Origin of the sequence: Microvirga arsenatis (genome assembly GCF_009910705.1) — a bacterium.
Lineage (GTDB): Bacteria > Pseudomonadota > Alphaproteobacteria > Rhizobiales > Beijerinckiaceae > Microvirga > Microvirga arsenatis.
The window spans coordinates 55,943-111,520 of the sequence record NZ_JAAAXJ010000007.1 but is presented as its reverse complement, the minus strand read 5'-3'; the positions used below and the strand labels follow the sequence as shown (position 1 = coordinate 111,520).

The 55,578-nt window shown below is 65.8% G+C and carries 59 protein-coding genes and 1 riboswitch (2 of these 60 only partly in view); of the genes, 40 read left to right on the top strand and 19 right to left on the bottom strand.

Going from position 1 to position 55,578, the window contains the following annotated elements; all coding sequences use genetic code 11:
• From GR303_RS14570 to GR303_RS14550, 5 genes are all read left to right on the top strand, one after another.
• Positions 1-717, top strand: partial view of a F0F1 ATP synthase subunit A gene (locus GR303_RS14570; protein ID WP_161722976.1) — the 3' portion only. 12 nt of this gene lie to the left of the window's left edge; the window shows 717 of its 729 coding nt (coding positions 13-729); its start codon lies beyond the left edge, outside the window; its stop codon occupies positions 715-717.
• A 54-nt stretch (positions 718-771) separates the two neighbouring features.
• Positions 772-996, top strand: a complete 225-nt coding sequence (locus GR303_RS14565) for a F0F1 ATP synthase subunit C (RefSeq protein WP_036357820.1) — start codon at positions 772-774, stop codon at positions 994-996.
• A 230-nt stretch (positions 997-1,226) separates the two neighbouring features.
• The gene (locus GR303_RS14560; RefSeq protein WP_161722975.1) at positions 1,227-1,775 is read left to right on the top strand and encodes a F0F1 ATP synthase subunit B family protein; all 549 of its coding nucleotides are present in this window, start codon (positions 1,227-1,229) and stop codon (positions 1,773-1,775) included.
• A 12-nt stretch (positions 1,776-1,787) separates the two neighbouring features.
• The gene (locus tag GR303_RS14555; RefSeq protein ID WP_161722974.1) at positions 1,788-2,273 is read left to right on the top strand and encodes a F0F1 ATP synthase subunit B family protein; all 486 of its coding nucleotides are present in this window, start codon (positions 1,788-1,790) and stop codon (positions 2,271-2,273) included.
• A gap of 65 nt (positions 2,274-2,338) precedes the next feature.
• The gene (locus GR303_RS14550; protein ID WP_161722973.1) at positions 2,339-2,989 is read left to right on the top strand and encodes an HAD family hydrolase; all 651 of its coding nucleotides are present in this window, start codon (positions 2,339-2,341) and stop codon (positions 2,987-2,989) included.
• A gap of 172 nt (positions 2,990-3,161) precedes the next feature.
• Here GR303_RS14550 and gcvPB read toward each other — a convergent pair whose 3' ends face one another.
• The 5 genes from gcvPB to gcvT form a co-directional block, all read right to left on the bottom strand.
• Positions 3,162-4,751 (bottom strand): aminomethyl-transferring glycine dehydrogenase subunit GcvPB, encoded by a 1,590-nt coding sequence (gene gcvPB, locus GR303_RS14545; RefSeq protein WP_425487104.1) that lies wholly within the window; start codon positions 4,749-4,751, stop codon positions 3,162-3,164.
• 65 nt (positions 4,752-4,816) lie between these two features.
• Positions 4,817-6,157 carry an aminomethyl-transferring glycine dehydrogenase subunit GcvPA gene (gene gcvPA / locus GR303_RS14540; protein ID WP_161722972.1) on the bottom strand — a complete coding sequence of 447 codons (1,341 nt, stop codon included), beginning with the start codon at positions 6,155-6,157 and terminating at the stop codon, positions 4,817-4,819.
• Between the two features lie 17 nt (positions 6,158-6,174).
• On the bottom strand, positions 6,175-6,651 hold the full coding sequence (locus GR303_RS14535) for an OsmC family protein (RefSeq protein ID WP_161722971.1): 477 nt from the start codon (positions 6,649-6,651) through the stop codon (positions 6,175-6,177).
• Positions 6,652-6,813: 162 nt separating this feature from the next.
• The gene (gcvH, locus tag GR303_RS14530) at positions 6,814-7,188 is read right to left on the bottom strand and encodes a glycine cleavage system protein GcvH (RefSeq protein ID WP_161722970.1); all 375 of its coding nucleotides are present in this window, start codon (positions 7,186-7,188) and stop codon (positions 6,814-6,816) included.
• Between the two features lie 25 nt (positions 7,189-7,213).
• Positions 7,214-8,356, bottom strand: coding sequence for a glycine cleavage system aminomethyltransferase GcvT (gene gcvT, locus GR303_RS14525; protein ID WP_161722969.1), 1,143 nt, complete (start codon positions 8,354-8,356; stop codon positions 7,214-7,216).
• Between the two features lie 156 nt (positions 8,357-8,512).
• A riboswitch (glycine riboswitch) is annotated at positions 8,513-8,602 on the bottom strand.
• Positions 8,603-8,763: 161 nt separating this feature from the next.
• On the opposite strand from gcvT, the gene GR303_RS14520 reads away from it, so the two are divergent.
• On the top strand, positions 8,764-10,068 hold the full coding sequence (locus tag GR303_RS14520) for a hemolysin family protein (RefSeq protein WP_161722968.1): 1,305 nt from the start codon (positions 8,764-8,766) through the stop codon (positions 10,066-10,068).
• Between the two features lie 3 nt (positions 10,069-10,071).
• On the opposite strand, the gene GR303_RS14515 is transcribed toward GR303_RS14520, so the two are convergent.
• On the bottom strand, positions 10,072-10,656 hold the full coding sequence (locus GR303_RS14515; RefSeq protein ID WP_161722967.1) for a hypothetical protein: 585 nt from the start codon (positions 10,654-10,656) through the stop codon (positions 10,072-10,074).
• Between the two features lie 28 nt (positions 10,657-10,684).
• Complete coding sequence (locus tag GR303_RS14510; RefSeq protein WP_161722966.1) at positions 10,685-11,197, bottom strand: invasion associated locus B family protein; 513 nt, start codon at positions 11,195-11,197, stop codon at positions 10,685-10,687.
• Positions 11,198-11,514: 317 nt separating this feature from the next.
• On the opposite strand from GR303_RS14510, the gene coxB reads away from it, so the two are divergent.
• The 12 genes from coxB (at position 11,515) to GR303_RS14455 (ending at position 24,663) form a co-directional block, all read left to right on the top strand.
• Positions 11,515-12,372: a cytochrome c oxidase subunit II gene (coxB, locus tag GR303_RS14505; RefSeq protein ID WP_161722965.1), complete on the top strand. Its 858-nt coding sequence runs from the start codon at positions 11,515-11,517 to the stop codon at positions 12,370-12,372.
• 26 nt (positions 12,373-12,398) lie between these two features.
• Positions 12,399-14,018 carry a cytochrome c oxidase subunit I gene (gene ctaD, locus GR303_RS14500; protein WP_161722964.1) on the top strand — a complete coding sequence of 540 codons (1,620 nt, stop codon included), beginning with the start codon at positions 12,399-12,401 and terminating at the stop codon, positions 14,016-14,018.
• Positions 14,019-14,150: 132 nt separating this feature from the next.
• Complete coding sequence (locus tag GR303_RS14495; RefSeq protein WP_161722963.1) at positions 14,151-15,107, top strand: heme o synthase; 957 nt, start codon at positions 14,151-14,153, stop codon at positions 15,105-15,107.
• Between the two features lie 4 nt (positions 15,108-15,111).
• The gene (locus GR303_RS24355) at positions 15,112-15,273 is read left to right on the top strand and encodes a hypothetical protein (protein ID WP_201752064.1); all 162 of its coding nucleotides are present in this window, start codon (positions 15,112-15,114) and stop codon (positions 15,271-15,273) included.
• Between the two features lie 8 nt (positions 15,274-15,281).
• Positions 15,282-15,872 (top strand): cytochrome c oxidase assembly protein, encoded by a 591-nt coding sequence (locus tag GR303_RS14490; RefSeq protein ID WP_161722962.1) that lies wholly within the window; start codon positions 15,282-15,284, stop codon positions 15,870-15,872.
• 68 nt (positions 15,873-15,940) lie between these two features.
• The gene (locus tag GR303_RS14485) at positions 15,941-16,804 is read left to right on the top strand and encodes a cytochrome c oxidase subunit 3 (RefSeq protein WP_161722961.1); all 864 of its coding nucleotides are present in this window, start codon (positions 15,941-15,943) and stop codon (positions 16,802-16,804) included.
• Between the two features lie 114 nt (positions 16,805-16,918).
• Complete coding sequence (locus tag GR303_RS14480; protein ID WP_161722960.1) at positions 16,919-17,290, top strand: DUF983 domain-containing protein; 372 nt, start codon at positions 16,919-16,921, stop codon at positions 17,288-17,290.
• Positions 17,287-18,051, top strand: coding sequence for an SURF1 family protein (locus tag GR303_RS14475; RefSeq protein WP_161722959.1), 765 nt, complete (start codon positions 17,287-17,289; stop codon positions 18,049-18,051). Before GR303_RS14480 ends, GR303_RS14475 begins: the two co-directional genes overlap by 4 nt.
• The gene (locus GR303_RS14470) at positions 18,009-18,812 is read left to right on the top strand and encodes a GNAT family N-acetyltransferase (RefSeq protein ID WP_343038437.1); all 804 of its coding nucleotides are present in this window, start codon (positions 18,009-18,011) and stop codon (positions 18,810-18,812) included. The genes GR303_RS14475 and GR303_RS14470 overlap by 43 nt, the downstream gene beginning before the upstream one ends.
• Before the next feature lie 76 nt (positions 18,813-18,888).
• On the top strand, positions 18,889-20,304 hold the full coding sequence (gene thrC / locus GR303_RS14465) for a threonine synthase (protein ID WP_161722958.1): 1,416 nt from the start codon (positions 18,889-18,891) through the stop codon (positions 20,302-20,304).
• A complete protein-coding gene (locus GR303_RS14460) occupies positions 20,301-21,584 on the top strand; it encodes a M16 family metallopeptidase (RefSeq protein ID WP_161722957.1) in 1,284 nt (427 codons plus the stop codon). Before thrC ends, GR303_RS14460 begins: the two co-directional genes overlap by 4 nt.
• A 199-nt stretch (positions 21,585-21,783) precedes the next feature.
• Positions 21,784-24,663: an EAL domain-containing protein gene (locus GR303_RS14455; protein ID WP_161722956.1), complete on the top strand. Its 2,880-nt coding sequence runs from the start codon at positions 21,784-21,786 to the stop codon at positions 24,661-24,663.
• Between the two features lie 19 nt (positions 24,664-24,682).
• Here GR303_RS14455 and GR303_RS14450 read toward each other — a convergent pair whose 3' ends face one another.
• Positions 24,683-25,294, bottom strand: a complete 612-nt coding sequence (locus tag GR303_RS14450; RefSeq protein WP_161722955.1) for a YqgE/AlgH family protein — start codon at positions 25,292-25,294, stop codon at positions 24,683-24,685.
• Between the two features lie 104 nt (positions 25,295-25,398).
• Here GR303_RS14450 and GR303_RS14445 point away from each other — a divergent pair, with 104 nt between their 5' ends.
• Positions 25,399-26,226 (top strand): protein-disulfide reductase DsbD domain-containing protein, encoded by an 828-nt coding sequence (locus GR303_RS14445; RefSeq protein ID WP_161722954.1) that lies wholly within the window; start codon positions 25,399-25,401, stop codon positions 26,224-26,226.
• Between the two features lie 42 nt (positions 26,227-26,268).
• Positions 26,269-26,751, top strand: coding sequence for a peroxiredoxin (locus tag GR303_RS14440; protein WP_161722953.1), 483 nt, complete (start codon positions 26,269-26,271; stop codon positions 26,749-26,751).
• A gap of 125 nt (positions 26,752-26,876) precedes the next feature.
• On the opposite strand, the gene rnhA is transcribed toward GR303_RS14440, so the two are convergent.
• The 3 genes from rnhA to ispH are packed head-to-tail and all read right to left on the bottom strand — an operon-like array spanning position 26,877 to position 29,269.
• Entirely contained in the window at positions 26,877-27,344 is a 468-nt protein-coding gene (rnhA, locus tag GR303_RS14435; protein ID WP_161722952.1) for a ribonuclease HI, read from the bottom strand.
• On the bottom strand, positions 27,341-28,306 hold the full coding sequence (locus tag GR303_RS14430) for a homoserine kinase (protein WP_161722951.1): 966 nt from the start codon (positions 28,304-28,306) through the stop codon (positions 27,341-27,343). The genes rnhA and GR303_RS14430 overlap by 4 nt, the downstream gene beginning before the upstream one ends.
• A 3-nt stretch (positions 28,307-28,309) precedes the next feature.
• Positions 28,310-29,269: a 4-hydroxy-3-methylbut-2-enyl diphosphate reductase gene (ispH, locus tag GR303_RS14425; RefSeq protein WP_161722950.1), complete on the bottom strand. Its 960-nt coding sequence runs from the start codon at positions 29,267-29,269 to the stop codon at positions 28,310-28,312.
• Positions 29,270-29,485: 216 nt separating this feature from the next.
• On the opposite strand from ispH, the gene GR303_RS14420 reads away from it, so the two are divergent.
• The 3 genes from GR303_RS14420 to GR303_RS14410 are packed head-to-tail and all read left to right on the top strand — an operon-like array spanning position 29,486 to position 33,497.
• The gene (locus GR303_RS14420) at positions 29,486-31,336 is read left to right on the top strand and encodes a monovalent cation:proton antiporter-2 (CPA2) family protein (protein WP_161722949.1); all 1,851 of its coding nucleotides are present in this window, start codon (positions 29,486-29,488) and stop codon (positions 31,334-31,336) included.
• Complete coding sequence (locus tag GR303_RS14415; protein WP_161722948.1) at positions 31,336-32,712, top strand: MATE family efflux transporter; 1,377 nt, start codon at positions 31,336-31,338, stop codon at positions 32,710-32,712. The genes GR303_RS14420 and GR303_RS14415 overlap by 1 nt, the downstream gene beginning before the upstream one ends.
• A gap of 38 nt (positions 32,713-32,750) precedes the next feature.
• A complete protein-coding gene (locus GR303_RS14410) occupies positions 32,751-33,497 on the top strand; it encodes a DUF937 domain-containing protein (protein WP_161722947.1) in 747 nt (248 codons plus the stop codon).
• Here the strand turns inward: GR303_RS14410 and GR303_RS14405 are convergent.
• Positions 33,494-33,820 (bottom strand): DUF1127 domain-containing protein, encoded by a 327-nt coding sequence (locus GR303_RS14405; protein WP_161722946.1) that lies wholly within the window; start codon positions 33,818-33,820, stop codon positions 33,494-33,496. The two genes, GR303_RS14410 and GR303_RS14405, sit on opposite strands and share 4 nt — an antisense overlap.
• 221 nt (positions 33,821-34,041) lie before the next feature.
• Here GR303_RS14405 and GR303_RS14400 point away from each other — a divergent pair, with 221 nt between their 5' ends.
• On the top strand, positions 34,042-34,932 hold the full coding sequence (locus GR303_RS14400; RefSeq protein WP_161722945.1) for a LysR substrate-binding domain-containing protein: 891 nt from the start codon (positions 34,042-34,044) through the stop codon (positions 34,930-34,932).
• A 3-nt stretch (positions 34,933-34,935) separates the two neighbouring features.
• Here the strand turns inward: GR303_RS14400 and GR303_RS14395 are convergent, their stop codons facing one another.
• The gene (locus tag GR303_RS14395) at positions 34,936-35,868 is read right to left on the bottom strand and encodes a DMT family transporter (protein WP_161722944.1); all 933 of its coding nucleotides are present in this window, start codon (positions 35,866-35,868) and stop codon (positions 34,936-34,938) included.
• Positions 35,869-36,155: 287 nt separating this feature from the next.
• On the bottom strand, positions 36,156-36,956 hold the full coding sequence (locus GR303_RS14390) for a class I SAM-dependent methyltransferase (RefSeq protein ID WP_161722943.1): 801 nt from the start codon (positions 36,954-36,956) through the stop codon (positions 36,156-36,158).
• Positions 36,957-37,081: 125 nt separating this feature from the next.
• Between GR303_RS14390 and GR303_RS14385 the strand changes: the two genes are divergently transcribed.
• Positions 37,082-37,369, top strand: coding sequence for a GIY-YIG nuclease family protein (locus GR303_RS14385; RefSeq protein ID WP_161722942.1), 288 nt, complete (start codon positions 37,082-37,084; stop codon positions 37,367-37,369).
• A gap of 236 nt (positions 37,370-37,605) precedes the next feature.
• Entirely contained in the window at positions 37,606-38,214 is a 609-nt protein-coding gene (locus tag GR303_RS14380) for a hypothetical protein (RefSeq protein WP_210254030.1), read from the top strand.
• 81 nt (positions 38,215-38,295) lie between these two features.
• Here GR303_RS14380 and GR303_RS14375 read toward each other — a convergent pair whose 3' ends face one another.
• On the bottom strand, positions 38,296-38,784 hold the full coding sequence (locus tag GR303_RS14375) for a MarR family winged helix-turn-helix transcriptional regulator (protein ID WP_161722940.1): 489 nt from the start codon (positions 38,782-38,784) through the stop codon (positions 38,296-38,298).
• 57 nt (positions 38,785-38,841) lie between these two features.
• Here GR303_RS14375 and GR303_RS14370 point away from each other — a divergent pair, with 57 nt between their 5' ends.
• Positions 38,842-39,273, top strand: a complete 432-nt coding sequence (locus GR303_RS14370; protein WP_161722939.1) for a cupin domain-containing protein — start codon at positions 38,842-38,844, stop codon at positions 39,271-39,273.
• Positions 39,274-39,359: 86 nt separating this feature from the next.
• Positions 39,360-39,923 (top strand): hypothetical protein, encoded by a 564-nt coding sequence (locus tag GR303_RS14365; protein WP_201752063.1) that lies wholly within the window; start codon positions 39,360-39,362, stop codon positions 39,921-39,923.
• A 119-nt stretch (positions 39,924-40,042) separates the two neighbouring features.
• On the opposite strand, the gene GR303_RS14360 is transcribed toward GR303_RS14365, so the two are convergent.
• The 3 genes from GR303_RS14360 to GR303_RS14350 all read right to left on the bottom strand — a co-directional run bounded on the left by GR303_RS14360 (position 40,043) and on the right by GR303_RS14350 (position 43,865).
• Positions 40,043-41,914 carry a calcium-binding protein gene (locus tag GR303_RS14360; RefSeq protein ID WP_161747585.1) on the bottom strand — a complete coding sequence of 624 codons (1,872 nt, stop codon included), beginning with the start codon at positions 41,912-41,914 and terminating at the stop codon, positions 40,043-40,045.
• A 551-nt stretch (positions 41,915-42,465) separates the two neighbouring features.
• A complete protein-coding gene (locus GR303_RS14355) occupies positions 42,466-42,906 on the bottom strand; it encodes a response regulator (RefSeq protein ID WP_161722937.1) in 441 nt (146 codons plus the stop codon).
• On the bottom strand, positions 42,882-43,865 hold the full coding sequence (locus GR303_RS14350) for a sensor histidine kinase (protein WP_161722936.1): 984 nt from the start codon (positions 43,863-43,865) through the stop codon (positions 42,882-42,884). Before GR303_RS14350 ends, GR303_RS14355 begins: the two co-directional genes overlap by 25 nt.
• A 72-nt stretch (positions 43,866-43,937) precedes the next feature.
• On the opposite strand from GR303_RS14350, the gene GR303_RS14345 reads away from it, so the two are divergent.
• The 9 genes from GR303_RS14345 to GR303_RS14310 all read left to right on the top strand — a co-directional run bounded on the left by GR303_RS14345 (position 43,938) and on the right by GR303_RS14310 (position 50,388).
• Entirely contained in the window at positions 43,938-45,416 is a 1,479-nt protein-coding gene (locus GR303_RS14345; protein WP_161722935.1) for a sensor histidine kinase, read from the top strand.
• On the top strand, positions 45,413-45,853 hold the full coding sequence (locus GR303_RS14340; RefSeq protein WP_161722934.1) for a response regulator: 441 nt from the start codon (positions 45,413-45,415) through the stop codon (positions 45,851-45,853). The genes GR303_RS14345 and GR303_RS14340 overlap by 4 nt, the downstream gene beginning before the upstream one ends.
• Before the next feature lie 81 nt (positions 45,854-45,934).
• Entirely contained in the window at positions 45,935-46,063 is a 129-nt protein-coding gene (locus GR303_RS25155; RefSeq protein WP_281351472.1) for a hypothetical protein, read from the top strand.
• Positions 46,064-46,177: 114 nt separating this feature from the next.
• Positions 46,178-46,375, top strand: coding sequence for a hypothetical protein (locus GR303_RS14335; RefSeq protein WP_161722933.1), 198 nt, complete (start codon positions 46,178-46,180; stop codon positions 46,373-46,375).
• A gap of 131 nt (positions 46,376-46,506) precedes the next feature.
• Positions 46,507-47,442, top strand: coding sequence for a patatin-like phospholipase family protein (locus GR303_RS14330; RefSeq protein ID WP_161722932.1), 936 nt, complete (start codon positions 46,507-46,509; stop codon positions 47,440-47,442).
• Between the two features lie 9 nt (positions 47,443-47,451).
• Complete coding sequence (locus GR303_RS14325; RefSeq protein WP_161722931.1) at positions 47,452-48,345, top strand: nucleotidyltransferase domain-containing protein; 894 nt, start codon at positions 47,452-47,454, stop codon at positions 48,343-48,345.
• Positions 48,346-48,678: 333 nt separating this feature from the next.
• Positions 48,679-48,957, top strand: coding sequence for a LexA family protein (locus tag GR303_RS24755; protein ID WP_343038436.1), 279 nt, complete (start codon positions 48,679-48,681; stop codon positions 48,955-48,957).
• A 177-nt stretch (positions 48,958-49,134) separates the two neighbouring features.
• Positions 49,135-49,845: a L,D-transpeptidase gene (locus GR303_RS14315; RefSeq protein WP_161722929.1), complete on the top strand. Its 711-nt coding sequence runs from the start codon at positions 49,135-49,137 to the stop codon at positions 49,843-49,845.
• Positions 49,846-49,914: 69 nt separating this feature from the next.
• Positions 49,915-50,388: a VOC family protein gene (locus GR303_RS14310; RefSeq protein WP_161722928.1), complete on the top strand. Its 474-nt coding sequence runs from the start codon at positions 49,915-49,917 to the stop codon at positions 50,386-50,388.
• Positions 50,389-50,430: 42 nt separating this feature from the next.
• On the opposite strand, the gene GR303_RS14305 is transcribed toward GR303_RS14310, so the two are convergent.
• Positions 50,431-51,129, bottom strand: a complete 699-nt coding sequence (locus tag GR303_RS14305) for a TetR/AcrR family transcriptional regulator (RefSeq protein ID WP_161722927.1) — start codon at positions 51,127-51,129, stop codon at positions 50,431-50,433.
• 195 nt (positions 51,130-51,324) lie between these two features.
• Here GR303_RS14305 and GR303_RS14300 point away from each other — a divergent pair, with 195 nt between their 5' ends.
• The 3 genes from GR303_RS14300 to GR303_RS14290 form a co-directional block, all read left to right on the top strand.
• Positions 51,325-51,816, top strand: a complete 492-nt coding sequence (locus tag GR303_RS14300; protein ID WP_161723102.1) for a RidA family protein — start codon at positions 51,325-51,327, stop codon at positions 51,814-51,816.
• A gap of 82 nt (positions 51,817-51,898) precedes the next feature.
• On the top strand, positions 51,899-53,446 hold the full coding sequence (locus GR303_RS14295) for an MFS transporter (RefSeq protein ID WP_161722926.1): 1,548 nt from the start codon (positions 51,899-51,901) through the stop codon (positions 53,444-53,446).
• 447 nt (positions 53,447-53,893) lie between these two features.
• Positions 53,894-55,578, top strand: the 5' portion of a protein-coding gene (locus GR303_RS14290) for a putative bifunctional diguanylate cyclase/phosphodiesterase (RefSeq protein ID WP_161722925.1). 607 nt of this gene lie beyond the right edge of the window; 1,685 of the gene's 2,292 nt are visible here — the first part of the coding sequence; its start codon is at positions 53,894-53,896; the stop codon falls past the right edge of the window.

Sequence of the window (55,578 nt, the reverse complement as noted above, 5' to 3'; positions counted from 1 at the left end):
ATCGAACAATTCCAGATCAAGCCCATCATTCCGGTCATCAACTTCACCAATTCGTCGCTGTTCATGATCGGCGCCGCCGCCGTCATCGTGGGCGGCCTTCTCTATGCCACGCGCAAGCGCGCCGTCGTTCCGGGCCGCGCCCAGTCGGTGGCCGAGGTGCTGCACGACTTCGTGGCGAACACGCTGGTCGATGCCACGGGCAAGGAGGGGATGAAGTTCTTCCCCCTCGTCTTCTCGCTCTTCATGTTCGTGCTGACGGCGAACCTGCTCGGGATGATCCCGGGCTTCTTCACGGTCACCAGCCACATCATCGTCACCTTCGCGCTGGCGATGCTCGTGATCGGCACCGTCGTGATCTACGGCTTCGTCAAGCACGGCACCCACTTCCTCGGCCTCTTCGTGCCGTCGGGCGTGCCGGGCTGGCTTCTGCCCTTCATCGTGGTGATCGAGCTCATCTCCTTCCTGTCCCGCCCGATCTCGCTGTCCTTGCGTCTCTTCGCGAACATGCTCGCGGGGCACATCGCGCTGAAGGTTTTCGCCGGCTTCGTGGTGGCGCTGCTCGGCGCCGGCGGAGCCCTGACGATCCTCGCTCCGCTGCCGCTTCTCATGGCGGTTGCTCTCATGGCGCTCGAGTTCCTCGTCGCCGCTCTGCAGGCCTACGTCTTCACGGTGTTGACCTGCATCTACCTGAACGACGCGCTGCACCCGGGGCACTAGGTCTGCGCTGAGTTACACCTACCCTCCCGATCACGAATCCCCAAGGAGATCACAATGGATCCGATTGCTTTCAAGTTCCTCGGCGCGGGCCTCGCCTGCATTGGCATGGGTCTCGCCGCTATGGGCGTGGGCAACATCTTCGGCAACTTCCTCTCGGGCGCCCTGCGCAACCCGTCGGCGGCCGACAGCCAGTTCGCTCGCGCCTTCATCGGCGCGGCGCTCGCGGAAGGTCTCGGTATCTTCTGCCTCGTCGTCGCTCTCGTCCTGCTCTTCACCTAATCCAACGACGGTGATCGGGAGGCTGAGGCGCGCCTCGCGCGCTTCGCCTCGACAGGGGTGACGGCGGATCGAACCGCCGTCATTCATGTTTCCGGCGCATCGTGCGGACAAGCGGCAACCGGTTTTCCGCCTTCAACGATGCGCCAGTTCAGGGATAGGCATCGGCCGAGTCCCAAAAGTGCATTCCACTTTTGGGGCCGATGCCAGGAACCTCATTCAGGATCTGCTCCATGGCTCAGGCTCAAACGACCAACGCCACAACCGAGGCCCACGGCGGCGCGCACGCAGACGTCGGGTTCCCGCCCTTCGCGACGGAGACCTTCGGCGGCCAGCTCCTCTGGCTGGCGATCACATTCGTGGTGCTCTACACCCTGCTCTCCCGGCTGGTCCTCCCGCGCCTGAGCGGGATCATCGAGAACCGCCGCACCATGATTGCCGGCGATCTCGACGAGGCGGCGGCCATGAAGGCCCGCGCAGAAGAGGCCGGCACGGCCTACGAGAAGGCGCTCGCCGAGGCGAAGGCCCGCGCGCAGGCCCTGGCCCAGGAGACCCGCTCGAAGCTCTCCGCCGAGAGCGACGCCAAGCGCAAGGCTCTCGAGGCTGACCTCAACAAGCGCCTCGCCGAAGCCGAAGCCACCATTTCCGCCAAGAAGGCCGAGGCCATGAGCCACGTGGACGCCATCGCCCGCGACACGGCTTCCGCCATCATCGAGCGCCTCACCGGCAAGGCTCCGGCCCCGCAGAAGGTCGAAGCCGCTCTCAACCAGATCAAGGCCTGATCGGGAGGTCGCATGTTAGAGAACACCACTTTCTGGGTTGCGGTTGCCTTCGTCATCTTCTGGGGCCTGATGTTCTATCTCGGCGTTCCGGGCAAGGTGATGAACCAGCTCGATTCCCGCGGCAAGCGGATCGCCGACGAGCTCGCCGAGGCCAAGCGCCTGCGCCAGGACGCCGAGCGCCTCCTCAAGGAATACGAGGCGAAGCGCGAGGCCGCGGAGCGCGAGGCCGCCGACATCGTCTCCAATGCCCGCGCCGAGGCCGAGCGCCTCGCCGCCGAGGCCCAGGAGAAGATGGCCGACTTCGTGAAGCGCCGCACCGCGACTGCGGAGGCAAAGATCGCCCAGGCCGAGGCCCAGGCTTCCGCTGAAGTCCGCGCCGCCGCCGTCGACGCCGCCATCAAGGCCTCCGAGCGCGTCCTGCGGGACGAGATCACCGGCGCCGCCGCCGCCTCGCTCGTCACGTCGAGCCTCAACGACGTGCGCACGAAGCTGCAGTAGGGGCTTCGCACCATCCAAGATCCCGAAGGCCGCCCTCCGAGGCGGCCTTTTTGCTGGAGAGCATCATGCTGCTGATCTTCGACTGCGACGGAGTCCTGGTCGATTCGGAAGCGCTGGCCTGCGCGGTCGATGCCGAGGTCCTCACCCGGATCGGGCTGCCCTATTCGGCCGAGGATGTGGCGCGCAAATTCGTCGGCGTCAGCTTCAAGGACATGGTTGCGCGCCTCGAGGCGGAGCATCGATGCACGCTTCCCGCCGATCTCGGCACGCAGATCGACAGCGCTCTTTTCGCGAAGTTCGAGACGAGCCTGAAGCCGATCGAGGGCGTGCGCGAGGCGATCCTCTCCCTCCCCTATCCGCGCTGCGTGGCCTCCTCCTCCACGCCCGAGCGCATTGCCCTGTCGCTGCGCATCACGGGACTGGCGGATCTGTTCGACCACGTCTTCAGCGCCACGCAGGTTGCCCGCGGCAAGCCGGCCCCAGACCTGTTCCTCCATGCCGCCGCGCAAATGGACGCAAGTCCGGGGGATTGCATCGTGATCGAAGACTCGGCCGCAGGAGTTCAAGGGGCGCTGGCCGCAGGCATGCGCGTGATCGGCTTCGCCGGAGGCGCCCATTGCGGGCCGGATCACGCGGAGAAGCTGCGGCAGGCAGGGGCTCACACGATCATTGAACGGATGACGGATTTGACAAGCGCCGTGCAGGTTCTCAAGTGACGACTGCGTCATTCCGGACGGACCACAGCCAAGATCCGGGATTGCGTTCAGTATTGGACGCCATTTTCGTCGAACGATCTCGGGTTCTGCTCCGCAGCCCGGGATGATAATTTCAGTTCGAAACAAAGGAAAATGCCCGGCACTTGGCCGGGCATTTGCAGTTTAAGGAGCCCTACTCCGCCGCTTCCGCCACAGGCGCCGGCGGCGTCCACTTGAGGACCGGGTTGCGGGCGGCGCGGGTCTCGTCGAGGCGGCGGCGCGGGGCGTGGTAGGGCGCGCCGGTGAAGCGCTCCCTGTCGCCGTTCTTGGCGGCCATGGCGAGGTCGCGCAGGGTCGCGATGAAGAGATCGAGCGACGCCTTCGATTCCGACTCCGTCGGCTCGATCAGCATGGCCCCATGCACCACCAGCGGGAAGTACATGGTCATCGGGTGGTAGCCCTCGTCGATCATGGCCTTCGCCACATCGAGCGTGGTCACGCCCGTGTCCTTGAGCCACGCATCGTCGAACAGCACCTCGTGCATGCAGGGCTTGTTGCCGAAGGGCAGCGACATGAGGTCGGCGAGGCCGGCGCGGATGTAGTTGGCGTTGAGCACGGCGTCCTCGGAAGCCTGCTTCATGCCGTCCGAACCATGCGAGAGCATGTAGGACAGGGCGCGCACATACATGCCCATCTGGCCGTGGAAGGCCGTCATGCGGCCGAACGGGGCGGCAGTGCCGCCGGCCTCATTGTTCTGCTCGACCAGCTCGAAGCTGCCATCCTTGCCGGCCCGCACGAACGGCACCGGCGCGAAGGCTGCGAGACGCTCGGAGAGCACCACCGGGCCGGAGCCCGGGCCGCCGCCGCCATGCGGCGTCGAGAAGGTCTTGTGCAGGTTGATGTGCATGGCATCGACGCCGAGATCGCCCGGCTTCGCCTTGCCCACGATGGCGTTGAAGTTGGCGCCGTCGCAGTAGAAATACGCGCCCGCATCGTGGATCGCCTTGGCGATCTCCGCCACCTGGGGCTCGAAGAGACCGCAGGTATTGGGGTTCGTGAGCATGATCGCAGCCACGTCGGGGCCGAGGCGCTCCTTCACGTCCTCCACATGCACCCAGCCGTCTTCGCGGGCCGGCACCGGCTTCACCTTGAAGCCGATGAGAGCGGCGGTGGCCGGATTGGTGCCGTGCGCCGAATCGGGCACGAGCACCACGTTGCGGGTCTTGCCTTCGCCCTTCGCCTCGATGGCGGCCTTGATCGCCATCATGCCGCAGAGCTCGCCATGGGCGCCGGCCTTCGGCGAGAGCGCCACGGCGGTCATGTTGGTGAGGGTAATGAGATAGCGGCCGAGCTCGTTCATCAGTTCCAGCGCGCCCTGCACGGTGGAGACCGGCTGCAGCGGATGCACGTCCGAGAAGCCCGGCAGGCGCGCCATGCGCTCGTTGAGGCGCGCATTGTGCTTCATGGTGCAGGAGCCGAGCGGGAACAGACCGGTGTCGATGCCATAGTTCTGCTGGCTGAGGCGCACATAGTGGCGCATGGTCTCCGGCTCGGAGAGACCCGGCAGGCCGATGGGCTCCTTGCGCTCCAGCCCGCCGAGGCGGGGCTTGAAATCCTCCGGCTCGTCGAGGTCGACGCCGGTGGTGTCGTAGCGGCCGATCTCGAAGAGCAGCGGCTCGATCTGCGCCAGCGCCTTGTTGCCGGTGAAGGTCGGGTGAGTGCCTGCGGAGGAGCCGCGGGCGCGGGTGTCGTCACCCTGCAGGCGCGCGGCCTGATCGCCCATGCCGGCGGCCGGATCGGACACGCCATGAGCCTGCGGAGCGGTGGGGCGTCCCTGGCGGTTCAACATCACAGAACCTCCTTCAAGGCGGCGCACAGGGCCGCGCGATCATCATCGGTGTTCACTTCGGTGGAGGCCACGAGCAACAGGTTGTCGAGGCCGGCGCCAGGCAGGAGACGCGACACGGGCACGCCCGCGAGCACGCCCTTCTCGACCAAGCGTTCGACGACTTCGGCCGCGGGCTTGGCGAGCTTCACGGTGAACTCGTTGAAGAACGTCTTGTTGAGAACCTCGACGCCCTTCACGGAGGCCAGCTGATCGGCCAGCTTCACTGCATTGGCATGGTTGATGCGCGCCAGGCGTGTGAGGCCCTTCTCCCCGAGCAGGGTCATGTGGATGGTGAAGGCAAGCGAGCAGAGGCCCGAATTGGTGCAGATGTTCGAGGTCGCCTTGTCGCGGCGGATATGCTGCTCGCGCGTCGAGAGCGTGAGCACGAAGCCGCGATTGCCGTCCGCGTCCACCGTCTCGCCGCAGAGGCGGCCCGGCATCTGGCGGATGAACTTCGACTGCGTGGCGAAGAGGCCGACATAGGGCCCACCGAAATTCAGCGCATTGCCGATGGACTGGCCCTCGCCCACCACGATGTCGGCTCCCATGCTGCCGGGCGACTTGAGCAGGCCCAGCGAGACGGCCTCCGTGAACACGGCGATCAGCAGCGCGCCGTGCTGGTGCGCCTTGTCGGCGATGGGCTTGAGATCCCGCACGTTGCCGAACACGTCCGGCGACTGCACGACCACGCAGGAGGTGCTGTCGTCGATCTGCGAGAGGATGTCCTCGGCGGCGTCCACGTCCGGGGCCATGGTGACGACCTCGTCGCTCGACATCTCCGAGAGCGTCCGCACCACGTCGGCGTAATGCGGGTGCAGGCCGCCCGAGAGCACCGCCTTGCGGCGCTTGGTGACCCGGTGCGCCATGAGCACCGCCTCGCCCGTGCCGGTGGAGCCGTCATACATGGAGGCGTTCGCCACCTCCATGCCGGTGAGCGCGGCCACTTGAGTCTGGAACTCGAAGAGGTACTGCAGCGTGCCTTGGGCGATCTCCGGCTGATACGGCGTGTAGCTCGTCAGGAATTCGGAGCGCTGGATCAGGTGATCGACGGTCGCCGGCACATGGTGCTTGTAGGCGCCGGCGCCGACGAAGAACGGCACGCTCGAGGCCGGGATGTTCTTGGCGGACATGCGGGAGAGGATCCGCTCCACCTCCAGCTCGCCCTTGCGGCGCGGCAGATCCACCGGCTCCTTCAGGAGCAGGCTCTTCGGCACGTCGGCGAACAGCTCATCGACATGCTTGACGCCGATCCGCGCGAGCATCTCGCTGCGGTCGGTGTCGGAGAGGGGCAAATAACGCATCGGCTGAAAACCTTGGGCTAGTGCGAGGGAATGCCCGCCACCACGATCTCCGTGAGCACGGAGTTGGCGATGAAGCATTCCTTGTGGGCGAGGTGATGCATGTCGGCGATCTGCTCGGGCGTCGGAACTCTGTCGCCCGAGAATTCGATCTTGGGATCCAGGGTAACCTTGGAGACGAACAGCTTGCCGTTCGCGTTCTTCGTCATGATGCCGAGCGCTTTGTCCTCGTAAAGATCGACGACAAAGCGCTTCTTGGCGGCGATCGACAGGAAGGTGAGCATGTGGCAGCTCGACACCGCAGCGACGAAGGCTTCTTCCGGATCGACCGCATCCTCCCGGGAGAGCGGCAGCGGCACGACGGAGGGCGATGCGGAGCCGGGAACCGTGACGCCTCCATCGAAGCTCCAGACGTGTCCGCGGCTGTAGCGGTTGTCGGAGAAGATCTCGTCCTCTCCCCGCCTCCAGCGGATCGTCGCCCTATATTCGTGCGCCATCGTCGTGCCTGACTTAGATATCCAACTGAGCCTCACCCTGAGGAGGACCGCCAGGTCCGTCTCGAAGGGCGAGGCGCCTCCAGTGCTCTCTGGACCCTCCTTCGAGACGCCCACTGCGTGGGCTCCTCAGGATGAGGCCAGAGTTTGGTTGAACGCGTGACGTCACGAGATCGACTTCACGAATTCCTGGTACTGCTCTTCGGTCATGAGGCCGTCGAGCTCGCTCGGATCCGTGAGGCGGATCTTCATGAACCAGCCGCGGCCGGCCGGATCCTCGTTGACGGTGCCGGGAGAGGATTCGAGCTCGCTGTTGACCTCGACGACCTCGCCGGAGACGGGCGCATAGACCTCGCTCGCGGCCTTCACGCTCTCGACGACGGCCGCCTCGTCGCCCTTCGACAGGGTCTTGCCGACGCTCGGCAGCTCCACGAACACCACGTCGCCGAGCTGGCCCTGGGCATAGTCGGAGATGCCGACGATGCCGGCATCGCCTTCGACGCGGATGTATTCGTGATCCTTGGTGTAGCGCGTGGTCATGATGAATTCCCTCTTGATGGTGATGTCAGCGCTTGTAGCGATGGGGTGCGAACGGCATGGCCGCGACCTTGGCGGGCAGCGGCTTGCCGCGAACGATCAGATGAAGGTCCGTTCCGACAGAGGAGACGTCCCTGGCCACATAGCCCATGGCGACCGGGCCGTTGACCGTGGGGCCGAAGCCGCCGGAGGTGACGATGCCGACCTCGCGCCCGTCGGGCGTGGTGATCACGGTGCCCTCGCGGGCCGGCGCGCGGCCCTCCGGCCGGATGCCGACCCGCACGCGGGCCGGACCCTCCTTCAGCTCGCGCTGGATGCGCGCGGCACCGGGAAAGCCCCCCTCCTCGCGGCGGCGCTTCTGGATCGACCAGGTGAGGCCGGCCTCGATGGGCGAGGTGGTGGGGTCGATGTCGTGGCCGTAGAGGCACAGGCCCGCTTCGAGGCGCAGCGAGTCGCGCGCGCCGAGACCGATGGGCTTCACATCGGGATCGGCGAGGAGCGCGCGCCACAATGCGACGGCATCATCGGACTTGACGGAAATTTCGAACCCATCCTCTCCCGTGTAGCCGGACCGGGAGACGTGGCAGCGCAGGCCTGCGATCTCGAACCACCCGGACATCATGAAGCTCAGGTTCACGGCGCCGCTGCCGAGGCGGGCCAGCACGCCTTCGGCGGAAGGGCCCTGGAGCGCGAGCAGAGCCCGGTCGTCGCCGCGCACGAGCGTCACGCCCTGCGGCAGCCGCGCCTGGATGTGGGCATAGTCCGCCTCCTTCATGGAGGCGTTGACGACGAGATAGATGTAGCCCTTCTCCTCATCGGTGGTGGGGCGCGTCACCATCAGGTCGTCGAGGATGCCGCCATTCTCGTCCAAAAGCTGCGAATAGCGCTGCTGGCCGGGCTTGAGGTTGACGATGTCGGCCGGGATCAGCGCCTCGAGCGCGCGGGCCGTGGTTTCGTGATCCGGCCCGCCGAGGGCCGCCTGGCCCATATGCGACACGTCGAACAGCCCCGCATGCTCGCGGGTCCAGTTGTGCTCGGTCAGGATGCCGGTGGGATACTGCACCGGCATGTCGTAGCCGGCGAAGGGCACCATGCGGGCGCCGAGCGCCACGTGCTCGGCATGGAGCGGAGTTGTCAGGAGCGGCTCGTCGCTGTGCACTGGCTCGGCCATCGGTGTCCCTCAAAGGTGCGCGTTCCAACGAGCCCTGCGGCCCGCCTCTTTGCGCCCCCTCTGTCCCGAGACCTGAGAGATTTCCCTTAGGCCGAAGCCCAAGGTTACGCCCGTCGGTGGACGACGTTTTCAAACGTCGCCGCTTTCCAGAGTGCCAGCTCCCGCGCGGTCCTTTGGCCTGAGCGTTTCCGGGGCGGTTGCGCCTTCGGCGCCGGACGGTCGTCCGGTCTCTTCCGCGGGGATCATCGGCTGGGTCTAGCTCTGAAGAGGAATTGCGGTCCTGTCAACAAAGCAGGGCAGCCCTGTTCACCCTTTAATTGACGCGGGGCCTGCCAGGCTCCATCTTAGGGCCATCTGTCACAGAAGGGGAAAGCGCGGCCTGATCCGGTCGGCAGCTCCTGGCATCGTTGCTCGAACTGATCATCGCCATCGCTCTCGTCGCCCTCAACGGCGTCTTCGCCCTTTCCGAACTTGCCATCGTCTCCGCCCGCAGGCCCCGCCTGAAGGCCATGGCCGAGCAGGGGCGCTCGGGCGCCAGCACGGCCCTGACCCTCATGGAGGATTCGGGCCGCTTCCTCTCCACGGTCCAGATCGGCATCACCCTGGTCGGCATCCTGGCCGGCGCCTTCTCGGGCGCGGCGCTCGGCGCCAGGCTGACGGGATTCTTCGAAAGCCAGGGCATGCCCGACGGCGCGGCCGAGCCCCTGGGCTACGGCCTCGTCATCGGCATCATCACCTATCTCTCCATCGTGATCGGCGAGCTCGTGCCCAAGCAGCTTGCCCTTCGGCATCCGGAGGGCATCGCGTGCGCCATGGCCCCGATGATGCTGGTCCTGTCCAAGGCCGCAGCCCCCGCCGTCTGGCTCCTGAACGCCTCCACCAGCTTCATTTTCAGCCTGTTCGGCACCAAGTCCGACGACGGCGCGACGGTGACGGAAGAGGAGATCAAGATGCTCGTCGGCGAGGCCGAGAGCGCCGGCGTGATCGAGGAGGAGGAGCGGCGCATGATCGCCGGCGTGCTCCGCCTCGGAGACCGGACGGTGCGCGGGCTCATGACGCCGCGCACGGACGTGGACTGGATCGACATGGAGGATGGCGAGGAGGCGATCCGCCAGGTGCTGATCGAGACCCCGCATTCGCGCCTGCCGGTGAGCGAGGGCACGCCCGACAACATCGTGGGCGTCGTCCAGTCGCGGGAGCTTCTGGCGGCCATGCTCTCCGGCCAGCCGCTCGACATCCGCAGGCATCTGCAGGCAGCCCCCGTCATTCCGGACACCCTCGACGCCCTCGACGCCCTGGCCATTCTGCGCGACGCCGCGGTGCCCATGGCCCTCGTCCACGACGAGTACGGTCATTTCGAAGGGGTGGTGACCCCGGCCGACGCGCTCGAGGCCATCGTGGGCGCCTTCCGCTCCGGCGGCGAGGCAACGGAAGCGGACGCCGTGCGGCGGGAGGACGGCTCCTGGCTGCTCGCAGGGTCCATGCCGGTGGACGAAATGGCCGAGATCCTGGGTGTCGCGCTGCCCGAGAACCGCAGCTACCACACGGTCGGCGGCCTGGTGATCAGCGAGCTGCAGCACCTGCCCGCCACGGGCGAGCACGTGGAGACCCTCGGCTGGCGCTTCGAGGTGGTGGACCTCGACGAGCGCCGCATCGACAAGGTGCTGGCCGCCCCCCTCAATCAGCGGACGGGCGCGGCCGTGCTCTCCTGAAGCTTAGCTGCGCCGCCGTCCGGCCGGGGCGGCCCGGCCGCCGAGCCCGACCTCGATCTCGAAGCTGTTGGCATAGGCGGCCGGAACCACGATGCCCTCCTCGATCACCGAGACGGTGGTCTGGCTCTGGCCCGCGGGAATGACGGCCGCCACGCGCCGCGAGCGGTTGGCGAAGACGGTCGAGCCGTCCTTGACCACGATCTGAACCGGGACGTCGAAGCGTCCGGAGGAGCCGCCGACGCCGAGGAGCGCCCTTGCCTCGACGCCGACCTTGACCAGGGTCGAGCCGTCCAGCTGGCCGATGCACTCGCGGGCGACCTCGCCGAGGGCGACCTGGCTGCGGATGGAGCCGTCCTCACCGCCGCCGCGGACCTGCAGGGCCGAGCCGCCGTCCACGATATCCACGGTGGGACAATAGACCTCCCCGATCGCGGCCGCCTGGGCCGGCGGAAGGGTCGTGCCCGCGGTGAGCAGCATGTCGCCCAAGCCGAAGCCTCTCTCGCCCGGCGCCCCGCTGCAGCCGGTCAAGGCCGACAGGCCGAGCACGGCGAACGTCCATCCGGCCTTGCGGCCCCACTCCATCCTCATCGATGTTCCCCCACCTTCTAACCTGTTCTTACGGCAGGGCGTCGAACCCGGCCGCGAATCCGTTGAGGGAGACCGGGATGCCGATCCCCTCCTCGGGCGTCTGGAAGACGATGAAGGTGGCCGCCTGGCCGGTCTTCATCTGGTTGATCAGGCTGTCCTCCATCACGACCTCGGCCACGCAGCCGGAGGCCAGGCAGCGGACGAAGCCCGCCCGGCCGATATCCGTCTGGTCGATCTTGAGGCCGAGCCCCGAGGGCAGCAGAATACCGAGCGGCGCGACGACGCGCAGGAGGCGGCTTTTGCCGTCGGCGGTTTTCAACACGATAATGACGAGGGTCACGTTCGGCCGGTCTTCGGCGACCACGTTCTGCACGAGGGCGCATTGCTCGGCGGTGGCTCCCGCGGGCGTCTCGCAGCGCATCTGCCAGTCGCCGTAGGTGTTCTTGACCATGCCCTGAGCGCCGGCTCCGCTGGCGCCGAACAGGGCCGCGAGCCCCAGGACTGCCGCTGCGCCATGGCGAACCCACTGCGATGCGCCCATCGGTCTCTCCATCCGTTAACCCCTTGGATCAAGGGACGCGGCGTGCCGCCGCTGCGTTCCGTCTTTGGCCCGTTGGGACCATGGCAGGGGGCGCGATGTCAAGCGAGAGGGACCGTTTGGAAGACAGAAACGCTTTTTGGCGGTTATGACGCATAAATTGCGACGTCAGAACCGTTGCGCTTGGACGCATCCTGTGATCTTTGACGCAGATCAAAAAGGTGGTGGCGCAGGCCGGAACACCCCATTTCGCACGCCTGCACCCCTGCCCGATGCCTTCGTGGCCAACGGCCACCCTATCTAGGAGCTTTGGAACGCCGATGCGGATCGAGACTGGACGTCGATCGGTGACCGCCCTCTCCACGGCAGCGGTCGCACTCGTCTTGGGCATAAGTGAGGCGTGGGCCGCCGCCGGCCAGCCCTCCCCCTGGGAAACCGGCATGCAGGAAATGGTCACGGAGCTGGGACAGAGCGTCTCCAACTTCCACACCTACCTGGTCTGGCTCATCACCGCGATCTGCCTCTTCGTGCTGGCCCTGCTCCTGGTGGTGATCGCCCGCTTCAACGAGCGGAAGAACCCGGTTCCCTCGAAGACCACCCACAACACCCTGCTCGAGGTGGCCTGGACCATCATCCCAGTCCTGATCCTCGTGGCGATCGCCATCCCCTCCTTCCGCCTCCTGCGCCAGCAGCTCGTGCCGCCGCAGGCCGATCTCGTGGTGAAGGTGACGGGCTATTCCTGGTACTGGGGCTACGAGTACCCGGCCGATCAGGGCGGCGGCTTCAAGTTCGATTCGAACATGATCACCGAGGACAAGGACCGCAAGCCCGACCAGCCGCGCCTGCTGGGCGTCGACAACGCCATGGTGGTGCCGGTGGGCAAGGTCGTGCGGGTTCAGGTCACCTCGGCCGACGTGATGCATTCCTTCACGGTGCCGTCCTTCTACTTCAAGATCGACGCCATTCCGGGCCGCCTGAACGAGGTCTGGTTCAAAGCCGAGCGGGAGGGCGTCTATTACGGCCAGTGCTCGGAGCTCTGCGGCAACGGCCATCCTTACATGCCGATCGAGGTCCGCGTCGTGAGCGAGCAGCAATATGCCGCTTGGCTCGCCGAGGCGAAGCAGCGTTATGCTTCCACGGACAGCCCGGCTCCCGTCAAGTTCGCGAACGCTCAGTAATCTGAAAGGGACCACAGAGGTCTATCATGGCACATGCAGCTGATGCCGCTCACGCGGATCACCACGACCATCTTCCGAGCTTCTGGCGCCGGTGGTTCTACTCGACGAACCACAAGGACATCGGCACGCTCTACCTGATCTTCGGCTTCACGGCGGGCATCGTCGGCGGCCTCCTCTCGATCGGGATGCGCCTCGAGCTCCAGGAGCCGGGCCTCCAGTTCTTCTCGAACCCGCAGGCCTTCAACGTCTTCGTCACCGGCCACGGCCTCATCATGGTGTTCTTCATGGTGATGCCCACCCTCATCGGCGGCTTCGGCAACTGGTTCATCCCGATTATGATCGGCGCGCCGGACATGGCGTTCCCGCGGATGAACAACATCTCGTTCTGGCTCACCGTCTCGGCCTTCGGCCTGATGCTCTGCTCGCTCTTCGTCGAGGGCGCGCCGGGCTCGCTCGGCTTCGGCGGCGGCTGGACCGTCTATCCGCCGCTCGCCACCGTCGGCCATCCGGGCCCCGCGCTCGACTTCGGCATCCTGGCCCTGCACCTCGCAGGCGCGGCCTCGATCCTGGGCGCCATCAACTTCATCACCACGATCCTCAACATGCGCGCCCCTGGCATGACGCTGCACAAGATGCCGCTCTTCGCCTGGGCCATGCTGGTGACCGCCTTCCTGCTGCTCCTCTCGCTGCCGGTTCTCGCGGGCGCGATCACGATGCTGCTCACCGACCGCAACTTCGGCACGACCTTCTTCGATCCGGCCGGCGGCGGCGACCCGGTGCTCTACCAGCACCTGTTCTGGTTCTTCGGCCATCCCGAAGTGTACATCATGATCCTGCCGGCATTCGGCATCGTGTCCCACATCATCTCCACCTTCTCCAAGAAGCCGATCTTCGGCTATCTCGGCATGGCCTACGCCATGGTGGCGATCGGCGTCGTCGGCTTCGTCGTGTGGGCGCACCACATGTACACCGTCGGCCTCTCGCTGCAGACGCAGGCCTATTTCGTGTTCGCCACGATGGTGATCGCGGTGCCCACCGGCGTTAAGATCTTCTCGTGGATCGCCACCATGTGGGGCGGCTCCATCCGGTTCACGGCGGCGATGCAGTGGGCGGTGGGCTTCGTGTTCCTGTTCACGGTCGGCGGCGTCACCGGCGTCGTGCTGGCCAATGCTCCCGTCGACCGCTACCTGCATGACACCTATTACGTGGTGGCCCACTTCCACTACGTGCTGTCCCTCGGCGCGGTGTTCGTGATCTTCGCGGGCATGTACTACTGGTTCCCGAAGATCACCGGCTACGTGATGCCCGAGTGGATCGGCAAGCTGCACTTCTGGGTCGCCTTCATCGGCTCCAACGTGCTGTTCTTCCCGATGCACTTCCTCGGCCTCTCCGGCATGCCGCGCCGCTATGCGGACTACCCGGATGCCTTCGCGGGCTGGAACATGGTGTCCTCGATCGGCGCCTACGTGTTCTTCGCCGGCCTGTTCATCTTCATGTTCGGCGTGGTCTATGCCTTCATCCGCAAGGAGCGGGCCGCCGCCAACCCGTGGGGCGAGGGTGCGACGACCCTGGAATGGACCCTGTCCTCTCCCCCTCCCTACCACCAGTTCGAGACGCTGCCCCGCGTCGTCGACACGGGTCACTAGGAACAAGCGAGCCGGGCGGCTTAGGGCCGCCCGCTCCTCCCCTGAGGGCTTGGGATTTCCTCAAGCCTTCCGGCGAGGAGCCGATCATCCGGAGGCTTTTTCGGCCTCGTCCCGGCATTTCGGATTTTTGTGATGAGCACCATGTCGAACAGCCTGACCGAAGCCCGAGCCGAAAGCCTTGCCACGGCAGGCCTGTCGCAGGGGGACGTGTCCGACTTCTTCGCCCTCCTGAAGCCGCGCGTGATGTTCCTCGTCGTCTTCACGGCGCTCGTCGGCATGGTCGTGAGCCCGTCCAACGTCCACCCGGTCGTGGCCTTCGTCTCCCTCCTGATGATCGCCGTCGGCGGCGGCGCCTCCGGCTGCCTCAACATGTGGTGGGATGCGGATATCGACGCGGTGATGACCCGCACGGCGAAGCGCCCGATCCCGGCCGGCAAGATCCAGCCCGGCGAGGCCCTCGCCTTCGGCATCACGCTGTCGGCCGGCTCGGTGATCATTCTCGGGCTCGTGAGCAACTGGCTGGCGGCGGGCCTGCTCGCCTTCACCATCTTCTTCTACGTGGTCGTCTATTCGATCTGGCTGAAGCGCTCGACGCCGCAGAACATCGTCATCGGCGGCGCGGCGGGCGCCCTCCCCCCCGTGGTGGCGCAGGCCGCCGTCACCGGCCAGGTATCCCTCGACAGCATCGTTCTCTTCGCGATCATCTTCATGTGGACGCCGCCCCACTTCTGGGCGCTCGCCCTGGTGAAGTCCGGCGACTACGAGCGGGCCGGCATCCCGATGATGCCGAACGTGGCCGGCCCCGATGCCACCCGCTTCCAGATCCTGGCCTATACGATCCTCCTGGCGCCGCTCGGCATGGTTCCCGTGGCCCTGGGCTTCGGCGGCCTTGCCTATGCGCTCGTCTCCTTCGTCGGCGGCCTGGGCATGCTGGCGCTCGCCGTCCAGGTCTATCGCCTGCGGGAGGGCGAGCCGGCGATGCGGGTGGCCCAGCAGCTCTTCGGCTTCTCGATCCTGTACCTGTTCCTGCTCTTCGCAACCCTGCTCGCGGAGCACGGCTTCGGCCTCTTCCGGCCGGTCCTGGGGTGATGCGATGGCGGACCGCAAAGCCCCCCAGAGCCTGACCCCCGAGGAGCAGAAGCGCCGCCGCAAGCGCTCTCTCGCCCTGGCTCTCACGCTCGGGGCGCTCGTGCTGCTGTTCTACGTGGTCACGATCGCCAAGCTCGGGCCCGGCGTCCTGCAGCGTCCCATGTGAGGCTCGACATGGCTGAAACCTCCCACACCCAGCGCAAGATGAACCGTACGGCCCTCGCCTGCGTCGGCGTCGTCGTGGGCATGGTCGGCCTCGCCTATGCGTCCGTCCCCCTCTACGACCTGTTCTGCAAGGTCACGGGCTTCGGCGGCACGCCCGTCGCCCGGGCCAGCAACGACACGCAGGCGACGAACAGGACGATTTCGGTTCGCTTCGATTCCAACGTGGCGCCCGGCCTGAACTGGCGCTTCGCCCCTGAAACCCCCGCGGTGACGGTCAAGCTCGGGGAGACCACGACCGTGCTCTACAAGGTCACCAACAGGGGCGACAAGCCGACCACGGGCATTGCCACCTACAACGTGCAGCCCGATCTGGCCGGCACCTATTTCTCCAAGCTCGAGTGCTTCTGCTTCACCGAGCAGACCCTGCAGCCGGGCGAGACCCTGGAATCCGCGGTCGTGTTCTACGTCGATCCCCGCCTGGCGGAGGACCCCGACGTGAAGGACCTTTCATCCATCACCCTCTCCTACACCTACTTCCCGTCGAAGGGCGGAAAGCCGGTGGCGGAGACCACTTCATCCACCAAGACCATCGCGCAATAAGGGACGTGACAAGCTGGACCGAAACGTCTTAAAGCGAGTTCACATCCGAGGCACGGAGACAGCACGACATGGCCGAGGCCCACGCCAAGAACCACGACTACCACATCCTTGAACCGAGCCCGTGGCCGCTCATCGGCGCGGTCAGCGCCTTCCTCCTGGCATCCGGGTTCGTGACCTGGTGGAAGGACATCACCATCGCCGGGCTCGATCTCGGCCCGTTCATCTTCGGCGCGGGCATCATCGGCGTGCTCTACACGATGATCGCCTGGTGGTCGGACGTGGTGAAGGAAGCCAATACCGGCTTCCACACCCGCGTGGTCCAGCTCCATCACCGCTACGGCATGATCATGTTCATCGCCTCCGAGGTGATGTTCTTCGCCGCCTGGTTCTGGGCCTATTTCGACGCCGCCCTCTATGCCAACGATCCGCAGCTCTACTCGCGCGTCGAGGCGCTCGGCGGCGTGTGGCCGCCCAAGGGCATCGAGACCTTCGATCCCTGGCACCTGCCGCTCCTCAACACCCTGATCCTGCTCACCTCCGGCACCACGGTCACCTGGGCGCACCACGCGCTCCTGGAGAACGACCGGCAGGGCCTCAAGATGGGGCTGTGGCTCACGGTGATCCTCGGCCTGATCTTCACCTGCGTGCAGGCCTACGAGTACAGCCACGCCGCCTTCGGCTTCAGCGGCAACATCTACGGCGCCACCTTCTTCATGGCGACCGGCTTCCACGGCGCCCACGTGATCATCGGCACGATCTTCCTGGCCGTGTGCCTGCTCCGCGCCTATCGCGGCGACTTCACGCCCCAGCAGCATCTCGGCTTCGAGTTCGCCGCCTGGTACTGGCACTTCGTCGACGTGGTGTGGCTCTTCCTCTTCGCCGCCATCTACGTGTGGGGCTACGGCGGACCGGTCGCCGGCGGCGGCCACTGATCCCGCTCACCACGATACAAGTTCGGCAAGGGCGGCCTTCACAGCCGCCCTTCGCTTTTCGGGGGGCCGTCACCATCTCTCGGTCGGCCCCACCGGCCATATCGGAGAAAAGCCGTGGCTCATGACCCGTCCGCTCCCTCGCCCATCGCGACCGGCCTCAAGGGACGATGCCCCCGCTGCGGCAAGGGACATGTGTTCAAGGGCTTTCTCACGGTGCAGCCGAAATGCGAGGTCTGCGGCCTCGATCTCGCCTTCACGGATACGGGGGACGGCCCGGCCTTCTTCGTCATGTCCTTTGTCGGAATCGTGGTGGTGGCCCTCGCCCTCTGGGCCGAGTTCACCTACGAGCCGCCGATCTGGCTCCACCTCGTCCTGTGGACGGCGCTCAGCATCGGCTTGAGCCTCCTCATGGTGCGGCCGCTCAAGGGTGTTCTGATGAACCTGCAATACCACCACAAGGCCGAGGAAGGACGCTTCGAGAAATGACCGCCGCGCTGAGAAAGGGCCGTTCCCTCCTCGTCCCGGGCCTCGCGGCGCTCGTGGCGCTTGCCATCCTGATCGGGCTCGGCACCTGGCAGCTCCAGCGCAAGGCCTGGAAGGAGAGCCTGATCGCGCAGATCGAGGCCCGCGCCCATGGCGAGCCCGGCGCCATCCTGCCGGAGGCGGAGTGGCCCACCTGGCGGGCCGACCAGGACGAGTTCCGGAAGGTGCGCGTAACCGGCACCTTCCTCCACCCCCTCGAAACCCCGGTTTACGGCCTCGCTCCCGGCGAGCGCCAGGGCGCTCCTGTCCAGGGCTACTACCTCGTCACGCCTCTCAAACTCTCGAGCGGCGCCATCGTGATGGTCAACCGCGGCTTCGTTCCGACCGACCTGCGCGACCCCGCCCGCCGACCGGAGAGCCAGCCCGCCGGCGAGGTGACGGTCACAGGCCTCGTGCGGGCGCCCGAAGCCCGCAATCCCTTCACGCCCGACGACGATCCCGCCCGCAACCAATGGTTCGCCCGCGATCCCCAGGCCATTGCCGCAGCCCACAAGCTGGAGCGCGTCGCGCCCTTCCTGATCGATGCCGATGCAAGCCCCAATACCGGGGGCTGGCCCCGCGGCGGGCAGACGCCGCTCACCCTGCCGAACAACCACCTGCAATACGCGCTGACCTGGTACGGCATTGCCCTGACCCTCATCGGAGTCTTTGCAGCTTTCGCGTGGAAGAGGCTGAAGGAGCCCTCTCCGGCCGAGCCGTCGTAGGAATATCCGCAAAACCGTTTGGCTTTCGGGCGAAGCGCATCTATCCTGCGAACCATGTTCACGCTTCTCATGACCGTAGCCCATCTCACGATGCGCCTTGCAGGGCGCACGGGAGAGGCTTTGCGCGTTTAGGAAGCGTCGAGCATTCCCGACAAGCCCTGCGGAGACGAGCAGGGCTTTCGCCAAGGTTCCGTTCGCCTCCGCCTTCATCCAGAGGAGAGCGACATGGACATCGAACCCACACCTCGTCCACCCAGGCCCACGGCGGCCGGCGACATCGTCATTCGGGCTGCCGGCCCGGTGACTGCGAGGGTATTGCGGCCCTCGGAAACAACCCCGGCTACCGCTGGGGCACCCTGCGCCTGCCCCATCAGGCGCCCGAGGCCACCCGGAAGTGGCTCGAGAGCATCGCCCCGAACAACAATGTCAGCCTCGTGGTCGAGCATGACGGCCGGATCATCGGCAGCGGAGGCTTCGAGCGCCACCAGGGCCGGCGCGCGCACGTCGCCTATCTGGGCATGGGCCTGCACGACGAATTCCACGGCCGGGGCATCGGCACGCGGCTCCTGCGCGAACTCATCGGAATCGTGGACGACTGGCTCAACCTTCGCCGCATCGAGCTCACCGTCTATGTGGACAACGCCCCGGCGATCGCCCTCTACAAGCGCCACGGCTTCGAGATCGAGGGCACCCACAGGGATTTCGCCTTTCGGGGCGGCGCCTTCGTCGATGCTTATGCGATGGCGCGGATAAAAGCGTGAATTCTGCGACCGGATGCGGCTTGCCGCATCCGGTCCATCACCATAATGTCCGCCCGGATTTTCCAGGAGATCGACATTGCTCCATGTCTCGACCCGCGGGGAAGCCCCCGCGCTCGGCTTCGCCGATGCCCTGCTGACCGGCCTTGCCCGGGACGGCGGCCTGTACCTGCCGGAAAGCTGGCCTAGCTTGACCGCGGAGGCGATCCGGAGCTTCGCCGGCAAGCCCTATGCGGAGGTGGCGAAGGCCGTGCTCGGGCCGCTGGTCGACGGCGACATCCCCGAGGCCGCGCTCGGGCGCATGATCGACGAGTCCTACGCCACCTTCCGCCATGCGGCCGTCTGCCCGCTGACCCAGATCGGCGACAACCTGTTCGTGCTGGAGCTCTTCCACGGCCCGACGCTCGCGTTCAAGGACGTGGCGATGCAGCTCCTGGGCCGCCTCATGGATCACGTGCTGAAGGCCCGCGGGGCGCGGGCCACCATCGTCGGCGCCACCTCGGGCGACACGGGCAGCGCGGCGGTGGAGGCCTTCAAGGGCCTCGACCAGGTCGACATCTTCATCCTCTACCCGCATGGGCGCGTCTCGGACGTGCAGCGGCGGCAGATGACGACCGTGGCCTCGCCCAACGTGCATGCGCTTGCGGTGGAAGGCACGTTCGACGACTGCCAGACCATGGTGAAGGGCATGTTCAACCATGCCCGCTTCCGCGACGAGCTGCAGCTCTCGGGCGTGAATTCCATCAATTGGGCGCGCGTCGCCGCGCAGACGGTCTATTACTTCACCGCCGCCGTCGCGCTGGGCGCGCCGCACCGGCCGGTCTCCTTCTCGGTGCCGACGGGCAATTTCGGCGACATCCTCGCCGGCTGGGTGGCCAAGCGCATGGGGCTGCCCATCGAGCGGCTGATGATCGGCACCAACGCCAACGACATCCTCGCCCGCACGCTGGGCTCGGGCGCCTACGAGATCAGGGGCGTCGAGCCCACCACCTCGCCCTCCATGGACATCCAGATCTCGTCCAACTTCGAGCGCCTGCTGTTCGAGGCCTATAACCGCGATGGCGAGGCGATCCGCCGCCTCATGGCAAGCCTCCATCAGTCCCGCGCCTTCCTGATCGACGCGGAGCCGCTCGCGCGCATCCGTCAGGAATTCTCGGCTCAGGCCGTGAACGAGGATAACGTCATGGCCGAGATGGCCGAGACCTATCGCAGCACCGGCACCATGCTCGATCCGCACAGCGCGGTGGGCACCCGCGCCGGTCGCGCCCTGCTGAAGGACGATCCGCAAACACCCGTGGTGGCCCTCTCCACCGCCCATCCCGCAAAATTCCCGGATGCGGTGGAGCGCGCGACGGGCCTGCGCCCCGCACTTCCGCCGCACATGGCTGATCTGCTGGAGCGCCGGGAGAGCTTTACCGTTCTCCCCAACGACCAAGCTGCGGTCGAGCGCTTCATCCGCGAGCGCGCGCGGGCGGTCAAAGGCGCTGCCGCATGAACCAGCACTTCGTCCGCGAGAAGCGGATCGACATCACCACCCTGCCCAACGGCCTGATGGTCGCCACCGAGCGGATGCCGGAAATCGCCACGGCGACGTTGGGCGTCTGGGTCGGCACCGGGTCGCGCCACGAAGAGCCGCACGAGCACGGGCTGTCGCACCTCATCGAGCACATGGCCTTCAAGGGCACGGCGCGGCGCTCCGCCCGCCAGATCGCCGAGGACATCGAGAATGTGGGCGGCGACATCAATGCCGCCACCAGCGTCGAGTACACGAGCTATACGGCCCGGGTTCTCGGCGAGAACGTGGACGTCGCCCTCGACGTGCTCGGCGACATCCTCATCCACTCCGCCTTCGAGGCGGGCGAGCTCGCCCGCGAGAAGGGCGTGATCCTGCAGGAATATGCGGCCGTCGAGGACACGCCGGACGATCTCATCTACGACGCCTTCATGGAAACGGCCTTCGCGGGTCAGGCCGTCGGCCGCCCGATCCTGGGCACCCCGGACACGATCAAAAGCTTCGACGAGGCGACGATCCGCGCCTTCCTCGCGCGGGAATATACGCCCGGCAAGATGGTGCTCGCCGCAGCCGGCGATGTGGAGCACGCCCGCATCGTCGATCTGGCCGAGCGCCTGTTCGGGGCCATGCCCGCCGTCGAATCGCGCCAGCCGGAGGCGGGCCGCTACACCGGCGGCGAGCGGCGGATCCCGCGCAAGCTGGAGCAGGCCAATCTCGTGCTGGGCCTGCCGGGGCTCTCGTTCAAGGATCCGAACTACTACGCCGCCCATCTCTTCGCCCACATGCTGGGCGGCGGGCTCACCTCGCGGCTCTGGCACGAGGTGCGCGAGACCCGCGGGCTTGCCTATTCCATCGATTCCTTCCACTGGCCGTTTTCCGATTGCGGCCTCTTCGGCATCGGCGCCGGAACCGCCGGCTCGGATGTGGCCGAGCTGATGGATGTGACGCTCGCCTGCATGGTCCAGGCGACGCAGGACATCAGCGAGGTCGAGCTGATCCGCGCCAAGGCGCAGATGAAGGTGGCCCTCCTCACCGCCCTGGAAACCCCGGGCGGCCGCATCGAGCGGGTGGCGCGCCAGCTCCTGTCCTGGGGCCGGCTGATCTCCAGCGAGGAGATCGTCCGCAAGGTCGATGCGCTCGAAGTGGAGCATGTGCGCGAGGCGGGGCGCCGCCTGCTCCAGGGCACCCCCACCCTGGCGGCGATCGGGCCCATCAAGAGCCTGCCGCCCCTGGAGAGCATCGCCGCGCGGCTACGCGGCTGAGTTTTTCCGCCGCACCTGCCCTAAGGGCATGCTCAGCTCTCCTCAATCCCGCCGCAAACGCGCCGCATGGCGCGTGATAACGATAACACCTGAGTCCTGCGGACAAGTGGGGGCCCTGGCAGGGTTCACCTTGCCCTCAAGCCTCCTGACCGGTACCAATCCTGTTCCAATGTTTAGTACCGGACGAAAGACCGAAGCATTGCGGATCGTATCTTTCGCCATAACCCTTCTGTTGGCGACATTCCTGGGGCTCGCCTGGCCTACGGCCGGCTGGGCGGTGGAATCCGTGCGCGTCGATCCCAAGATGAAGGCCATCGACCTCACCCCCGCCATCGAGCGCTACAACTCGGACGGGGACGAGATCCGCATCTCGACCGCACCGGGGCGCGACGGCATCGTTCGCCGCATTGCCGTGAAGGCGCGCGAGACGGGCACGCGGCCGGACTGGATGGTTTTCGCGCTCACCAACGACACCGACGAGCAGATCGAGCGCCTGCTGGTGGCACCCCATTTCCGGCTCACCGGATCCGGGGTCCTCTGGCCCGATCTGGGCGCGACCCGCATCGCCGCCATCACCGCGAGCCAGGGCATCAGGCCCGAGCGCGAGGAGAGCGAGGATGCCGACACCTTCCTCGTCACCCTCGACCCGGGCACCACCGTCACCTTCGTGGCCGAGCTGCGCTCCGACAACATCCCGCAGCTCCACCTGTGGGATGCGGACGCCTACAAGGACAGGATCAACGGGCTCACCCTCTACAAAGGCATCATCATCGGCATCGCGGGTCTGCTCGCCCTCTTCCTCACCATCGTCTTCGTGGTGAAGGGCGCCCTGATCTTCCCGGCTGCCGCGGCGCTCGCCTGGGCGGTGCTCGCCTATGCCTGCATCGATTTCGGCTTCTTCCAGCGCGTCTTCCCCATCTCGGAAGCCACCGAGCAGATCTACCGCGCGGGCGCCGAGGCGGTGCTGGCGGCGACCCTGCTCGTCTTCCTCTTCGCCTATCTCAACCTCAACCGCTGGCACGTGCGCTACAGCCATGTGGCCGCCGTGTGGCTGCTGTTCCTCGGCGCGTTGGTGGGACTTGCGGTGATCGACCCGCCCGTGGCCTCGGGCGTGGCGCGCATGTCCATCGCGGCGGTGGCCGGCATCGGCTTCGTGCTCGTGATCCATCTGGCAACCCACGGCTATGATCGCGCCGTGATGCTCGTGCCCACATGGCTGCTCCTCGTCGCCTGGGTGACGGCGGCGAGCTTCACCGTGGTGGGCCAGCTCACCTCCGATCTCGTGCCCCCCGCTCTCGTCGGCGGTCTCGTGCTGATCGTGATGCTCATCGGCTTCACGGTCATGCAGCATGCCTTCGCCGGCGGCGCCTTCGCCCGTGGCTTCGTCAACGACACGGAGCGCCGGGCGCTGGCACTCACGGGCGCCGGCGACATCGTGTTCGACTGGGACGTGGTGTCCGACAACATCTTCGTCAGCCCTGAGGTCGAGCATCAGCTCGGGCTCAAGCGCGGCTCGCTCGAAGGCCCCGCCTCCGCCTGGTTCGACCTGATCCACCCCTTCGACAAGGACCGGTACCGGCTCGCCCTCGACGCAGTGATCGAGCAGCGCCGCGGCCGCCTGACCCAGGACTTCCGCCTGCGCTCCTCCTCCGGCGCCCATCACTGGTTCCGCCTGAAGGCGCGCCCGGTGATCGGCTCCGACGGCGAGGTTCTGCGCATCGTCGGGACGCTCTCGGACGTGATGGACACCAAGACCGCCGAGGAGCGCCTGCTGCACGATGCGGTGCACGACAACCTCACGAGCCTTCCGAACCGCCAGCTCTTCTACGACCGGCTCGAGTCTGCGCTGACGTTCGCAAGGCAGGACGATACGCTGCGCCCCACGGTGCTGGTCATCGACGTGGACAAACTGAAGGAGATCAACGCCACAGCAGGTCACGCGGCCGGCGACTCCGTGCTGCTGACCCTGTCGCGCCGCCTGAGCCGCCTGCTCAAGCCGCAGGATACCCTCGCCCGCGTCTCCGGCGACGAGTTCGCCATCATCCTGCTCTCGGAGCGGGAGCCCGACCGCATCATCGCCTTCGCCGACATGGTGCGGCGGGTGGTGACGACGCCGTTCACCTATGCCGAGCGGGAGTTCTTCCTCACCGCCTCCATCGGCATCGCCCTCTACGATCCGCAGATCGCCGCGCGCCGCGAGGAGGTTCTGCGCAATGCCGAGATCGCCATGGCTCATGCCCGCCGCCAGGGCGGCGACCGCATCGAGGTGTTCCGGCCCACCATGCGCTCCGACCGTAGCGATCACTTCACGATGGAAACCGACCTTCGCCACGCCCTCGACCGGGGCGAGATGCGGGTGCTGTTCAAGCCCATCGTGCGCCTGGAGGACCGCACGATCGCGGGCTTCGAGTCGATGCTGCGGTGGGACCACCCGCGCCTCGGGCGCATCGGCCCCGAGGATTTCATGTCCATCGCGGAGGAGACCGGCCTCATCGTCAAGCTGAGCGTCTTCCTGCTGGAGCAGACCGGCCGCGAGCTTGCCGCCTGGCAGAACGCGCTGGAGGTCGAGCCGCCCATCTTCGCGAGCGTGAACATGTCGAGCCACCACCTCCTGCGCCACGACCTTTTGCAGGACGTGAAGACGGTGATCGCCCGCTCCGGCGTCATTCCCGGCACGCTCAAGATCGAGATGACGGAAAGCCTCGTGATGGAGAATCCGGAATACTCGGCGCAGATGCTCTCGCGCCTTCGCGACCTCGGCGCCGGGCTGTCCCTCGACGATTTCGGCACCGGCTATTCCGCCCTGTCCTACCTGCAGCGCTTTCCCTTCGACACGATCAAGGTGGACGAATCCTTCGTGCGCCAGATGGCGGCCGGCAAGCCGGTGATCCTGCGCTCCATCGTCAAGATGGCGCACGAGCTCGGCATGGAGATCGTGGCGGAGGGCGCGGAGAGCGAGTCCGAGGCCATCGAGCTCTACCAGCTCGGCTGCGAATATGCGCAGGGTCCGGTCTTCGGAGAGCCCATGTCGACCCTGCAGGCGCGCCAGCTCGTGGGAGCGGCCCCCGCGGCCGCCTAACAGGCCCGCCGGTCAGGCTTCAGGCGTGGCCGGCTTCCATGGACAGCATGGCGGGCTCGATGCCGATCTTGCGCAGGGCCATCTCGTAGCGAAGATCGGCGGCGGTGTTGAAGACGAGTTCCGCATCGGCCGGAGTGTTGAGCCAGCCGTTGGCCTGCAGTTCCATCTCCAGCTGGCCTGCGCCCCAGCCGGCATAGCCCAGCGCGAGCACCGCGTTCTGAGGCCCGCGACCGGCGGCGATGGCGCGCAGGATGTCGATGGTGGCGGTGAGGCAGATGCTGTCGTCGATGGGCAGCGTCGATTGGGCGATGTGGAAGTCCGGCGAATGGAGCACGAAGCCGCGGCTCGTCTCCACGGGCCCGCCCATGAGCACCTGCATGTTCTCCACCCGCTGCGGCAGCCGGATGCGCTCGACCTCCGGAAGGATCTCGAGCTGTACCAGGAGATCGGGCATGTTCAGGTGGGCGGCCGGCCGGTTGAGGATGATCCCCATCGCCCCTTCCGCCGAATGGGCGCAGATATAGATGACCGCGCGCGCGAAGCGCTCGTCGACCATGCCCGGCATGGCCACGATGAGCTGCCCGTCCAGGTAAGGGGTTTCGGTGCCGTATGAAGGTATCTGAGAGCCCATATCTACAATCTGCCTTGCCGGGCTGGCCGCCCAATCACAGGATCGTGGATGGCAGACCCGAGGATAAACGCATAAGGGAAGTGCCTCAGGGAGGCGTCAGTTCCATGGCATTCATGCTTCGCGCCGCTTCAGCCGCGATTTTTTTGATTGTGTCCCTCGCGACTGCCGGTGCGCAAGCCCTCAAGCCTTCCGCCAGCGCCCAAGGGTTCCATTCCCGCGCCCGCCTGATCGCGGGGGGCGAACAGGGCGAGGCCCAGCTTGCGGGCGTCGAGATCACCCTGGATCCCGGGTTCAAGACCTACTGGCGCACCCCGGGCGATTCCGGACTGCCGCCCCGCTTCGACTGGTCCGGCTCGGAGAACCTCGCGAGCGCCGAGATCCGCTGGCCTGCCCCCGCCCGGCACGAGGATGCCGCAGGCGTCACCTACGTCTATGCCAAGCAGGTGGTGCTGCCGGTGCTCGTGAAGGCGAAGGACAGGAGCAGGCCGGTCAAGCTGGCCCTGAGCCTCGAATACGGGGTCTGCAAGGACATCTGCATCCCCGCCCATGCGAACCTCGCCCTGGACCTGTCGGGGGCCGCCTCAAGCCGCGGAGCCATCGAGGCTGCCCTGGCCAAGGTGCCGGTGCCGCAGGCCCTGGGGGCGCAGGGGCCGCTGTCGGTGCTCTCCGTTGCCCCGCTTTCCGGAGGCAAGCCTGCCTTCACCGCCACCATCCGCGCTCCCTCGGGCGCGAAGCCGGCCCTCTTCGCCGAGGGGCCCGAACACTGGTACCTCTCGACCTCCGCGCCTGATGAGGCCGGCCGCATCGCCGTCACGGTCGAGGAGAAGCCGAAGGACGCTTCGGGCAGGGTGCCGGTCGTGCTGACCCTCGTCGCGGACGGTCAGGCGGTGGAGACGCAGATCGACCTCGACGGCAGCGGCGTCCCACGCTAGGGATGGCCCATCATCAATGGCATAGCTTTGGAGAACGTGCCCATGCCGATTCAGGTTGGAGAACGCCTGCCCCAGGTCACTTTCCGCGTGATGACCCCCGACGGTCCCGTGGCCAAGACCACGGACGACCTGTTCAAGGGCCGCAAGGTGGTTCTCGTCGCCGTCCCCGGAGCCTTCACGCCCACCTGCCACCGCAACCACCTGCCCGGCTACGTGCAGAAGAAGGACGAGATCCTGGCCAAGGGCGTCGATGCCATTCTGGTCACCTCGGTCAACGACGTCTTCGTGCTGGACGCCTGGGGCAAGTCCGCCGGCGCCGAGGGCATCGAGTTCATCTCCGACGGCAATGCCGACTTCGCCAAGTCCATCGGCCTGTCCATGGACGGCTCCGGCTTCGGCCTCGGCACCCGCTCCCAGCGCTATTCCATGGTGGTCGAGGACGGCGTGGTTAAGGCGCTCAACGTGGAGGACTCACCCTCCAAGGCGCAGCATTCCGGTGCCGAGAACCTCCTGAAGGATCTCTGAAAAATTCACCGCCTTCGTCATCACCCGCCTTGTGCCGGTGATCCCGATCAGCGACGGAGGCGCTTCAAACAAGCGGGATGGCCGGGACAAGCCCGGCCATGACATCCGAAATTCATCCCAGAACGTTAGACGCTGGCCCTCCGGCCTCGCCTCTTGAACGGCTGCATCGCCGCGACCGCCAGCTCGTCGACGCGGATGTTGACCGGGTCGTCCGCATGGCCCTTGACCCAATGCCAGGCCACCTTGTGCCGGGAGGCCGCCTCGTCGAGCTCGCGCCAGAGATCCTCGTTCTTCACCGGCTTGTTGTCGGCGGTGCGCCAGCCGCGCCGCTTCCAGTTGTGCATCCATTGGGTGATGCCCTGGCGCACGTACTGGGAATCGGTGAACAGGTCGACCGTGCAGGAGCGCTTGAGGGCGTTCAGCCCCTCGATGGCGGCGCGGATCTCCATGCGGTTGTTGGTGGTCTGCGCCTCCCCGCCCGAGATCTCCTTCTCCTTGCCCTTGAAGGAGAGGATGGCCGCCCAGCCGCCGGGCCCCGGATTGCCCGAGCAGGCCCCGTCCGTATAGATCGTCACGCGCTCGGTCTCGCTCATGCCTCAAGCCCGTATTCGCGCGCGTGCCGCACATGGCGGTGGAAGTTGAGCTTCCGGTCGTACTCGAGCGGGTCCTTCGGCTTCACCAGCGCCCCCGGCGGCACGTTGAGCCAGTCCACCAGCCGGGTCAGCATGAAGCGCATGGCCGAGCCGCGGCAGAGCGCCGGCAGGGCTTCGATCTCGTCCGCGCCGAGCCGGCGCACCGACTGGTAGCCTGCCAGCATCGCCCGGCCCTTGGTGAGGTTGAACGAGCCGTCGGTCTCGAAGCACCAGGCATTGAGGCAGATGGCCACGTCGTAGGCGAAGGCGTCCGTGCAGGCGAAGTAGAAGTCGATCAGACCCGAGACCTCGGGGCCGATGAAGAACACGTTGTCGGTGAAAAGGTCGGCATGGACGATGCCGGTGGGCAGACCCCGCGGCCAGGAGGCCTCGAGATCCGCCAGCTCCCGCCGCGTCCGCTCGGCGAGGCCAGGGGACACCGTGTCGGCCTGGGCCTCCGCCTGGGCGAAGAGCGGCGCCCATGCCTCCAGCGACAGGGCATTGGGCCGCTGCATGGGGAAATCCTGGCCCGCGAGGTGCAGCTTCGCCAGCGCCGCGCCCAGCGCCCCGCAATGCTGCGCCGTGGGACGGCGCACCGCGATTCCGTCCAGGAAGGTGATGATCACGGCGGGCCGCCCGGCGACCCGCCCCAGGGCCTCGCCCCGGCGGTTGTTGACCGGCAGCGGGCAGTTCAGCCCCTTGCGCGCCAGATGCTGCATGAGGCCGAGGAAGAAGGGCAAATCCGCCTCCCGCACCCGCTTCTCGTAGAGGGTCAGGATGTAGGAGCCCCTGGTGGTGTGGAGGAAGTAGTTGGTGTTCTCCACCCCCTCGGCGATGCCCTTGTAGGACAGCACCGTGCCGATGTCGTAGGTTTCGAGGAAGGCGGAAAGCTCTTCGTCGCTGACTTCCGTATAGACCGCCACCGCCTACTCCGCCGCCTGCTCACGCAACTCGCGCGGCAAAGGAAAGAACACGCTCTCGTCCGCCGTGGACACGCTCTCGACCGAGACCTCGTAGCGCTCGGCAAAGGCGTCGATGATCTCTTCCACCAGGATCTCGGGCGCCGAGGCGCCGGCCGTGATGCCGAGCGTCCGGATGCTGCCGAACAGGCTCCAGTCAATGTCCTCCGCCCGCAGGATCAGCCGCACCAGGGGGCAGCCCTCGCGCTCCGCGACCTCGCGCAGGCGCTGGGAGTTGGAGGAATTGGGCGAGCCCACCACGATCATGGCCTCCACCTGCGGCGCCACCCGCTTGACCGCACCCTGGCGGTTGGTGGTGGCGTAGCAGATGTCCTCCTTGTGCGGCCCGACGATGGCGGGGAAGCGGGCCTTCAGCGCATCGACCATGTCCTGGGTGTCGTCCACGGAGAGCGTCGTCTGCGTCACGAAGGCCAGGTTCCTGGGATCTTCGGGCTGGAGCCGGGCGATGTCGTCCACCGTCTCGACCAGGGTCACGGCGCCCTGGGGCAGCTGGCCCATGGTGCCGATGACCTCGGGGTGGCCCGCATGGCCGATCAGGATGATGTGGCGGCCGCGCTTGTGGTGGATCTGCGCCTCCCGGTGGACCTTGGTCACGAGCGGGCATGTGGCATCGATGGCGAAGAGGTTGCGGGCCTGGGCTGCGTCCGGCACCGACTTCGGAACGCCGTGGGCCGAGAAGATCACCGGGGCATCCGTGTCCGGCACCTCGTCGAGCTCCCGGACGAAGACCGCCCCCTTCCGCCTGAGGTTTTCCACCACGTATTTGTTGTGCACGATCTCGTGCCGCACATAGACCGGCGCACCATGGATGGCGAGCGCCTTCTCGACCGCATCGATGGCACGGACGACCCCGGCGCAGAAGCCGCGCGGGGCACAGAGCAGGATGTCGAGAGGGGGCTTGGTCATGATGAGCCGATGTGGCGAGACCGAGCCCCTCCTGTCAAGCGGGAGCGACGGTTATTCGCGGCGGGGATGACATCGGGGACATCCCCTCTCCCGGGCGGGAGAGGGAGCAGCGCGTGCGGTGAGACACCCGATGGACGATCTCCTTCAAGAAACGCTCGCGCCTAAGCCCAAGAATCCCTAGAAAGGTGAAACAGCTTTTCACCTCCCCGATCACCCATGGCATCCACGGCTTCCCACGTCAGCTTCCTCCCACCCATCCTCACCTTCTGCGGGGCGGCCGTCGTTGCCGTTCCCGTGTTCCGGCTCATGGGGTTGAGCGCCGTCCTGGGCTACCTGGCGGCGGGCGTCGCCATCGGCCCCTCGGGCCTGAGCCTCGTGGAGGATCCGCAGACCATCGCCACCGTCGCCGAGCTCGGGGTGGTCCTGCTGCTGTTCATCGTCGGGCTCGAGCTGAAGCTGTCCCACCTCTGGGAGATGAAGCGGGACATCTTCGGCCTTGGCTTCGCGCAGATGGCGGTGACCGCCATCTGTCTCGGCAGCGCTGCCATGGCCGTGGGCTTCTCGCCGGCAGCCTCCTTCGTCACCGGCGTCGCCCTGGCCCTCTCGGCCACGGCCATCGCCCTCCAGATGCTGGGGGAGCGCAACGACCTGCAGACCCCCTATGGTCAGCGCTCCTTCGCCATCCTGCTCTTCCAGGACCTGTCCGTGGTCCCTCTGCTCGCGCTCCTGCCGCTGCTGGCCTCCGGAGCGGCCGCGGAACAGGGTTCCCTCGCAGACCGTCTCCTGGCTGTCGGCGAGGCGCTTGTGGGCATCGCGGCCGTGGTTCTGGTCGGCCGGTACGGGCTCAACCCGTTCTTCCGGATCCTTGCCCGCAGCGGCGCCCGGGAGGTGATGACCGCCTCCGCGCTGCTCGTGGTGCTCGGCGCTGCCCTTTTCATGCAGGAGGTCGGCCTGTCCATGGCCATGGGCGCCTTCCTGGCAGGGCTTCTGCTGGCCGAGTCGAACTTCCGGCACCAGTTGGAGGCCGACATCGAGCCCTTCCGCGGCATGCTGCTCGGCCTGTTCTTCATGAGCGTGGGCATGTCCATCGACCTGGCCCTGGTTCGGGAGCAATGGCTGATCCTGGCCGTTGCCGTGCCGACGGTCCTCCTCGGCAAGACCGTGCTCCTGGCCCTTTTGTCCAGGCTGTTCGGGGCGAGCTGGCGCGACGGCCTGCGCTCCGGCACCATCCTGTGCCCCGCGGGCGAATTCACCTTCGTGCTGATCCCCCTGGCCATGAGCCTCGGCCTCATGGCCCCCGCCGAGGCGCAGCCGGTCACGGCGCTGGCCGCCATCACGATGCTGCTGGGGCCGCTTCTGTCGACCCTCGTCGAAAAACTCCTCGCCAGCCGCCGCGCCGCCGAGGAGGAGCCGGACGCGCCCACGCTTCATGGCGCCGAAGGAGTGCTGGAAAGCCGCGTCCTCGTGATCGGCTTCGGCCGTTTCGGCCAGATCGTGAACCAGGTTCTCCTGGCGCAGGGCATTCAGGCCACCGTGATCGACACGAACGTGGAGCGCATTCGCGATGCGGGACGCTTCGGGCTCCAGGTCTATTACGGCGACGGCACGCGCCTCGACGTGCTGCGCGCCGCCGGCGCCGAGAAGGCCGAGATGATCTGCATCTGCATCGACGATCACGACGCGATGATGAAGATCATCGATATCATCCACGAGAATTTCCAGAACGCCCGCAGCTTCGTCCGCGCCTTCGACCGCATCCATGCCATTGAGCTCATGAATCGCGACGTGGACTACCAGATCCGCGAGGTCTTCGAATCCGCGATCGTCTTCGGGCGCGCGGCGCTCGAGGAGCTCGGGGTCGAACCCAGCGCGGCCGCTGCCGCCGCCAGCGACGTCCGCAAGCGCGACATCGCCCGCCTGGTCCTGCAAAAAGAGGTCGGCGCCATGGGCGGCGCGGAACTCGTGATGGGCTCCAAGATTACCCCCGAGCCGCTGACGGCGCCCGCAGGCAAGGCGCGCGCCCTCAGCCCGGAGACGCGGGACATTCTCGGCGAAGGGGTGATGTGATGGACGCAAGTCCCTCGACAGGTGAGCTTGGAAAGGCGGACGTCCCACGCTTCGTCATCGGCTCCACCATGCGCCATGTGCTGGTGATGACGAGCACGGGCGCGGCCGGGCTGATCGCCATCTTCATCGTCGATCTGGTCTCGCTTCTCTACATCTCCTGGCTCAACGATCCGAGCATGACCGCCGGCGTCGGCCTTGCGACGGTGGTGATGTTCTTCACCATCTCGATCAATGTGGGCCTGATGATTCCCATCGGCGCCCTCGTCTCGCGGGCGCTCGGCGCGCGCAGGCCCGACGACGCCCGGCGCCTCGCGACCTCGTGCACCGTCCTCATGGCAGCGGTCGCAGCCGTGGTCAGCCTCGTTCTGCTGCCGCTGCTCCCGCTCATCCTGAACGCCATGGGCGCGGGCGCGCAGACGGTTGAGGTGGCGCGCAGCTTCCTCTGGATCGCGCTGCCCACCAACGCGCTCATGGCGATCGGCATGGCGTTCTCCACCATCCTGCGGGCCGCGGGCGACGCCAAGCGCAGCATGTATGCCACCCTGTCGGTTGCGGCCGTCACCGTGATCCTCGACCCGATCCTGATCTTCGCGCTCGACATGAAGGCCAACGGCGCTGCCTGGACGATCAATATCGCGCGCCTGGCCTACCTCTATGTGGGCTACCGGTATCTGACGCGCAGCCACGATCTTCTCGAGAGGCCGAAGCTGGCATCGATCCTGCGCGATGCACGGCCGTTCTTCGCCATCGCGGTTCCGGCGATCCTGACCAACATCGCGGCCCCCATCGCCAATGCCTTCTTCACCAGCATCATGGCGCAGTTCGGGGATCAGGCCGTTGCTGCCTCCGCCATCATCGACCGGGTGACGCCGGTCGCCTTCGCCGGCGTCTTCGCGCTGGCGGGCGCCATCGGGCCCGTGCTCGGGCAGAACTGGGGCGCTCAGCGCTACGACCGCATGCGCCAGACGCTCAAGGATGCGCTTACCTTCACGGTCGTTTATGTGGGAAGTGTATGGCTGGTGCTGTTCCTCGTGCAGGTTCCGATCACCGAAGCCTTCAAGGCGCCGCCGGAAACGGCCGAGATCGTGCGGTTCTTCTGCCAGCTCAGCGGGTTCATCTGGTTCTTCATCAGCCTGGTCTTCGTGGCGAATGCCTCGTTCAACAACCTGGGCTACCCCCTGCTCTCGACCTTCTTCAACTGGGGCCGTGCAACGCTCGGCATGATTCCCTTCGCCTATCTCGGAGCCCATTGGGGCGGCCCGAACGGGGCCCTGATCGGGATCGGCGTCGGATCGGTGGCCTTCGGTATCGCCGCCGTCATCACCGCGTTCTGGACAATCCGTCGCCTGGAGAGGCAGGCTGCCCCGGCGGTGTGACGGCTCGTTTCTAGCGTATGGGTTTCGAGGAGGCTGCCATGTTCAACTGGTTCGATCTGATGCGCCAGGCCCAGACCAGCGCCGCGCTGAATGCCATTGCCCAGCAGTTTCATCTCTCAGGCGACCAGCCGCAGCGGACCATGGCAGCGTTCATGCCCGCCTTCGCCATGGGGCTCCAGCACGCCATGACCTCGAGCGATCCGGCTCGCGTGCTTCAATCCATGATGGGAGGGGCCTACCAGAATTTCTGGCAGGCGGCCGGCAATCCCCTCACCCCTCAGGCTCAGCAGGAAGGCCGAAAGCTGCTCGACCAGATCTTCGGCTCCGACGACGTCAGCCGGCGCGTGGCGCAACAGGCGGCGAGCTATGCAGGGATCAGCGCCGACACCATGCAGCAAATGCTGCCGGTGCTCGCGGGAATCCTGGCCGGCGGCACGTCGCAATGGATGATGGCGCATGCGCAGGCCTTCCAGAATTTCGCGGCCTCGAAGGACAGTCAGCAGACTCCCTCGGAATCGGCCAATCCGTGGACGGATCTCTGGGCAAACTGGATGAAGGCCGCGTCTCCCGACAAGAAGCCGGCCAATCCCTTTGAGGAGATGTTCGCCGGCTTCTTCCAGATGCCGCCGCCCGCAGAGCCGCCGCAGCCGGAACCTCCGGCTCCCTCCTCGGCCACCTCCTTGGACGAGATGATGAAGCAGGGACGCGAGATGCAGATGCAGTATCTCACGTCCCTGCAATCCATTTTCGCCGATGCCTGGAAGGCCGACGGCAGCAAGAGCTAGGCGCAGCCTTTCGCCGGCCTCATCATCGGAACGACAGGGCGGACCTGCCGGGTTGGCGGTCGAGACCTCTCGCCACGGGAGTGTTGCCCCGCACTGCGCACCAGCACCGAAGACGGGTTGTGCAGCAACGGCTCCGACAGCGCGCTTTGCACGTCGCCGCGGGTGAGCCCGATGTCCTTCAGCATGCGATCGTCGAACTCGGCGAGGTGCCGGACCTCTCGCCGATCCTTCAGCGCATTGACGAGACCCGTGAGCACGCGGACGAACTGCCCGATGGCAGCCATGCCTGAGAAGGTCATCGTGGATAGTATTGACCGATTCATCGAAGGTCTCCTTGCTTTCACTCTCGATCGACTGCTCCGGAAGGGGACTGGCGCCTCCTTCCAGCTTCCATGAGAGCTCCCACCAGGGACCTCTCACTTAAGGCATTGATTCTGCTGAATCATTTTCATCATGTGGAAGGTTGTACCACAAGATATCACATCACTTGAAACGATTGTTTGAGATATGTATCATCACGTTGATTGATGATGAGGATTGAGCCATGCACCTGCTCGATATCGACCAGCTCAGAACCTTCGTGGCCATTGCGGATACCGGATCCTTCACCCGCGCGGCGGAGATCGTGCACAAGACGCAGAGCGCCGTGTCCATGCAGATGAAGCGGCTGGAGGACCGGGTGGGCAAGCCGATCTTCGAGCGCGACGGGCGCCTGTCCAAGCTCACGGACGAGGGCGAGCGCCTGCTCGACTATGCGCGCCGGATCGTGCGGCTGAACGCGGAATGCATGGCCTCCTTCAACGACAACGAGCTCACCGGCCGCGTGCGCCTCGGCCTTCCCGACGACTATGCCGACCGCTACCTGCCCGAGATCCTGGCCCGCTTCTCGCGCTCCAACCCGAAGGCGGAGGTGACGGTGATGTGCGAGCCGACGCCGAACCTGATCGAGCGGGTGCAGCACGGGGATCTCGACCTGGCCATCATCACCCATGTGGACCGGCGCGGCCCCTCGGAGATCGTGCGCATCGAGCAGCTCCTGTGGGTCACCTCCGCCCGCCACGGGGTGCACGAGGAGACGCCGATCCCGCTGGCGCTCGGCCGCCCGAGCTGCGACTGGCGCCATTCCGCCACCGAGGTGCTGGAAAGCGCGGACCGCCCCTTCCGCATCGCCTATGTGAGCTGGCATTCCACCGCCGTGGGCGCCGCGGTGCTGGCGGGCCTTGCGGTCTCCGTGCTGCCGGAAAGCGCCGTGCGGCCCGGCATGCGCATCCTCGGCCCCTCCGACGGCTTCCCGGCCCTGCCCTCGTGCAAGATCGGCCTCATCCGCGCCCGCGGCGAGGAGAACCCGCTCGCGGATGCGCTCGGCTTCCACATCAAGCAGTCGCTGGACAATCTGGGCTCCACCCGCAACGTGCAGCCGCTCGCGGCCGAATGACCCTTATTTCGCGGCCGCCGGCCGGCGCAGCACGAGCACGTTGCCGACGAGCGCCAGCACGACGCCGATCACGGCGAGCGGCGTCCACGCATAGCCCTCGATCACGGTGGAGACCGTGAGCGCCACGATGGGAAACAGCACCGTGGCGTAGCCCGCCCGCGCGGCCCCGAGGCGGCGCAGCAGGGTGAGGTACGCCATGAAGGCCAGCACCGAGGCGCCGACCGCGAGATAGACGAGCGAGCCGACATACTTCACCGTGGGCTCGATGATGAAGGCATTGCCGCGCAGCAGGTTGACCGCCAGCAGCACGCCGCATCCGTAGGTCATGCCCCAGGCGGTGGCGGAGAGCAGCGGCACGCCCCGGCGCTGCACCACCGTCGAGACCATGTTGCCCGAGCAGAAGAACAGGGTGCCCATCACGCACAGGGCCAGACCTTTCAGCGCCGCCGCGTTGAAGCCGGCGCCCGCGATCTCCGGCCAGAACAGGAACACGATGCCGGCGACCCCGATGACGCCGCCCAGCGCCACCCGCGGCTCCGGCCTCTGCCGGAAAATGGCGAAGCCGAGCACGAGGTTGAACACGGAGGCCAGCGAGAACACCACCGAGAGCAGGCCGGACGGGATGGTCAGCCCACCGTAGTAGAACGAGACGAAGTTGAACGAGAACAGGCAGCACCCCACGCCCATGAAGCGCAGATGTTCGGCCAGGGCGAAGCGCACCCGGTGGCCGGTGGCGAGCACCCAGCCCCACATGAGCACGGCGGCGAGCAGGAAGCGCCACAGCACCGACATCTCCGGCGCCACGATGCCGAGCTGCGCCCGGATGCCGATCCAGCTCACCCCCCACAGGAACACGGTGGCCGCGTAGAGGCCCAGGGTCGTGCCGTCGATTCCCTTCAGGCTCTGCTCCGGCAGGGCGGCGGTGGCATGGCTCATGGCGATTCATCCTCGTGCGAGTCCTTCGGATACGCCCGAAGGCCCATCAGCACAAATGATGATCTCTGATCGTTTTCCGCTGAAACGGTGATGAAACCTCCCGGGACGGGCGGTTTGCCTGGAACGGCCTTGGAACGCCCCTGGAATGCGCTTGGAACGGGCCTGGAACGGCTTGGAACGGCTTGGAACGCCCGCCAAGCCCTTGAACCTTCTCTGGAACGCCTTGGAACGCCGTTCCTTGAGCACCTTTTCACGCGAAACCGGTTCCCGCTTTTGCGTCCGCTGCCCTAGCCGGCGACCCGCCCCTTCGCCGCCCAGGCCCGCACGGCGAGCAGGATCTCGCCGTCCGGCCCCGTCGGCAGCCGGGCGCGGAGCCGCTCGCGCAATTCCGCACGCGCCGGCTCGGTCAGCGACATGCAGTATCTGGGCGCCGAGCCGGTGCCGCCGAGGAAGGGCGTCCAGTAATCGTCGAAGCTCTCGAACGCGGCCGCGATGTCGATGGCCCGCACCTCCACGTCCGCGAGGCCCGCGCCTTCGAACAGCGCTCCGAGCGGACCGGGTCGGCAGACAGGCGCCTTCACCCCGTCGTCGAAGTCCTGCGCCCGCGGGTCGAGCGCAGCGGCCACGTCGAAGAAATGGCGCATGATCTGCATGTGGCCGGCATAATCCCACACATAGAGCCCCACGAGGCCGCCCGGGCGCACCACCCGGACCATCTCGGCGAGCGCCGCCGCCTTGTCGGGCAGGAAGTTCAGCACGAGCCCCGAGACGGCGAGGTCGAAGGCATCGTCCGCCTCCGGCAGCGCCAGCGCGTCCCCCGGCCTGAACGTCGCCCGCGGATCGGCCACCCGCGCCCGCGCCAGGTCGAGGAAGCCCAGCGCGCTGTCGATCCCGACGATCCGCGCAACCGCGGCCCCCTCCAGCAAGGCGGCGGTCAGGATTCCTGTGCCGCAGCCGATATCGATGCAGGCCCCGCCGGACTGAAGCCCGAGCCAGTCCACGAAGGCCGGCGCGACCCGACGGCTCCAGCGGCCCATATAGCGCTCGTAAGAGTCTCCCGCGCCCCACAGGCCCGGCTCGATCGGCATCGGACAACCCTCCGCACCCCCGCCGGAGTGTAGCGCATCTTGCGGAACTCGTCGCAGGCCGATGATGAAGGTTTGCGTCAACCGTGCTACTGTGTAGCACGCACTCCCGGCCTCCCGATTGCAGCATGCCCTACTACGTCTACCTCCTCGCAAGCCGCCGCCATGGCACGCTGTATCTTGGCGTGACCAACGATCTGGCGAGGCGAGCGGACGAACACCGACGCAAGCTCATCCCCGGCTTCTCCGCCCGGTACGATGTGAGCCGCCTCGTCTGGTATGAGGTCCATGACCGCATCGACGAGGCCATCGCCCGTGAGAAGAGTCTCAAGAAGTGGCGCCGCGATTGGAAGATCGCCCTGATCGAAGAGATGAATCCCGATTGGTCGGACCTGTATCTCACCTTGAACAGGTGAGGTCACCCTCCGCTCCTCTCCGTCATTCCGGGGCCGCGCAGCGGAACCCGGAACCCATAAACACGACGGCTCAGGAAGGGGCGAGCCGCGTCGCGCCATTATTGCATCGTCAGCGGTTATGGGTTCCGGGTTCGCCTTCGGCGCCCCGGAATGACGGGGAGACCACAACCTTGACGGTTGCCCTGCGAACATTATCTTGTTCATGGTTTGTACTCGTTTGCGAAGAACCGATGGCCATGACGCACGGCGACCCTGCCCCTCCCTCCCCGGCCCCTTCCGCCCCCTCCTCGAACGTGCGGGACAAGCTCAGCCCGGAGCGGGTTGCGGAGCTGCGCGAATGGGTGGAGGGCTCGACCCTCTCCCTCAAGCGCATCGGTCAGGCGCTCGGGGTCTCGGCCTCCACCCTCTCGCGCTATGCCGCGCAGGGCGGCTGGCGCCGTCCGCCGGGCGCGGCCGCGTCAGCCCGCATCGCGACGCCGAGCCCGGAGCCGGAGCGCCGGCGCAGAGCCCCGCGCCCCGTCACGGGCGGGCGGCGCCAGGAGATCACGGAAAAGCTCTGGCGCCTCGCCGAGCGCCATGCGGAGGAGCTGGAGAGCCAGCCCATCGAGCGCGCCCACCGCGCCCTCCAGCCGCTCGCCCGCCTCACCCGGACGCTGGGCGAGCTGGACAAGCACCCCCACCCGCCCCTGCCTCCAGGGCAATACGAGATCGACGCCCCAAAGCCCCGCCGCAGCCTCGCCGAACTGCGCGACGAGCTCGCGGCCCATCTGGAGCGCATCGAGCGCGAGGAAGGCCTGCACTGGGACGTGCGGGAATGGTGGTTCGAGAATGGCGGGGGGATCTAGCGGGAGGCTAGGCGGAGTGGACAAACTGACCTGCAGGCGATTGGGATGGCCCCTTGGGGCGCAGGTCACCTGCCCCATGGCCTACTTGCGGGGATCTCTCGCCGGCTCTTCTGCTGCGAGACGTCGTAACACCGCCATGAAGTCCGCGAACCGCTTTTGCCCAACCTCATCGGCCCATTCCGCCTGCAGTTCACGCAAGGAGGCGAAGATCGTCTCGCCCACCTGCCAGCCACGCTCGGTCATGTAAACCAAGCGCCGCTCACTGCCCTCCGAGGCGCGTCGTTCAAGATATCCGAGCGCCTCAACCTGGGCGATCAGGTAGTTGGTGGCCTGCGGCGACATCCCCATTCGCCGGGCCAGGTCCGCCGGCCTGACCCCATCCGGCAGGGGGTAGGTGAACACCGCAAGGTGCGCCTCCTGCAAGTCGTCGAAACCAGCCGCCCGGATGGCCTCCTGGATCCGGTCGCGTGCACGCCGCCAGCACTGGCGCAGCAAGGCTCCCACGAACGGAGGGTCGTTTTCCTCGCCGGCTCCTGCCTCATCAATGTGATCAAACGCACTTGCGCTCATTATAAAGTCGCTTTATGTTCGTTGACGTAAAGACACTTTACATCAAAGGAGAGCATCATGAAAGACATTAGCAGCAACGCCGTCCGGATCGGCGACTTGGATCTGCGGTTCCTGGTCGATGAAACCCAGGGCTCGGGTGACCTCGTCATGTTCGAGTTCACCGTCCCGCCACAGGCCCGCGTACCAGCGCCGCACTTCCACCGCGACGTGGACGAGGCGGTCTACGGACTGGAAGGAACCCTCACGGTGACCTTGGACGGAGAGAGGCGCGAGTTGCGCTCCGGCGACGTCATCTTCATCCCGCGCGGGAGCGTGCACCACCACGAGAACCTGCATGGGACGACCGCACGGGCGTTGGTCGTTCTGACCCCCGGCTCGATTGGTCGGCGCTACTTCGAGGAGATCGCTGCGGCGGTGAACGTTCCGGGCAAACCCGACTTGGCGCAGGTGAAGGAGATCATGCTCCGTCACGGCCTCATCCCCACCTGAGCACGACAATACCGACGCATTCGCTTCGCCCATGTCACCTTGGCGAAGCGGGCGTCCGGAATGGTCTTCACTGAAGGACACTCACCATGGATCAGACCTACAACAGCAATGTCCTGTTGCAGACATCGGGCCTCACGGGCCGTCAGATTGCCGCAGTTCTTATCACGGCAGCCTTGGCCGCCACACCGGTTCCGGCCATCGCGCACGAGCCCGCCGAGCATCATGCTGCCTCCAGCAGCACGGCGCAGGACGCCAGACAGCCTCTGGCCAAACGCCTCGCTCACCTCCCTCCGCTCGCGGACCTGCCGCCCGGCGTGGAGCGGATCTCACCACACGTCCCTGGCATGGGCGAACATTGGGCGGACCCGCGCGACCTGCCGCTCGGGCCAGTCTACTGCGTGATGGAAGGGCGGGTGACCTGCATGGAGTTCATGATCGCACAACAGGATTTGCGCGACGGCAAGAGCTTCGAGCGACTACGACCCTGGCACAGGATCGCAACGCCCCAGCCACCTGTGGACCACGTGAACTTCGACTTCGTGCCGAAAGGCCATCCGGGCTTCGAGGTGCCGCACTATGATGTTCACCTGTACTTTGTGCCCGCCGCGTTGTTGGAGCAAGACAAGAAGGCTCGACAGAAAGCGCACTGAGCGGTCAGCATAAGTGCCGGAACCGGGTGCCCGGGATGACGGCCAGTGGCTGCTCCAATTGGCACAGGACAAAGGTGCCCCGGCCCTGTGGCCGGGGCACCCTGCTGGTCGTGGGACGGCTAGACCACGAAGAAGTCGCTTGCCGTGATGCTGGTCCTGTTGGTCAGGGTTGCAAACAGCGTCTGATTGTCACGAGCCCCGCCATCGGCGTCGAAGAACAGGTTGCCGGTGCTCTGATCGTAGACGATCCGGTCATCGGCCTCCGCGGCGGCGCTTGCGAGCGCGAAGGCATTGGCGCTCAGGGCTCCGTCCGTCAGCCCGACGAAGACGGCGTTGTCCAGCCGCAGCGTATCGTCACTGGCGCTGAAGTCCCGGATCCTGTCGACATTGCCCGCCGGGTCGAGAGGAGCGTTGAAGATGAAGGCGTCGTCGCCCGTTCCTCCGGTGAGCACGTCATTGCCGCCGCCGCCGATGAACGTGTCGTCGCCGCGACCGCCGCCGAGGCTGTCGTTGCCGGCACCGCCCACCAGGAAGTCGCCGTCTCTCCCGCCCGTCACCCGGTCATTGCCCATGCCGGCGTTGAAGTAGTAGGCGTCGCCCGACTGAACGGCCCGGAGATTGTCGGCTCCTCTGGTGCCGAGGCTGACCACGTCGAACCGATCGCCGCGGGCGGCGCCCGAAACGAGGTCCCGCACGTCGAAGGTCAATCCGGACCTCGCCGCATCGAACGTGATGCCTTCATCGTCGAAGCGGCTGATGGCGCCGATGAGTTCGCCGGCGCTGTTCTCGGATTGAAGGCGAACCGCGAGGCCGCCATCCTGATTGGTCATCGTATCGGCGTCGGTCGCCGTTCCATTGCCCACCTCCGCGCTCGTAAAGGTGAGACGAACCTGCCGCGCCGAGGAAGCGGTGACGCTGACAATGTCGGAGCCCGAACCGAGATTGACGATGTCCGAGCCGCCGGTCGAGACATTGAAGAAGGCGCGGTCGTTGCCTGTGCCGCCGAAGAGATGGTCATGACCTGTTCCGCCGGACAATTCGTCATTGCCCGACCCGCCGACAAGATGGTCATTGCCCGCGTTGCCGAACAGTTCGTCATGGCCCGAGCCACCGTCGAGGTAATCGTCGCCGGAGCCGCCGTACAGCTCGTCGCGGCCTGAGCCGCCGCTCAGGTAGTCGTCGCCCCCTCGGCCGTACAGCTCGTCGTGGCCGCCGCGGCCTTGGAGGTTGTCGTCATTTCCCGTGCCGCGAAGCACATCGCTTCCACCATCCCCAACAACAGCTCTGCGAACCTGAAGGGAGACCGCATCCTGAAACAGCGCGAGGGCGCTGCTGTAGGAGAGTTCACGCAGCTCACCGGAGGCGATCGGCAGCACGATCTTGTAGCCGGCCGTGCCATCCACCTCGCCGGCCGTGCCTTGCCCGTGCCCGGCCAGAACCGTCTTGCCGTGCAGAACGATCTCCCTCCTGTTGAGCGACACGTCGTCCAACAGATTTGCGAATTCGCCGTTGCGCGGATCGGTCAGGTCGTAGGTTTGGGAGAACAGGAACGAGGTGCCGGCGGGGTTCGGGAAGCCCGAGGCTTCAGGCCCGGGAGGCGAGGTGAGGCTGAGAAGAACAGGGCCATAGGTGTCTCCACCCTCGTCCAGTTCGATGAACCCGTCCCGGTCGTCGTCCTGAGCCAGGGTCGGCACGGTCGCGTTGCTCCCGTCCACGAAACCGTGAATGTGCTGCGGGTGGATCTGGCCGGCCTCGACACCCCTTGCGGCCGTGATGACGGTGAGTCGGTTGCCCTTGAGCAGGAGCAGAGCCCCGCCTTCGGCCTCGGAATTGTTAAGCTCGTTCAAATCCGCGAAGAACACGCGGTCTGCCCCGGAAAAGGCCTGAAGCGCGGCATTGAGGTTTGCGCTGTTCAGGTCCAGCGAACTATGCGATCCGCTGGCTGCGCCAGAAGACGATCCGCCGTGTCCCGTATGGTTTTGCTCAGTCATCGACGACTCCCATGGTTGGTAGCGAGTGAGCTTCAGGGGAGTGGCGTGGCCTTGGCCCTCGGACAGCCGCACGCAAGACAAGGAAGAAGCCCGCATTCACCCTGAGCAGACACTACACGACATGTCAGCGATTGGATGCAGATTGCTCAAAATAACCTGATGAACATCTGCCAAGCTTAGAACCTCAATACTGGCCGCTGACACTTCCGCTTTCGATTATCGGCAGAATAATCGATGCTCTTGTATCGGCTAAGCTTAGCATGCCTGCGAATCTACATCAGTCACCAGCTGATCCGACCGCGACATCTTCAGCCGCTGGCCCGCCTCACGCGGATCCTCGCCGAACTGCGCGGCGAGCTCGCGGCCCATCCCGAGCCCATCGAGCGCGAGGAGGGCCTGCACCGGGACGTGCGGGAATGGCGGGGGAATTTGAGCAAGAGCGGCAAGGCTCAACGGAAAAGATCAGCGGACATTCGCACGTTCACTCGATCCTGCGCGCTCCTTCAACCCGTCATGCACCCTGCCGAGAAGCAGGACGCATGGCGCAGCCATCAGCCCTCTTGCCCCTTGGCATCCGGGGCGAACGCCCGTGCGGATGTCGCTTCGCGCTCCGCGGTGGTCCTGAGAACCGAAACGAGTTCTTCCTGGTTGAACGGCTTCTGGAGAAAGGCGAGCGGGCCTGTGGCCTCGGCGGCCTGACGCGTCAGGGCTTCGCCGGACCCGGAGATGAACAGGTAGGGGATTGCACGATCGCGCGCCGCGTGGGCGACATCGATCCCGGTCATGCTGCCCTTCAGCTTGATGTCCAGGATGGCGAGGTCGACCCGGTCCCGCGCCAGGGCCTCGAGCGCCTTCTCGCCCGTCGCGGCAAAGCCCGCCACTTCGTGACCCGCTTCCTCGACCACATCGGCGATGTAGTCCGCCACGAGGGTTTCGTCCTCGACGATGAGAACGCGCAGCCTCTCGCTCAGAGTGGAACGCTGATCCGGCATGTGGCTCCCGCTTCGCCTCGTTCGAACGACACCTCACCCTCCATCTGGTCCGCCAGCCGTCGGATGAGGCGCATTCCGACACCGGACGCCGCAGACGGATCCAAATCCTCGGGGTATCCCGCTCCATCGTCCGCGACGGTCAGGACCGCTCGATTGGCTGCCGCTTCGAGAGTCACCGACAGCTGTCCGGCGCGACCGTCCGGAAACGCATGCTTCAAGGAATTGGTGAGAACTTCATTGGCAATGAGCCCGAACGGCACTGCCAAGTCAACCGGCAACTCCACCGCTTCCAGCCGAAGGGCAAGCCGAACGCGCCCGCCCGACAACCCGGCGAGGCTTCCGGCCAGCCGTTCGACGAAGGCCGCAAAGTCCACCCGGCGAAAGTCCTCCGAGCGGTAGAACTCCTCCTGCAGGGCGCTCAGCGCCTGGATGCGTCGCTGGAGGTCCGCGAGCTGCTCCCGGTCGCTCGGGTCCGCGATCGCCTTCTCCGTCATCCGCAGGAGGCTGATCACGATCTGGAGGTTGTTGTGCAGCCGGTGGTACAGCTCCTTGAGAACCAGGTCGCGGTTTTCGCTGAGCTCGAGCAGCTCCCGCCTGCGGTCGTAGGCCGAGCGGACCGCCGCGGCGAGGCGGCGAAGCTGCTTGGCGCCCTTGACCACGTAATCGTCGAAGCCGTGCTTGAGCGCGCGAACCGCCAGCTCCTCGTTGCCCGTGCCCGTGAACATGACCGTGCAGCAGAAGGGATTGGCGGCCTTGACCTTGTCGAAGACGGCGATCCCGTCCGACCAGCGCAGGTCGTAATCGGTGACCAGAATGTCGGGCGCCGGCTCCCGCAGGAGGGCTTCGAGCCCATTGAGATCGGGAGCTTCCCGGATGTCGGCGTCGGGGAACTCCTGGGCAACGGCCCGAATTGCCAGAGCACGGGTATCGGGGTCGTCATCGACAAAGAGGATGCGCATGGGATCGTTCAGGCAGGAAGCGATGAATGAACTGGTGCACGAGGCTGCAAAGGCAACGAACGGGAAGCTCCGTTGATCCTGTCCACCGGCAGCCATCCGTCACGAACGGCGGCCGAGACACCGCCCACGCGTGACCCTGTTACGTCCGGCCCGTCCCGGATCAGGCCGTTTCTCGGCTCCGGCGCCCTTGCGCTGGCCGGGGCGCTGCTGGTCGCCAGCGCGATCACGTTGAACGTGTTTCTCTTGAGCCTCTCGGAGGCCCGGGGCCTGGTTCTGCGCGCGAGTTCCATCCTTCAGGGCGTGGCCGAACTGCACGTGGACGTTCGCGCCGCCGAGACGGGCCAGAGGGGCTACATCCTGACCGGGGAGCGCCGCTACCTCGCTCCCTACGAGCAGGCGACCGGACAGGTCTGGGACAGCTTCCGGCGGCTGGAAAACGACGTGCAGGATCCTGGGCAGGTGAGCCGCCTTCGTCAGCTGCGCCCGCTCATCCAGGCCAAGCTGGACGAGCTGGCCCGAACGGTCGAGCTTCGGCACCGGAGCCTCGAGGAGGCCCTGGCCTTGGTCCGGACGGATGCCGGGCAGCGGCTGATGGAGGAGATCGACGCTGCCATCGTCGCGTTCGAGCATGCCGAGCGGGACATCATGGTCTCCCGCACCCGGCGCCTGGAGCGGCAGGCGACCTGGACCAGCCGGGTCGCCGCCCTGACGGGGGTCCTGGCGCTGGTCAGCACCATCCTCGGCGTCATCTGGATCGGGCGGCAGCGCGCCAATGCCCGGCTCCTGGAGGCCGAGCGGGGCTTCCGGCGCAGCCTCGAACGGCAGGTCGAGGAGCGCACCGCCCAGCTCACCCAGGTCAACCGCGAGCTCGATGCCTTCGCCTACACGATCTCCCATGACCTGAGGGCGCCGCTGCGCGCCATGCACGGCTACGCCGATGCGCTCGTGGAGGATTACGGCTCCGTCCTGCCGGAGGAGGGTCATCGTTTTGCCACGCGCATCGTCGCCGCCGCCGGACGAATGGAGGGCCTGATCCAGGACATCCTCACCTACAGCCGCCTGGCCCGGGAGGAGGTGAGCGTGCGCCCGGTTTCCCTCGAAACCACGATAGAGAGGGTGATCGCCGATGCCGAGTTGCAGATTCGCGAAACGAAGGCGGCGGTCGAGGTGAAGCATCCTCTGCCCGACGTCATGGCGCATCCGCCCACCCTCGCCCAGGCCGCGGCGAACCTGCTGTCGAACGCCATCAAGTTCGTCCCGCCGGACCGGACACCGCGGATCTGCATCAGGGCCGAGGCGCGGGACGGGCGGGTCCGGCTCTGGATCGAGGACAACGGCATCGGCATCGATCCCGCCCATCAGGAGCGCGTGTTCCAGCCCTTCCAGCGCCTTCATGGCGTGGAAAGCTATCCGGGGACAGGGATCGGCCTCGCCATCGTCCGCAGAAGCCTTGAACGCATGGGCGGCCGCAGCGGCGTGATCTCAAGGCCGGGAGAGGGAAGCCGCTTCTGGATCGAGCTCAGGTCGGCACGGAAGGAGAGGCCGGAATGAACCCTGCCGACGACCTGATCCTGATCGTCGAGGACGATCCCGACGACCGGGACCTGCTCGCCCGGGCCTTTCGAAAAGCCAAGGTGGAGACGCCCCTCCACTTCGCGGTGGACGGCAACGAGGCGCTGACATTTCTCGACCGCGCCGGCAGCGCTCCGGACCGGCCCCGTCCGGTGGTCATCCTCCTGGACCTCAAGCTTCCCGGCCGTTCCGGCTTCGAGGTGCTCGCGTGGATCAAGGGGCAGCCGCTCCTTCGAACCATCCCCGTGATCATCCTGACCTCCTCGCGGGAAAGCGTCGACCTCCAGAGGGCCTACGACCTCGGGGCGAACTCGTATCTGGTGAAGCCGGCGCGTCCCGACGAACTGCTGCGCATGGTCGAGCAGATCGACGCCTATTGGCTCGGCCTCAACGAGAGCCTTCGACCCGCCATGTGAAGGTCCGGGGTCGCTGCCGCCCATCGATGGTTTGCCCGTGTCGCCATGGACGTGGCAGGGCGACGGGCGTGCCGAACCCTGATGACCGCTGCGTTCGAGCGGCCCACCCACCGGGCCTCGTCGCGGATCGCGGTGACGGACGATCTGAACGGGATCCTGCCGGAACTCCCCTCTCCGGAAGCAATCCCATCCGCGCAGCAATCCCACTGAGCCCTCGAGGCAGCCCTCACCGCCGAACCCGAAAGCCCAGAGGCTCCCTCGTGCGAGGATCGATCGTGACCCGCCATGGCCCTCCGGACCGTTCAGCCCCACCTCCGGGCATGAATGCCCGACTTGCCAGTCGAGCCGTGGGACGGCCCCACCCGCTCTTGCCGTCGGGCATACGAGATCGACAACCAGCCCCGCCGCAGCCTCGCCGAACTGCACGACGAACTCGCGGCCCATGTGGAGCGCATCGAACGCGAGGAGCAGGAGTATGAGGAGCGCTATCGATGGACGTCTGAGAATGGGGCGGGGATTTGAACTGAACAGGCGACGTGATGAACTAGGACACCACAATATCGGAATTAGGTTGGGGACAATGGCAACAAGGCTCTTTGCAGCGTGCGGTTGTAAAGTAATCTATATCAACTTTATAACGTGCAAAGTACAAGATGACGAACTTCTCGGCAGAAAAGCCTTGTCGCATTCTGAGCCTTGATGGAGGAGGCGCCAAAGGCTTCTACAGTTTGGGGGTTCTTCGGGAGATCGAAGGGCTCATTGGTTGCCGCCTGTACGAAAAATTCGACTTGATTTTTGGTACGAGCACTGGAGCCATTATCGCATCGCTCCTGGCTCTCGGTCATTCAGTTGAGGAGATCCATCAGCTCTACAAGGAATACGTCCCCACCATCATGCAACGGAAGACTCCTAAGGAAAAGTCAGCAGCCCTTGAACACCTTGCTAGGGAAGTCTTCAAAGACCAAAGGTTTGACGCCGTTAAGACAGGCGTAGGAGTCGTCGCAACCAAGTGGGAAATCGAGCGCCCGATGATCTTCAAGGGCAGCGTAGAGCAAGCGCACGGGCGCACCGGGACTTTTGTGCCCGGGTTTGGAGTGACGATCGCTGATGCGGTACAGGCTTCGTGCTCAGCATACCCATTCTTCAACAGGAAGGTCGTTACGACGGCAATGGGAGATCGCATCGAACTCATCGATGGTGGTTACTGCGCGAATAATCCGACCTTGTACGCAATAGCAGATGCACTTGTTGCACTCCAAGTTCCCCGTGAGCATGTGCGCGTCGTGAGTGTCGGCGTCGGAGTGTACCCCGAGCCGAAGCCAGGTCTGAAGATGTGGCTAGCGAAGAAATACTTAGTCAGCGTCCAGCTACTTCAGAAGACGTTGGAGATCAACACTCAGTCCATGGATCAACTCCGGGTTATCCTTTTCAAGGACGTTGCCACTGTCCGCATTAGCGACACGTTTGAAAAGCCAGAGATGGCAACAGACTTGTTTGAACATGACATGGATAAACTCAATATCCTACGCCAGCGAGGCGCGGAGTCTTACGCTTCGCGAGAGCCGATTCTGAAGCAATACTTATTCTAGGAGAAGCGCGTGGCCGTTCCCGAACCACAACTCGAAACTTGGTCCCACCAAGGGGCCATCGCGCAGTCGCGCGACACATACGTGACAGTTAAAAGCGTACTTGAGGACGTGAATTCAGCGTATTTCGTGAAAAATTTTCACATCCGTCTACAAGGCTCGTACGCAAACGATACGAATGTCTTTCGTGATAGTGATGTAGACATAATAATCCGCCTCGATTCGACATTCTATCACGACGCGCCTACTCTCCCAGCTGATCAGTACCGCATCTTTGAGCGTAAATACCCTGGTACTGCACACTATGGGCTCCCCGAATTTAAGAAGGAGGTAGCCGATTGGCTTCGTCAAAAATTTGGGAGGATTGATGTTGGTCAAAAGGCCATCTTCATTCCTGGAGACGGCAGACGTCGCGATTGCGATGTGCTGCCTTGTGCCCGATTTAAATATTACTACCGTGTCACAGAGGAAGATGAGAGCTTCGCTGACGGGATTTGCTTTTTCTTGCGTGACGGCACGAGGATTGTGAATTTCCCAGTGCAGCACAGCGACAACTGCACAGCCAAACATCAGGCGACAAATAGCTGGTTTAAGCCGACAGTGCGCCTCTATAAGAACATGCGCAACTATCTGATTGAACGGAGCATAATTCCAGATGGCATCGCACCATCGTACTTCATCGAAGGAATGCTCTGGAATGTGCCATCCGAGAAATTCGGAACGAGTTTCGAAAACACTTTCGTTGAGACATTCACCTACATAATCAATGCAGATCGCTCATTGTTCAAATGTGCTAACGGTATTCACCCACTCCTTGGCAACACGCCAGTGAACTGGTCGGCAGGCAACTGCCAAGCATACCTAAACGCATTGCGGCATCTATGGAACAATTGGCCGAACCTGTAGATTTTCCGCGTGAACAGACTTCACTTATGGGATGGCTTTGATTAGCAGTTCTGGAGCCCACAAGGACATCGCTCCAAGCTACGTTCCTGCTTCAACGTACACATAGGTGGATCTGCAATGGGTTTATCGCTCTACCTCTAGTTACGACGATTCTTTGGATACGTGTGAATAAATACTTCCATCAGCGGATATTCTAAGCTTCCCTTATGGAATGAGCGACCATCCAGCCGCGCTCGGTTGACGCCACCTTCGTCAATATGTTCATTTTTTGTTCTCAAATACACGAGAGCGAAAGTCCTGGCAGACGTCAGTGGCGGGACGGTAAGTGTTCCGGTGATCGGTCATGATGTGTGTGCGAGCTTCCCCTCCCCGGCTCAGGACTACATTGAGGACAACGTGGAGCTTCCTCGCTGGATGGCGCCCAATCCGGCCTTCACGTTTCTCTTCAAGGTGGGCGGCCACTCGATGGTCAAGGCGCGGATTTTTCCGGCGACCTGCTCATCGTCGACCGCAGCATCACGCGGGCGAACCGCCACCGTGGTGATGGACATCGGTGGGGAGCGCAGCGTCAAGCGCCTGCTGCTCAACGCAGACCTTCTTACATTTCTGTAAGGCTCCCGCTACCGCTTCCTGCGGCCATCCCAACCGTCCTGTCCCACCTCTGCACATGAAACCCCGACTTGCCAATCGCGCCCTGTGACGGCACTCTCCAGCCCAACCAAGACATTCCAGCGGGTGGTTGCCGGAGCCTTGTCGCGCCGGGCAGCCAGGACAAGGGAACGGCCAATCATGATCATGAACGGTGGGAACGCCGGCGACGGCGGGAGGGACGAGGCCGCCCTGCTCGGGGCTCGGGCGGGGCTTCTCAGCCGCCGGTCGTTTCTGGCCGGCTCGGCCGCCGGCCTCGGCGCGCTGGGGCTCGCCGGCTGCGCCACGTCCGACGGGATGAGCCTCGCCGAGGCGAGGCAGGTCTACGGGCCGGTGCCCGACGAAAAGTTCCCGATCCCGGCGATCGACGTCAGCAAGGTCGATCCCAAGTATTTCCGCCGGACGGTTCGCTACGAGACCAGGGAGGCGCCCGGGACGATCATCGTCGATCCCGGCAACTACTACGTCTACCGCGTCGAGGGCGACGGGAACGCCACCCGCTACGGAGCCAATGTGGGCCGCGACGGGTTCCGGTGGAGCGGCGAGGCCTATGTGGGGCGCAAGAGCGAATGGGCGACCTGGACCCCGCCCGCGGCGATGATCAAGCGCCAGCCCGAGGCGGCCAAATGGGCCCGCGGCATGCCGGGCGGCCTCGACAACCCGCTCGGCGCCCGCACGCTCCATCTCTACCAGAACGGCGCCTACACGCTCTACACGATCTATGCCAGCCTCGACGCGGAATCGATCGGCAACGGCATCACGAGCGGCTGCGTCGGCCTGCTCACGCAGGACATGATCCACCTCTACGACCGCACGCCGGTCAAGACGAAGGTGATCGTGCTGCCGGCTTGAAGCATCGGCGTCGGACGAGCGGCGGGGACAGAGCCGGAGAACCGGCTCCAGGGATCTAAGGAACGCGCCATGGCCAAGAACACGATCTGCCTCTGGTACGACAAGGATGCCGAGGCGGCCGCCCGCTTCTATGCCGAGACTTTCCCTGACAGCGCGGTCCATGCGGTGCACCGCGCCCCCGGCGACTACCCGTCGGGCAAGGAGGGCGACGTGCTGACGGTGGAGTTCACCGTTGCGGGCGTGGCCTGCCTCGGCCTCAACGGCGGCCCCGCGTTCAAGCACAACGAAGCCTTCTCGTTCCAGATCGCCACCGACGATCAGGAGGAGACCGACCGCTACTGGAACGCCATCGTGGGCAATGGCGGCCAGGAGAGCGCCTGCGGCTGGTGCAAGGACCGGTGGGGCGTGTCGTGGCAGATCACGCCGCGCGTGCTCACGGAGGCGCTGGCGGCCGGCGGCGCCGAGGCCAAGCGCGCCTTCGAGGCGATGATGCACATGACGAAGATCGACGTCGCCCAGATCGAGGCGGCGCGGCGCGGCTGACGTTCCGTCGCCCATGGCGGCCCTGCCCGCGCCGGCGCGGGCTCACCGCCCGGGAGCGATGCCGTCGAGCAGGAAGTCGAGGCCTTTCCTGAAGGCGCCGTCCCAGTCGTCGTCGAGCAGAAGACGGGTGCCCGCGATGGTGGGGTAATGCTGGCCAAGCTCCGTCAGGCGCCTTTGCGCGGCGGCCCTGTCCTCGTCCGAGAGGTCGAAGCTCCCCCGGGTGATGGTGGCGCCCATCACGTAGTTCCAGAGCGACCATATGCCGGCGTTGAGATCCGCCTCCGCGACGCCGGCCCTGGACAGGGTCTCGCCGAGCAGTTCCAGGCGGGCCAGGATGTTCGGGCCGAGCGCCCGGCGCGGCAGCAGCGATGCCGACCAGGGATGGCGCAGCATGCAGGCGCGCCAGTCTTCGAGCATGTGAACGACCTCGGCGCGCCAGTCCCGAGCCCGACCGGTCTGCGGCGCTCCGCGATAGGCGAGCACCGCGTCGAGGGCCAGGTCGAGGACCTCCCCCTTGCTGCCGACATGCCAGTACAGGCTCATCGCCCCCGCGCCGAGCCGGTCGGCGAGCCGGCGCATCGTCAATCCGTCGAGCCCCTGCGCATCGAGCAGTTCCACCGCGGCCGCCACGATCCGCTCCAGGGAGAGCGACGGCTCGCCGGCCGGTTCCGGCGCGGGGGGACGGGAGGCCCCCGTCCGTCGCGATGTCCTGCTCCCGGCGCTGCTGCGTTTGGCTGCCATCCGTCCTTCCCTGCCCTTCGGAGCGATGATCTATGCCGACAATCCGGGGCATGTCGATCCTGAAGCCATTGACTCGTACGCTGTACGGTGCCAATCAGTCGTACAGCGTACGAGTCGATCGTATGCGCAACGGGTGAAAGGTCAATCCTGCCGGCTGCCGGGTTCAATGCTCCCGGCCGGAGCCGGGAGACCGTCCTGTCACGCGCCGTCAGACATCTGCTTACCGGAGGGTTCATCATGAGCATGGGAGTTTCCCAGGCGGCGACAGCGGGCGGGACCGCTCGCAAGCCGATCATCGTCAATCCGCAAAACCTCTACGACCCGACGCCGAACGGCTACAGCACCGCGGTGATCGTGCCCGCCGGAGCGAGGGTGGCCTATATCTCGGGCCAGGGCGGTCAGGACGCCACGGGAGGCCTCTCGCCCGACTTCGCCGTCCAGGTCGAGCAGGCCTATGCGAACCTGCGCACGGCCATCGAGGCGCTCGGCGCGAAGCCGGATCGGGTCGCCAAGCTCACGGTCTACGTGGTCGATCACGACATGTCCAAGCTCGAGGTGCTGACCAGGAATGTGAAGGCCATGTTCGGCGAGGCGCTGCCGGCGCAGACCCTGGTTCCCGTGCCGAAGCTCGCCATCGATCCCATGCTGTTCGAGGTCGAGGCCGTCGTCGTTCTGGATGAGGGTTGATGCTGGATCAGGGCCGTTCGGGTTGCCGAATGCGCGGCGGAGCGTGTAAGTACCTGCCTCTTGCCAGGATGAGAGTCGGTTCATGCAAGAACAGGCAACGGTCGAAATCCAGCCGCTCGCGGGGCGTCGCGAGTGGATCGGGCTCTGCGTCCTGTCGGTCGCCTGCCTGATCTACTCGATGGACCTGTCCGTGCTCTTTCTGGCGATGCCGGCCATCGTCGCGGATCTCGATCCGTCGGCGTCGGAACTTCTCTGGATCAACGACATCTACGGCTTCATGGTCGCGGGCTTCCTCGTGACCATGGGCACCCTCGGCGACAGGATCGGCCGCCGGCGCGTGCTGCTCATCGGCGCCTTCGCTTTCGGTCTGGCGTCCGCACTCGCGGCGTTCTCAGGCACGGCGCAGCAGCTCATCGTTGCGCGCGCGCTGCTCGGCATCGCCGGCGCGACGATCGCTCCCTCGACCCTGTCCCTGGTGGTCAATCTCTTCCAGAACGAACAGGAGCGGAACCGGGCGATCGGCATCTGGGGCACCGCCTTCGCCTTGGGCGGGCTGGTGGGCCCTCTCATCGGCGGCGTGCTGCTGCAATACTTCCACTGGGGATCGGTGTTTCTGATCAACATCCCGATCATGCTCGCGCTGCTGGTCGCCGCGCCCTTCCTGCTGCCGGAATACAGGAACGAGGGCGGCGAGAGGCTCGATCTCGTCAGCGTGGCTTTGTCGCTCGGGACCGTGCTGCCGATCATCTACGGCTTCAAGCACATGGCGGCCGACGGCTTCGCGCCGCGCCAGCTGGTCGCCATCGCGACCGGGCTCATGGTCGGCGTGCTGTTCGTGCGCCGCCAGAAGAGCCTCGCGCATCCCATGATCGACCTGCGCCTGTTCCGCATCCCGGCCTTCACCGCCTCGCTGATCGTCAATCTGGCCGGCATGTTCTTCGTGTTCGGCGTGTTCCTGTTCCAGAACCTGTTCCTACAGCTGGTTCTCGGCCTGTCGCCGCTCGAGGCGGCCGTGTGGTCCGTGCCGTCCGCCTTCGTCTTCACGATCATGTCGTTGCAGGCGTACCGGTTCACGAACCGTCTCGGGCCGGTCAAGACCGTTCTCATCGGGCTGCTCGTCTATGCGGTCGGCGTGTCCGCGATGGCCGTCGCCGCCTATGCCGAGAGCCTGGTCGGCGTTCTTGGCGCCAGCATGCTGATCGGTCTCGGCTTCGTGCCGGTCGTCCTCACCACGACGGGCCTGATCGTGGGCACCGCGCCCCCGGAGCAGGCCGGTTCGGCCTCCGCCATCTCCGAGACGAGCGCGGAGTTCGGCGGAGCGCTCGGCGTGGCCATCCTCGGAAGCCTCGGAACCCTCGTCTACCGCATGACGATGGGCGGCGTGGACCTGAACGGCCTGAACGCCGCCCAGCAACAGGCCGTCTCCGCGACCCTCGCGGGCGCGGTCGAGACCGCCAAGGCGATGGGCCAGACCGCACCGGCGTGGCTGGAAACGGCGCGCAGCGGCTTCTCTCTCGGCTTTGCCGCCTGCTGCGCGCTGGCCGCGGTGACGCTGCTCGGCCTGGCAGCCCTTGCTCACAGGATCTATTCCAGCGCTCACATCGGCGAGAGCGCGCAGATGCCTCACTAGAGATGATTCCATTAGCATGGAATCATCTCCCTTCTTGGCTTGCCGCATTTCTTGACGGCGAACCGGATCCACTTCGCCGAAAAATGCTCTAGGCTGCGCCTGCCGGCACTGCACAGCGATCAGGATGATCCGTTGATTAACCGTGTCGGGGCAATTCCTGGCGATGCGGGTGCGGCGCTGTTGACTTGATGCCAAGTTCAGCGAAACTCGGCCTATCGACACGATAATCGTGGTGGATTGAGGACGTGAGCGATGAGCAGCTCCTCAAGGCATGAGGCCTCTCCGCCGCGCCGGTGAGAGTCCGGCATTTTCAGGTCTGCCGGCCAGACCGATATTCCTCGTACCTACCAAGCCAATACTAATAATTTTCTCGGCCACAAGAAGAACAACGTGGCAGAGGGTGGTCGACAGGATCATGCCAGCCGCCCTCATGCGATGGGGGAAACATTGCGCAAAGAAGCTTCCTCGAAGAACCGGGTGGGTCCGCACGTCTCGAGCAGGGCTCTGCCGCTGATCGCACTGACCACCCTGGCGGCGCTCGGCCTTGCGGCATTGGCCATCTTCTGGGCCGTCCGCCAGAGCGATTCAGCCGCCATCGAGCGTCAGCTCCAGATGACGGAGCGGAGCATCAGAGGCATCGTGCGCGAGCTTTCGCTGCAGCAAGAGGTCGTCGCCGTTTGGGACGACCCGGTCCTCCAGCTCAACAAGACTCCGTTGGACACGCAATGGATCGACGAGAACCTGGGCTCCTGGCTCACCCGCACCTACGGTCACGACCAGGTCTACATCCTGAACGCGCAGGATGAGCCCGTCTTTGCCGCCGTCGATGGCGCTCCGGTCGAACCGCAGGCCTTCGGCCAGATCCAGCGGGATCTCGAAAGCCACCTGTCCGAAGTGCGGGCGGCGCCGAGGCCGCCTGCTCGAACCTCCCCCGAGCCTGCAGCGGACGGGAAGCATCTGACCTCGGGACGAGCCGTGTACGATGCCCATCTCCTGAAGCTGATCGGCCGGCCCGCGGCCGTGAGCGCCATGCGGATCGTTCCCCATTCGGACGCGGTGACGCAGGAGCCCGGGAGCGAGTTCGTTCTGGTCAGCGTTCGCTTTCTCGACGGCGCCTTCCTGCGGCAACTCTCCGAGAAGAACCTCATCGAGGGGCTGCGCTTCTCATCGACCGGGGACAAGGCGGGCGACGAGGTGTCGGTCCCGCTCACCTCCGATACCGGAAGCCGCATCGGCTACTTCGTCTGGAAGCCGGAGACGCCGGGCACGAAGATCCTCGGCATCATCGGGCCGGCCGGCGCGCTGCTCGGCGTTCTCATCCTTGTCCTCATGGGGCTGCTTCTGGGTTGGCTGGCGCGTGCGATGTCGGCCCTTCAGAGCATGGTCGTCGAACTCCGCGCCAGCGAGGCTCAGGCTCAGCACCTTGCCTTCCACGACGTGCTCACGAGCCTGCCGAACCGGGCTCTCTTCGACGACCGTCTCGATCAGGCCCTGGCCCGCACCCAGCGCGGCGAGAAGGTCTCCGTGCTGATGCTGGACCTCGACCGCTTCAAGCATGTGAACGACACATTGGGGCATCATGCCGGCGACGGCCTCATCCGGGAACTGGCGGGACGGTTGTCGAAGCTCCTGAGAAGCAGCGACACCCTCGCTCGCTTGGGCGGCGACGAGTTCGCGATCGTACAGACGGGAATCGCAGGCGAAGGGGATATCGAGGCTCTGTGCACCCGCATTCTCGCGGCCGTTCGCGAGCCGTTCGACGTTCTCGGTCACCAGGCCTTCGTGGGCGTCAGCATCGGCATCGCCCTTGCGCCCGAGGCAGGGACGGACCGTGTCGAGGTGATGCGCAAGGCCGATATCGCGCTTTACCGGGCCAAGGCGGAAGGGCGAGGCTGCTATCGCATCTTCACGGCCGCGATGGACGAGACCGTCAAGGTCCGCGGAGCCATCGAGGAAGAGCTCCGCGAGGCGCTGGCCACCGGCGTCGGATTGGAGGTGGCCTATCAGCCTCAGGTCGCGGGAGCCGGAAAGCCCATCGTCGGGCTCGAGGCCCTGGTGCGGTGGCGCCATCCGGGACGCGGCATGATCCTGCCGGATCAGTTCATCCCCGTTGCCGAGCAAACCGGCCTTAT

Bases quoted from the DNA above. Each gene is read 5' to 3' on its own strand.
- GR303_RS14360 (WP_161747585.1), bottom strand. From the start codon at position 41,914: ATGACTGAGCAAAACCATACGGGACACGGCGGATCGTCTTCTGGCGCA.
- GR303_RS14335 (WP_161722933.1), top strand. From the start codon at position 46,178: ATGCCCGACTTGCCAGTCGAGCCGTGGGACGGCCCCACCCGCTCTTGC.
- GR303_RS14460 (WP_161722957.1), top strand. From the start codon at position 20,301: ATGAACCAGCACTTCGTCCGCGAGAAGCGGATCGACATCACCACCCTG.
- ctaD (WP_161722964.1), top strand. From the start codon at position 12,399: ATGGCACATGCAGCTGATGCCGCTCACGCGGATCACCACGACCATCTT.
- GR303_RS14315 (WP_161722929.1), top strand. From the start codon at position 49,135: ATGATCATGAACGGTGGGAACGCCGGCGACGGCGGGAGGGACGAGGCC.
- GR303_RS25155 (WP_281351472.1), top strand. From the start codon at position 45,935: ATGACCGCTGCGTTCGAGCGGCCCACCCACCGGGCCTCGTCGCGGATC.
- coxB (WP_161722965.1), top strand. From the start codon at position 11,515: ATGCGGATCGAGACTGGACGTCGATCGGTGACCGCCCTCTCCACGGCA.
- GR303_RS14550 (WP_161722973.1), top strand. From the start codon at position 2,339: ATGCTGCTGATCTTCGACTGCGACGGAGTCCTGGTCGATTCGGAAGCG.
- GR303_RS14380 (WP_210254030.1), top strand. From the start codon at position 37,606: ATGACGCACGGCGACCCTGCCCCTCCCTCCCCGGCCCCTTCCGCCCCC.
- GR303_RS24355 (WP_201752064.1), top strand. From the start codon at position 15,112: ATGGCGGACCGCAAAGCCCCCCAGAGCCTGACCCCCGAGGAGCAGAAG.
- GR303_RS14340 (WP_161722934.1), top strand. From the start codon at position 45,413: ATGAACCCTGCCGACGACCTGATCCTGATCGTCGAGGACGATCCCGAC.
- gcvPA (WP_161722972.1), bottom strand. From the start codon at position 6,157: ATGCGTTATTTGCCCCTCTCCGACACCGACCGCAGCGAGATGCTCGCG.
- GR303_RS14370 (WP_161722939.1), top strand. From the start codon at position 38,842: ATGAAAGACATTAGCAGCAACGCCGTCCGGATCGGCGACTTGGATCTG.
- GR303_RS14395 (WP_161722944.1), bottom strand. From the start codon at position 35,868: ATGAGCCATGCCACCGCCGCCCTGCCGGAGCAGAGCCTGAAGGGAATC.
- gcvH (WP_161722970.1), bottom strand. From the start codon at position 7,188: ATGACCACGCGCTACACCAAGGATCACGAATACATCCGCGTCGAAGGC.
- GR303_RS14555 (WP_161722974.1), top strand. From the start codon at position 1,788: ATGTTAGAGAACACCACTTTCTGGGTTGCGGTTGCCTTCGTCATCTTC.
- GR303_RS14415 (WP_161722948.1), top strand. From the start codon at position 31,336: ATGGACGCAAGTCCCTCGACAGGTGAGCTTGGAAAGGCGGACGTCCCA.
- GR303_RS14410 (WP_161722947.1), top strand. From the start codon at position 32,751: ATGTTCAACTGGTTCGATCTGATGCGCCAGGCCCAGACCAGCGCCGCG.
- GR303_RS14375 (WP_161722940.1), bottom strand. From the start codon at position 38,784: ATGAGCGCAAGTGCGTTTGATCACATTGATGAGGCAGGAGCCGGCGAG.
- GR303_RS14385 (WP_161722942.1), top strand. From the start codon at position 37,082: ATGCCCTACTACGTCTACCTCCTCGCAAGCCGCCGCCATGGCACGCTG.
- GR303_RS14450 (WP_161722955.1), bottom strand. From the start codon at position 25,294: ATGGGCTCTCAGATACCTTCATACGGCACCGAAACCCCTTACCTGGAC.
- GR303_RS14405 (WP_161722946.1), bottom strand. From the start codon at position 33,820: ATGAATCGGTCAATACTATCCACGATGACCTTCTCAGGCATGGCTGCC.
- GR303_RS14420 (WP_161722949.1), top strand. From the start codon at position 29,486: ATGGCATCCACGGCTTCCCACGTCAGCTTCCTCCCACCCATCCTCACC.
- GR303_RS14510 (WP_161722966.1), bottom strand. From the start codon at position 11,197: ATGGGCGCATCGCAGTGGGTTCGCCATGGCGCAGCGGCAGTCCTGGGG.
- GR303_RS14350 (WP_161722936.1), bottom strand. From the start codon at position 43,865: ATGCGCATCCTCTTTGTCGATGACGACCCCGATACCCGTGCTCTGGCA.
- GR303_RS14355 (WP_161722937.1), bottom strand. From the start codon at position 42,906: ATGCCGGATCAGCGTTCCACTCTGAGCGAGAGGCTGCGCGTTCTCATC.
- GR303_RS14330 (WP_161722932.1), top strand. From the start codon at position 46,507: ATGACGAACTTCTCGGCAGAAAAGCCTTGTCGCATTCTGAGCCTTGAT.
- gcvPB (WP_425487104.1), bottom strand. From the start codon at position 4,751: ATGGGCGATCAGGCCGCGCGCCTGCAGGGTGACGACACCCGCGCCCGC.
- rnhA (WP_161722952.1), bottom strand. From the start codon at position 27,344: ATGAGCGAGACCGAGCGCGTGACGATCTATACGGACGGGGCCTGCTCG.
- GR303_RS14475 (WP_161722959.1), top strand. From the start codon at position 17,287: ATGACCGCCGCGCTGAGAAAGGGCCGTTCCCTCCTCGTCCCGGGCCTC.
- GR303_RS14365 (WP_201752063.1), top strand. From the start codon at position 39,360: ATGGATCAGACCTACAACAGCAATGTCCTGTTGCAGACATCGGGCCTC.
- ispH (WP_161722950.1), bottom strand. From the start codon at position 29,269: ATGACCAAGCCCCCTCTCGACATCCTGCTCTGTGCCCCGCGCGGCTTC.
- GR303_RS14485 (WP_161722961.1), top strand. From the start codon at position 15,941: ATGGCCGAGGCCCACGCCAAGAACCACGACTACCACATCCTTGAACCG.
- GR303_RS14535 (WP_161722971.1), bottom strand. From the start codon at position 6,651: ATGGCGCACGAATATAGGGCGACGATCCGCTGGAGGCGGGGAGAGGAC.
- GR303_RS14560 (WP_161722975.1), top strand. From the start codon at position 1,227: ATGGCTCAGGCTCAAACGACCAACGCCACAACCGAGGCCCACGGCGGC.
- GR303_RS14310 (WP_161722928.1), top strand. From the start codon at position 49,915: ATGGCCAAGAACACGATCTGCCTCTGGTACGACAAGGATGCCGAGGCG.
- GR303_RS14295 (WP_161722926.1), top strand. From the start codon at position 51,899: ATGCAAGAACAGGCAACGGTCGAAATCCAGCCGCTCGCGGGGCGTCGC.
- GR303_RS14440 (WP_161722953.1), top strand. From the start codon at position 26,269: ATGCCGATTCAGGTTGGAGAACGCCTGCCCCAGGTCACTTTCCGCGTG.
- GR303_RS14495 (WP_161722963.1), top strand. From the start codon at position 14,151: ATGAGCACCATGTCGAACAGCCTGACCGAAGCCCGAGCCGAAAGCCTT.
- GR303_RS14400 (WP_161722945.1), top strand. From the start codon at position 34,042: ATGCACCTGCTCGATATCGACCAGCTCAGAACCTTCGTGGCCATTGCG.
- gcvT (WP_161722969.1), bottom strand. From the start codon at position 8,356: ATGGCCGAGCCAGTGCACAGCGACGAGCCGCTCCTGACAACTCCGCTC.
- GR303_RS14565 (WP_036357820.1), top strand. From the start codon at position 772: ATGGATCCGATTGCTTTCAAGTTCCTCGGCGCGGGCCTCGCCTGCATT.
- GR303_RS14390 (WP_161722943.1), bottom strand. From the start codon at position 36,956: ATGCCGATCGAGCCGGGCCTGTGGGGCGCGGGAGACTCTTACGAGCGC.
- GR303_RS14445 (WP_161722954.1), top strand. From the start codon at position 25,399: ATGGCATTCATGCTTCGCGCCGCTTCAGCCGCGATTTTTTTGATTGTG.
- GR303_RS14305 (WP_161722927.1), bottom strand. From the start codon at position 51,129: ATGGCAGCCAAACGCAGCAGCGCCGGGAGCAGGACATCGCGACGGACG.
- GR303_RS14515 (WP_161722967.1), bottom strand. From the start codon at position 10,656: ATGAGGATGGAGTGGGGCCGCAAGGCCGGATGGACGTTCGCCGTGCTC.
- GR303_RS14490 (WP_161722962.1), top strand. From the start codon at position 15,282: ATGGCTGAAACCTCCCACACCCAGCGCAAGATGAACCGTACGGCCCTC.